Genomic DNA, 55563 nt, shown 5'->3' with positions numbered 1-55563 from the left:
ATGGTGATAGGTTCCCTCCTTATACTTACCGGCATCCTGATATCTTACACCCCCCTCGCCAACTACGAAGTCTATACCTATCTGGCACGCCTTATTCCGGAAAAAGCTGGTGAAGTGATGATGCGCCTTGAGACCCTTTACAGGCACAGGGGAACAGGTTCCTTTATCAGTGTCTTACTGGCCTATTACTTTGCGGCAGACCTTGCAGGTAGTATGCGCACAGCCTTCGGCTACGCCACAGGTATAAAACCTAAAGGTCGCTACATAAGTCTTTTCCTCATCACTCCCCTTTACCTGCTACTACTTTCTCTGTTTCTCTCTCTGCTGGCACTCTTTCCAGCTGTGATGAAACTGTTTTTACCTTGGGCGCCTCAGTTGGTTCTCTGGCCTGTTAAGTTTATGATCCTCACCGGAATGATATACGTTACTTATTACATCTTTCTACCTGTGTCCGTCAAACCACAACACCTTCTTAAAGCTTCTCTTTTCTCAGCGGTTCTCATAACGGTGCTCAACTACCTCTTTACGGTGGTCATCATCAAGCTGGTGCATGCCAATCCTCTGTATGCCGTCATGGGTTCTGTCTTGGTCTTTATGGTGTGGATGGAGAAGGTGTTCGTGATCCTTTTGACGGGTGCAAGGCTAGCGTTAGCCTACCAGAAGGTACAAAATTAAGCCGGTTATAACACCTGCCGTCACGTCATCCATAAGAACACCGTGGGCTTTCGGTAGCTTTTCCATCCATGGTATGGGAAAGGGTTTCACTATATCCAAAATACGGAACAGAACAAAGCCCACCAGTAGGTGGTAAAGGGTGGGTTTTACCAATACGAAAACAACCGTGTAACCAAGCACTTCGTCTATCACCACCTCTTCCGGGTCCTCCTCTCTCGTGAGATCCAACATGTAGTTAACAGACCAATATCCTACAGCGTACAGAAACAGGGAGAGTAGCAGCAAAAACCATGGGTCGAAGCCCAGAAGATAAACGAGGGGAACTCCTACAAGGGTGCCCACAGTCCCAGGTGCGTACCTGAATCTCCCTGTATAAAAACCCGTAGCTATGAGTTCTTGAAGCATTGAATAATTTTAAAGCATGTAGCATAGCAGGCCTCCCACAAGGGGGAGGGTGAAGTTATCGTCCGGTTTATCCAGAAGAAGCTCTGTAAGAGCGCCTACCACAGAAAAGATGAAGGCTTTTTCCCATCCCACGAAAGGTGTTAGCACCAAGAAGGAGGATAAGAAGAAAGCCACGGACCCTTCCCAACTTTTGTCTTTCCAGATAAGTTTACCGCGATACATACCCACCAAGGAGGAAAAGGCATCACCCACCGCCAACAGTGTTATACCTACAGCGCTGCACTTACCCCACATAACAAAGCTGACCAGTATACCTAGATGAGCCCAAAAAGCCTGCACTCCCGGCTTTTCTCTGTTTTTGTCCCTCTCCACGCTGTAGATAAGTTGGTAAAGGAACCTTAGTTTTTTCTCCTGCCACCTTAGCAGTATAAGTCCGTTGGCCAAAAGGACTGTAACCATCAGCAATAAGGTCACCTTTTCGTTGAAAAAGAGCACCGGAAGAAGCCATAAGGATAGTCCGAAGAGGTGTAAGATCTTTCTGTGGTACTCTCTACTGTCTAAGGGGGGTATTGTCTGTCTGATCCAGAAGAAAGAATAGTCTGCCCAAGAAGCCACCACCGCCAGAAAGGTGAGAGCCAACACGTATGGACCAGTACCTTTCAGGAAGGTTACAGAAGGTACCAAGAGAGAAAGAAAGAGAGTAGATACCTTTCCTAAGAGGCGCGCTTGAGGAACAGTTCCCTTCAAAAAGGTTATGTGAAGACCTCCCAGTAACACGCTTACATCCCTGAGGAAGAGTAGGTAGAAGAACCAATGAGGCAAAAGACCAAACTTAAAACTGCATGCACCGACACCCACCCATGTGAGGATTCTGTCCGCCAAAGGATCCAGTAATCTACCCAACTGGGTCTCTGCGTGATACTTTCTTGCCCAATACCCATCCAGAGCATCTGTAAGGGCCAGAAGTACAAAGAAAAAGCCAAAGAGGTTTTCATCTAAAAGCAAAAGTGTAGGAGAGAGTAAAAGTCTCGTGATGGACACAAGGTTGGGAATACTCATGGTGGCACGCATGGAAAATTATACAGTGGTGCTATAATGTGAAGATAATGAGGAAGAAGATAGGGTGAAAGTTTCATGCTGGAGTGGTTTAAGAACTACGGTAAAGATAAGTTTGTGAGGGATCTGGTGGCAGGTATCACTGTGGCCACCGTGCTGGTTCCCCAGTCCATGGCCTACGCCCTTCTGGCGGGTATGCCTCCCATATACGGTCTTTACGCCTCCTTCTTACCTACCATAGTGGCCGCTGTGTTCGGTAGTTCTCGCTTTTTGGGTACAGGCCCGGTGGCCATCACATCTATGGTATCTGCCTCTGTCCTCGCCGCTTACGCTCAACCCCAGTCCCAGGAATGGATACACCTGGCGGCCTACTTGGCCATCATGGCGGGTCTCATAAGGCTTCTGATAGGCGTGTTTAAGTTGGGAAGTGCTGTAGAACTCATATCTTCCAGTGTAATCTTGGGAGTAACGAGTGCTGCTGCTATCGTCATATCCCTGAGCCAGATAGGTAGTATACTGGGTTTCAGCGTAAAGACGAGTACCCTCATATACGAGGTTCTGGTGGACATTATCAGCAAGATTCACAATGTGAATCCTTACACCCTAATGGTAGGCACCTTATCCTTCCTTTCTATATGGGCTCTCGGTAAACTACATCCCCTCATACCAGCTGCCCTCATAACATCTGCTGTAAGTTCGCTGGTATCTTACTTTTTTAACCTCAAGGAGAAGGGTGTAGCTATAGTGGGAGACGTACCAGCAGGTCTTCCCACTCCCTACATACCACCTCCCAACCTGGACATCCTGGCGGATATGTGGGCAGGCGCGGTGGTGGTGGTAGCGGTGGGATCTGTGGAAGCTATAGCCACTGCCAAGACCTTTGCTCAAAGGGTAGGTGACAAATGGGACGCCAACAGAGAGTTCATAGGTCAAGGACTTGCTAACATAGTGGCAGGTATCTTTAGAGGTTTTCCGGTGAGCGGTTCTTTCTCCAGATCGGCCCTCAACTTTCGCTTAAATGCAGCATCACCTCTGGCGGGTGTAATAACAGGTAGCATCGTTGGATTGACTCTCCTATTCCTTGCTCCCCTCTTTTACTATCTTCCCAAAGCTACCCTCTCGGCGGTGGTTTTATCAGCGGTGGTGGGTCTCATAAAACCCCAGGAGATACTAAAGCTATACAAGATTAACAAGCCTGACGGTGTGGTGGCAGGATTAACCTTTGCCTCTGTTTTCTTTATGGAGTTGTGGCAGGCCGTACTGCTAGGTATTCTGGTGTCCCTTGGAACCTTCGTTTACAAGACCATGTACCCCCGTATCATAGTTATGACAAGAGATCCGAAGAGTAGGACCTTTGTCAACGCAGAACGCACCGGACTCCCTCAGTGTCCCCAGATCCTTTACATAAGACCAGGTACCAGTATATACTTCGGTAACGCAGGTTACATCCAGGAATTTATACTCCAGAAAGTGAAAGAGAGATTACAGGAAGGTGGATTGAAATTTGTACTCCTTGACATGGAGGATGTAGCTTACATAGATGCACCCGGTGCCCTTATGTTGGTAAAACTGGCAGGAGATATAAGAGGCATGGGTGTGGAACCTTCTTTGGCCAATATAAGATGTACCGTATACCCTGTTCTGGAAAGGATAAACATCACTGAGCACGTGGATACAGATCTCATTTTTGACTCCAAAGGACAGTCCATAGTGGAACTCTTTCGTAGGATAGACCATACATACTGTGCCAAAGTCTGTCCATACGTAGTCTTTGATGAGTGTACTTCCGTCAAGGAGAAACGAGTGGCCCTCTAACGGTATAGTCCTTTTCTGTATATATACTCCTCCACACCTTCGGGAACAAGCCAGCTTATGGGTTTTCCCTCCTTCACCCTCTTTCTTATCTCGGTGGAGGACACGTCTATTCTCCTTGTGTGGGCTATCACTGTAAAGTCTTCACCTTCCCTGAAGGAAGGATAATGGGTACGTAAGTAATCTCTCACCACATCTTTTTTACCTTCTCTATCCACTATGACGAAACGTGCCATCTTCAAAAGCCTGTTTGGCTCTTTCCAAAGATGCATGTGAAGGACACTGTCAGCACCTAAGAGAAAGTAAGGTCTTTCACCCATTTTCTTGAAAATCTCCTCTGCTGTGTCCACCGTATAAGACACACCTCCCCTCCTTATCTCTATATCGCTTACCGAAAAACCTCTTTTTCCTTCCAACGCTATCTCCAACATCCTTAATCGTTGGAAGGGAGAAGCTTCGTGAGGTGCTTTCAAAGGTGCTTGGAAGGCAGGTACAAAAACCACCTCATCAAAACCAAGAAGTTCCATCACATCCCTTGCCACCACCAGGTGTCCAACGTGAACAGGGTCAAAGCTTCCTCCGAAAAAGAGAACCTTCATGGAAAGATGACCAGTCCCACGTTTCCCATCTTCTTCCACAATGCGTTCAGTTTATCAGGACTCCAACACACCTTCTCTTCATAGCCTGTGTGTAGGTATACACACTTCTCATCGTAGCCTATCACCACCACGTAATGGGGCACGCTGACCCAAAGAAAACCCAAATCCACCAAAAGTATGACGGGAATCCCTCTACGTAAGTAACTTTTCACCTTTTGGATGTCTCCCCTAAAAAGTTCCGTTTTGAAACCTTGTCTCCTGGCATAGTTTTCCAGATCTGTTATGAGGGCACCTTTAAGCTCAGGCATATAGACCTCTCTTGCTATCTCTTCCTGTGGGATATTACGACCGTAGTAAGCAAAGACACTACTTAAAGCAGCGGGACCACAGAACTGATCCCGCTGTTGGTAAAAAGGTACCGGGAGGATTATCTGATGATTATCTCTTTGTTGAGGAGCTTCAGAAGGATCACCACCAGTATGGCTATCACCAGAACCGCTATCACCACTCCAAGACCATCGCCACCCGCCAGTACCTTTTGGGATGCCTGTGCCAGCATATGAATCTGCTGGTCGTCCATCTCCTTTAGTTTTTTTTCTACCTCTTCTTTGGTGAGGCCGTAGGCTTTAAGTTTCTCCTGCACTATCTTACTTTCCAAAGCCCTCTGAATGGTCCTTATGTTCTCCTCTCGGGAGCTCTCTAACTGTTGGTTGGCGGGCTTTGATTCCACAAGCCCTGCCAATGCGGGAGCTGTGTTAAAGGCAAGGAACCAGCCTGCCACACCTAAGATCAGCAGCCTGTTTCTGAAAAACTTCATCATCTTCTCACCCCCTCAAGTTGATAGTGTAATTATACTAAAATTTTTCTGCCATGATAGAGCGCTACACAAGGAAGGAGATGGGAGAGATATGGTCTGAACTCAATAAGTTCAGACTGTGGTTGAAGGTAGAGCTGGCTGTCTGTAGAGGTTGGCAGAAACTGGGAAAGATACCACCCGAAGTGGTACAGGAGATAGAAAGACGTACTTTCGTGGACGAAAAAGTTATAAGCAGAATAAAGGAGTACGAGAGGGTATACAAACACGATGTTCTTGCCTTCATATCCGCCATAGGAGAGCAGATTCCTGAGTATTCTCACTTCTTTCATATGGGTCTCACTTCATCAGACGTGGTGGATACAGCTCTTGCTCTGCAGTTAAGACAGGCTCTGGACCTTATCCTGAAGGGAGTGGAAGAACTTATGGAACTTCTTAAGAGCTTGGCCCTTCTTCACAAAAACACGGTTATGATGGGCAGAACACACGGTGTACATGCGGAACCTATAACCCTTGGTCTGAAGTTTCTAAGCTGGCATGAGGAGATGGCACGTAACAGAGAACGCCTCCAGAGAGCCAGAGAAAACATATCTTATGGAAAGCTGTCGGGTGCTGTAGGCACCTACTCCAATCTTGATCCACGTGTTGAGTACTATGCTCTGCAGGAGTTGGGTCTCCAGGTAGAACCTGTGGCCACCCAGGTGGTGCCCAGAGACAGACACGCTGAGGTTATGTACGCTGTTGCCAGTACAGCATCGGCCCTTGAGAGGTTTGCCACCGAGATAAGACATCTTCAGAGGACAGAGGTTCTGGAACTTATGGAGCCTTTTCAGGAAGGCCAGAGGGGATCTTCCGCCATGCCCCACAAGAAGAATCCTATTCACGCAGAGAGAATATGCGGTCTTGCGCGTGTGATAAGAGCCAACTTGCAGGTAGCCCTTGAGAACATAGTTCTCTGGCACGAGAGAGATATATCTCACTCTTCGGCAGAGAGGATAATACTACCCGACTCCACCATAGCCTTAGACTACATGATACACCTGTTTATAGATATTCTTAAAGGTATTAAAGTATTTCCTGACAGAATGAGGAAAAACATGGATATCTCCTATCATCTGTACGGATCTTCCAAACTGCTCGTTCTACTTATGGAGAAGGGTATTCCACGCGACACGGCATACAGTATAGTGCAGGAGTGTGCTATGAGAAGTTGGGAAGATGGTATTCCCTTTGAGGCCTCCCTTATGCAAGACGAAAGAGTCAACAAGATCCTCTCGGAAGAGGAGATAAAGGAAGCTCTGGATCCTTCCTCTTTCCTGAAAAACGTAGATGTCATATACCAGCGAGTTTTGAAAGATCTTGACGCTTAAAGATCAGTGCTTAGATTTTGTTGCATGCTACCGGAACTGAAGATAGGAAAGATAAGACTGGAGATACCCATAATACAGGGGGGAATGGGTGTAGGTATATCGTGGGAAAAGCTGGCCGGTGCTGTGGCCAGAGAGGGAGCAATGGGAGTAGTGTCGGCGGTGGGTACAGGTTACAGGTTTCCCGAGTTGGTAAAGAGGGACAAGTTTGGGCGACCTATAGGTTCCGTGTACACTCACAGCAAAGAAGCTCTCACCATACTGATAAAGGAGGCCAAAAGAATATCCCAGAACAGGGGTGCCATAGGGGTCAACATACTGTGTGCCATAACCGATTACGGTAGAGTTGTGCAGGACGCCATAGAAGCCGGTGCCGATGCCATCATATCGGGAGCCGGTCTTCCTCTCAGGTTACCTGAGTACGCAGAAGGTTCCGATGTGGCTCTCATACCTATAGTGTCCTCGGCAAGAGCTCTTAACCTCATATGCAGGACATGGGAGAAAAAGTACAAAAGGCTTCCCGACGCTGTAATACTGGAGGGACCAAAGTCAGGAGGACACCAAGGGTTTAAGTACGAGGAGTGTTTTATGCCTGAATACCAACTGGAGAACCTGTTTCCCTCCCTTTTGGAGGAGGCCAACAGGTGGGGTGGTATACCTGTCATAGTGGCCGGTGGAGTATGGAGTTACCAAGATATAAAGTGGTACATAGACAGGGGAGCTAAAGGGGTGCAGATAGCCACGCGTTTTATAGCCACCCACGAGTGCGACGCACCTCCCATATACAAGGAGATACTTCTCAAGGCAGAGGAGGAGGATATAATACTCCTCAAGTCTCCAGTAGGTTACCCCCTGAGGGTTGTAAAAACTCCCTTTGTAGAACGCCTGTTGGAAGGTTACAATGGTTGGCAGGGCTGTGTTTCCCACTGTGTGGTTCCCTGCAACAAAGGAGAAGAAGCCAAAAAGGTGGGTTTCTGTATAGCTGACCGACTGGGTGCTGCTTGGCTGGGTAACTACGAGGAGGGGCTGTTTATAAGCGGTGCCAACGGACACCTTCTGAAAAAGCAAGGTATCATAAGCGTGAAGGAACTGTTAGAGATCCTCACAGGAAAAAGACCTGACCCTACACTGGATCATTCCTTAGACGCGAGAGATAGCTTAGCAGTACCTGGTAGTGGTAATTGATGAGTACCATCCGCCTGTGAGCCTCCTCTCTGTTACCGTACCTGTCAGGATGATATTTGAGTACCATCTGTCTGTAGGCTTTTCTGAGTTTTGCCTCGTCTAAAGTATCGAGACCAAAGAACCGTAAGGATTCTGTCACTTTTGTAGGGAACCTATAGGGTCTCTTACAAAAGCTCCAGTAAGTAGCCACGTAGGATCTTATAAGCTGTCTCTTTCTTCTCATATAAGATGGGTAATGCTCCACTATATCGGAAAGGGGAAAGTGCTGGATGAGTCTCTTCAGTATGTAACCCTCAAACCATACCCTTATGAACCTATCCACGTTGTCACCGAAGTTCCTATTTAGTTGGAAGAAGTGGGCTTGAAAGGCTTCCAGTCTCTTTTCCAACAGGTAGTCCAGTACCTTTATGTAAAAGTTCCTCATAGAGAGTTTATTATCCTATCCATCTCCAGAAGACAGAGCAGACCCTCCTTCAGGTAAGCTACCTTCTCCACAAACTCACTGTACCTACCCACCATGGGGTTTGGTTCGAACCTCTGCTCCTCTACCCTCATAACGCCTACCACTTCGTCCACCAGGACACCCACTTTACCTCTTTCCGTTTCTAAAAGAACTATGCGGTTCTCCTCCCTTGTTCTCTTCATGCGAAGTGGACCTTTGAGATCCACGACGGGTAGTATCTCCCCTCTCACATTTATGACACCCTTTACGTAAGTGGGGGAGAAGGGCACGGGTACTATAGGTACCATCCTGGACACCTCCAGTACCTTCCTCAAAGGTACACCGAACAGCTCCCCCTCCAGATAAAAGGCAAGAAGTTCGTACATGTGGGTGACCTTCTCCAGCTGATTCTTGTCCTTATGGAGCACTATGTTCATAGTACTTACCTCAGAGCATACCTACCGTCCTCTTCACGATACCCACGGGATCTAGTATCAAGACAACACTACCATCTCCCGTAATGGTGGCTCCCGATATACCCTCTATCTCACCAAACAGCTTTCCCAGTGGTTTTATGACCACCTCCTCGTCTCCCAAAAGGTCATCCACCCCAAAGGCCACCCTCCTGTTTCCAGCTAAGGCCACCACTATAAACCCCACATGTCTCCTCTCCATGCCTAGAATCTCAGACAAATGTAACAACGGAATAGTGTTACCCCTAAGGATCAGTACCTCTTCACCGGAAACGTGAGATATCTCTGCAGAATCCGCGCTCACTATCTCCAACACTGAGTGTATGGGTATGGCAAAGAGGCGATCCCCTACCTTCACTATTAAGGATTTTATTATTCCCACCGTTAGGGGAAAGCTCATAACTACCTTTGTCCCTTTCCCCCTCTCACTGGCTATGTCCACTGTACCCCTGAAGCTGGTGACGGTACTGAGAACCACATCCATACCCACACCCCTCCCGGATACCTCTGACACATGATCAGCTGTGGAGAAACCGGGACTGAATATGAGGGAGAGTACCTCCTTGTCCGTCAGTTTTTCCAACCTCTCTCTGGAAACTATTCCCTTTTCCAGAGCTTTTTCCTTCACCCTGTCCACATCTATACCTCTACCATCGTCCTCCACCGATATGTAAACCCTGTCTCCCTGGTAGTAGGCCTTCAGAAGGACTCGTCCCTCCCTCGGCTTACCTAAGCGTTCCCTCTCCTCTGGGTACTCTATACCGTGATCTACCGCATTTCTTACCAGATGTATGAGAGGATCCTCTAGTCTCTCTATAAGGGATTTATCCATCTCGGTATCCTCTCCCTCTGTTATGAGGACGACCTCCTTGCCCAGTGCTCTTGACAGGTCTCTTACTACACGGGGAAATTTTTGGAAGAGCTTTCTGACAGGCTGCATACGTGTCTTCATAACCGCCAGCTGAAGATCCCCTACGATTCTGTCTATGGAAGATACTACCGACTCCAACTCTTCCACTCTTCTGGATAGACCCTCCTCCATCATGGCCTGCATTATACGCAGAAGTCTGTTCCTTTCCAGAACAAGCTCTCCTACGAGGTTCATAAGGGTCTCCACCTTCTGAACGTCTATCCTGAGAACTCTCTCCCCCTCCTCCTTACTCTGCGAGGGAGGAGGCACCTGCTCCCCTTTTTCCGGTACATCCTCCGACTCCCCATGTAGAGCTTCCTCTAGAGCGGCTATGAGCTCGGTTGGTCGTCTATCGGGAGGCATTAACACCACTTCTTCCAGAAGCTCCTCAACAGGTCTTCCCTTCAGGTGGGATAGTCCATACTTCTCCAGAAGTTTATCCAGTGATGGCCTTTCCTCTAGCTTTGTCTCTTCTTGATGACGTAGTGCTTTTAGTAACTCACCGTAATCACTGACAGGCTTACCCTCCACATACGCCTCTAGGGCCGATCTTATAAAATCTACGCTTTTCAAGAGGAGGTCCGTTGTGGTAGATGTGAGGTGCAGGCTCCCCTCTCTTGCCTTACTCAGCACATCTTCCGCCGCATGGGCTACTTCCACTATGGGAGTGAGCCCCAGGAAAGATGCACCTCCCTTTATGGTGTGCATACTCCTGAAGGCGGCGTTTATAGCGGATAGATCGTTGGGAACCTTCTCAAGATGCAACAGCGTTTTCTCAAGCTCCTCTAGATGCTCCTTCGCTTCCAACACGAACTCTTCAAAGACCTCTCTCATTTCCTCCGGTATCATGATCCTCTTCCTAGTTTCTCTACCAGTTGTATCATCTCTCTAGCATCAAACTTTACAAGGTAAGCATCGGCACCTACCAGGAAAGCCTTCTCACGATTAGCTTCATCGGAGAGAGTAGTGTTGACTATTACAGGTAGATGCATCAAACCTGGTGTTTCCTTTATCTTCTTGGTAAGGGTTAGACCGTCCATACGGGGCATCTCTATATCCGTGAAGATCACCTGGAGGTACTCCCTTATGTTCTTGCCCTCTCTCTGTGCCTTTTCCAGCAACTGCGTAAGCTTCTCCCATGCTTCCTCACCGTCCTCACAGGGTATGACCTTGTGTCCAGCTCCCTCCAGGATGTCCTTTATTATCTTCATGGCCACCGAAGAGTCCTCCACCACGAGAACGGTGTAGTGACCTTCCGATTTACTGCCTTCGGAGACCTCTTCCATGCCAAAGACCTTCAATATACCTATATCACTGACTATACCCTCAAGATCGAGAACCAGTATAGTACCGTCCTCTACGTCTACAATACCTGTAATACGCCCCCTCAGAAGCTGGTTTAAACCTTCAGGAGCTCTTCTCACCTCCTGCCATGACACTCTCACTATCTTCCTCGCATCGTGTACCACTATACCCACATGCTCTCTCAGGAACTCAAGATGTAGGAGGTACTTCTTTCTCTCCGGAGGTTCGTGCAGCCCCATCCAACGGGCAAGGCTTACCACCGGTATCATCTCCCCCCTTACCTCTGCCAGACCCTCCACCGCTGGAGGGACATTAGGTAACCTAGTTACAGGAGGCATACGTAAAACTTCCCGTACCTTAGCTACGTTTACCCCAAAGTTCCAGGCATAGAGACCTTCAGGCCTATCTTCAAATATCCGAAAGTTAACCAGTTCAAGTTCGTTGGACCCCGTTTTCAAAACTTCCGGCAGGCCGGAGTACTCCATATCATGTCTCTCCTAGATTCTTCAGGTACTCCTCTATCTTCCTCACAGCATCTCTCAGTTCCACGACAGTTCTGTTGTAGTTCTCAGCTAATTTTCTGAACTCTGCAGCTACCACCGAGAAGCCCTTCCCCGCCTCGCCCACCCTTGCCGCCTCAATCACCGCATTGAGAGCGAGTAGATTTGTCTGTTTTGAGGCTTTTACCAAGCTCTCCGTCAGCTCCTTTAGCCTCTCCAGCTGTTCCTCCACTTCCCTCAAGTTCATGTTAACACCTCACTTCATAAGATTTGCCACTTTCTGGTAGCTGTCAGCCAGCAGTCTCAGCCTGTCATATATGAGTTCTACAATGGTTCTCACATCGTCAGAAAGTTCACTGGTCTCTTTGACGTTCTCCATCACTCTGTCTATAGCCTGACTTAGCTCCCTTATCTGTTTACCTATCTCCTTGAGATTCTTACCTATCTCTCTGGCAGAGGCCATGGACTTCTGGGCAAGCTTACGCACCTCATCGGCTACAACCGCGAAACCTCTACCGTGCTCCCCAGCTCTGGCTGCCTCTATGGCAGCATTCAGAGCGAGGAGGTTTGTCTGCTCAGAAATACTCTCTATTATGTGTGTTATCTCCTCTATATCCTTCGATCTTTCACGCAGTAGGTCCGTCAACTTCTTGACGCTTTCCATGTACGATTCTTCTTCCTTTAACCTACTGTACATCTCTTCTATCATCTGCATACCGTTATTCAGGGTTCTGTAGATGTCCTCTATCTCTTTCAACGATGTATCCAAGCCTTCCTTTACAGCTTTCAGAAGCTCCAGCTCATCCATGCCAATACCTCACCTGTTTACAGAACTCCACACTTTCTCTAGCTTATCGCGAAGTGTCTCTAAAGTAAAAGGCTTGACTATGTAATTGTTGGCTCCCGCTTGTATGGCAGCTAAAACGTTCTCCTTTTTTGCCTCTGCCGTGATCATGATAACGGGAATATGTCTCAGACTATCATCTGCCCTTATGGCCTTCAACAGTTCCAGACCATCCATCTCCGGCATGTTCCAGTCCAGAAGGACGAGATCATAGGAAGAGCTGCGTAGCTTAGCTAAAGCGTCTCTTCCGTTCTCTGCCTCATCTACGTTGGTATAACCCAGCTGATTTAGCAGAGTTTTTACTATCTTTCTCATGGTACTCATATCATCCACCACGAGAAATTTGGCTTCCTTCGGTGGCATAAACCTTCCTCCTTACAAACCGAGTTCATTTAGAAGAGCGTCAACATCAGTCTGACTTATCCTGTCACCAGTCAACATCTCCGTAGCCTTACCCAGAATCCTCTCCTTCTGTTCTCTACTAACCTCCATCCTCTCCACGGAGCTTACAACGATCTTTATTATACCCCTTTTAAGTTCCTCAAGGGTACTTATAACCTTCTTAAGCTGTTGACTAGCCAGATCCTGAAAGGACAGCAGTGTCAGGATCTGAAGCAGTTTGTTGATGTTGTCCCTGTTCCTCTCACGTACGTTTATCAATCTACTCTCGATGGAGGGAATAGGGCTGAGCTTTAGCAAAAACTCCACCTCCTTCTCTATAACCTGTGAGTTCTCGTTTATGGCCTCCAAAAGCTCCACCACCTGATTTACCGCACGTTCGGTAAAGGTTATAACATCCTGTAAGCTCTCACTGGCCGCAGGTAGGGTGACGGAGGTTTCCTCCAGGGGTTTTATTACCTCATCCACCTTCGCCTCCAGAAAACTTATCTCTCTGAGAAGCTCCGCCAAAATTTTCTTGAGATCTTCCATCTACACAAACCCCTTTATTCTCTCCTCCCTTGCTATTATATCGGTGATCCTGACACCGAATTTATCTTCCACCACCACTATCTCTCCCTTAGCCACCAGCTTACCGTTAACAAGTATATCTACGGGAGACTCAACATGGTTGTCCAACTCCACAACAGAACCCGGGCCAAGATGCAGAAGTTCTCCCAACTTAAGAGTAGTACGTCCTATGACCACCTCAAGTTCCAAAGGAATCTCCAGGAAGCGCCTTACTTTCTCGGAAAGATCCTGACTATCCCCTTGCCCCTCTCCGTGTCTCCCTTCCGCTTCCTGTTGTTCCTTCAACGCTTGTTCCCACATGCTGGAAGTGTCTTCTTGAAAATTCTCCTTCTCCTCCATAGGGATAGCCTCATACCTTTATTTTACCCAAAAGATCCTTGAACTCAGACCACTTTATGGCGGGCCAAGTCTCGGTGGTGGCATGTCCGAAGGATCTTATGATCATAGCCACCTTGGCAGCCTCCTCGTCACTGGATGCCTCAAATATGTCCAGATAATCATAGGGACCAAATACCACCAAGTTCATTATCCATCTCACACCGGGACAGTTCTCCTCTATCAGTCTCTCAGCCTCCTGCTCTATCTCTTTGAGTTTCTCTAAATTCTTAACAGCGTAAGGTGATATCTTGGTAAGCATCACGTAAAGCCCCATGACACTCCCCTCTTACCCGAACTCTCCGTCCGGGGCTGGGGTATTTGTATCCCGCCCTTTTAAAGGTGCCCATCCCCAGCAGGCGGTATTTGGGCACCCACCATGTTTCACCTTCACCTTCTGTACTGTATCTGTGTCTGAATACCGATACCTTTCTCCATCACCACCGAGCAGGAGGATAAGCTAAAGGACAGACTTAAGAGCAGTAAAAGTCTTACTGGCAGGGAGACCCATAACTGTGTAAAAGTCACCCTTGATGGCTTGTATAAACCTTGCTCCCTTTCCCTGTACCGCATACGCACCAGCCTTGTCCATAGGCTCTCCGCTCTTAATATATTCCTCTATTTCCTCGTCGTCCAGTTTTCTGAACTTTACAAGAGCTACGTCGTGAAAGGTTCTTTTACCCCCCTGCCACAGAATGGAAACGCCTGTCACCACCTTGTGCCACCTTCCTGATAGGAGGCGCAACATACGTTTTGCCTCCTCCTCGTCCTTAGGTTTACCTAAGATGACGTTGTCCACCACCACCAGAGTGTCGGCACCCAACACAACGGCGTATTTGTAATCTTTCCAAACTTTCAGAGCCTTCCAATACGCAAGCCGGCGAGCGGTGGCTACTGGGTGACCTAAAGGTCTTTCTTCTATCCCCGCAGGGATAACGAAGAACTTAAAACCTAACATCTTCAGTATCTCAACCCTTCTCTTGGATTCAGAAGCCAACACAAGGAATCTCATTTTTTAATAAAATTATAGCGTACATGAAGGTGGCTGTCATAGATGTAGGTTCCTACTCATGTAGGTTAAGTGTGGCAGATCTTACAGACGGTATCAAGATCCTCTATGAGGAAGGTAACATAACCTCTCTTGCTCAGTCTCTCTCCAAAACAGGCCAGCTTTCCGAAGATAGAATGGAAGAAACTCTAAATGTTTTGGAACGCTATGTGCAGATAGCCCACAAGATGGGGGTGAAGAAGATAAAAGCTGTGGGAACAGAAGCCCTAAGGAGAGCCAGAAACACAGAAGAGTTCTTGCAAAAGGTGAAAGAGAGAACAGGTTTGGAGGTAAGGGTGATAAAACCGGAGGAGGAGGGAAAGTACGCCTTCTGGGCGGTAGCGTACTCCCTAAAGCCTGAAGGTAGGTTCTGTATAGTGGATCAAGGTGGTGCATCTACAGAGATAGTGTGTGGCAGAGGTTTTGAGATAGACTATCTTCACTCCCTACCCATAGGTATAGTGGGGCTAACGGAAGAGTTTCTGAATTCTGACCCTCCCACCATCTACGAGCTGGAATCTCTGAAAAACTTCCTGGATGAGCAGATAAGGCCTGTGGTACAACCGTGCCAGACCTTGGTGGGACTTGGAGGGACCATAACCACCCTCTGCGCTCTTCAGTACGGTGTTTATCCCTACGACCCTACTCTGGTACACGGTAAGAAGCTTACTATACAGCAGCTTATGTTTTGGATAGAACAGCTCTCATCTATGAGGGCAGAGGATAGAGTGAGGGCTTTCCCTCAGATAGAACCCAAAAGATCCAGGGTGATAGTAGCTGGTGCGGTTTTGTTCTACAGGATCATGCTACTTATGGGACACACGGAGATAGTGGTAAGTGACTGGGGCATAAAGGAAGGTCTTTTGGTAGAGGAGAAAAAGGAGGAGCTGGAAAAAGAAAGAGGGAGGTGAGCGGGGGCTGAGCCCTGGCTCAGAATATCCACTGAAACTGGAGGGTAAGCGCGTTGTTATCTATGCTGTTTCTCTGTTCACTAAATCTTGTGTACTCGAGAGTCCATCTAAAGTTCTCGTTTCTGTAATAGTAGTTTATTCCTATACCAAGCTGCTTTATCTTACCCAAACTGGATCTATCTGTGCCACCAGTCAGTTGGTTTGGACCTACGAAGTTGGTGGCGTCTCCATACAGTCTCGCGTTTGCGCCGTTACCTACCTGAACTATCTGAGGTTTGTACTCTGAGTAGCTGATGTAAGGTTCAAACTTATGCACCGCATTAGGGTTTATCATGTAGCCAGCTTTAACAAGCCAAAAGTCGTTCTTTATACTTCTTCCGGGATACAGGTTGTTGGCACCGTCCGTAAGGAGGAGTTTGCTGAACTTCACCTGTCCAACTTCTGCTACGAAGGATACAGGTCCATGGTGCCATGCTATGTCCGCACCGTAAAATTTCATATCCACTTTGTTGTTAAGGAGCGCGTTACTTACAGTAACACTGTTCGTTCCTATGGGGTTAGGTAGCAGAAGGTAGGGTATTCTCACGTTTACCGTTCCAGCACCGTTGTAAGGAGAACCGTTACCTAGAAAACCCGGTTGTATTCCTTGGGTATCTGTTAGAATATGCTGGCTTATCTTGTTTTGAAAGGCATAGGATACTCCGATGGTTATTCCCTTTCTCTTCCCAAGGTACGTGTCCCTGTAAAGCCAGTTGTATATGGCCGGCCTACCTTCTGGATCACCGAAGGCTAGGGTAGCCCTGAAGGTGTAAAGAAGGTTGTTGGAGCTGTTGCCTCTGACTCGGGAGAGACATGTCCCTATAGCGGGGTTAGGGACTGTAAACCCACACAGAGGTGTGTTTGCGGAAACACCTACCACTGTGTCATCCCATGGATTCTTTACGTTCTTATAGCCACCGAAGGCACCCACAAAACCGTCGAAGGTCACCTTCCGGTAACCTTTACCTTCGGTACCAGTTCTCACGTGTAAGTATCCTCCGAAGGCTCTGCCCGTTACGTCACCTGTAGCCAGATGAGTCCACCTTAAGGTGGCGTTGGTTCTATCGAGATCGATGTTGTCATAAGCCCTTTGGAACTGTTCTCTTCCTAAGGGAACTCTGGGATAGCCTAAGTGAAGGTCTACTGTGAAACCGCGTGTGTCCGTCATCTTATCAAGAGCGAGGATAGCGTCAAGTTCGTGAATATAGCCGGTGTTACGGTTGCTTTGGCGTTTTGAATGAGTTGGTTGTCCTCCAAAGGGGGCATCGTAAGGATCTCTTCCAAAGTCGTTGTCCCTTAGGACGAAGTTGAACTTGAACCACGGATTGACACTTCCGAAGAATCTAAGTCTAACCCTTCTGAAGAAGACATCGTCCCTGTCGCTGGCGTTAACGAAGTTAGGTCTGTTAGAATCGCTTATGTCCTGATGACGGAACCATAACTGCATAAGTACGTTCACATCCATATACTGCTCCTCCGCTGGACCAGAGATCCTTATGGCGAAGGCCATGGGCGATGAGAAGAGGGCTGTAGCCAGAAAACAGCTCCAGGCTATCTTCTTCATGCTATGACCTCCTACTGAACTTTTATGTAAGCGTAGCCTTTAGCTTGCAGATCTCCTATGGCACCAACTCCTGAGGGTACTATCTTGCAGAACTCGTGTAGCTTGTTAGCATCTAGTCTAAGGCGGGTGAGAGTTATGTTGCATATATAGTACTCTACTCCATAAGCGGTCAGATCCTTCTCTTGTTGGTATATGCCCTTCACATCTATAGGCTCGCTCTCCCAAGGACTACCGGTCAGATCCTTCATGAAGAACTTTACACCTGGCCCGTGAGCCACCACCACGATCTTTATGCGCAGCGGATCGTTGTCGTACACGGATAGGTGGTTCCTTATGTTACCCAGCATAGCCTTAAAACGTGCCTCCTGTGGAAAGTCACAGTGATACACCACTGCTATGGGTGTTTCTTTCTTGATATCCTCCATCTTTACTCTTGGAGGTGCGGCACCAGCCATCCGTCCCACCAAAGGTAGAGAACCTATAAGACCAGCCCACTTGAAGAAGCTTCTCCGGTCCATGATTTACCTCCTCCACCCCATCTTTTGCAAACAAGATGCCTACCTAAAAAGGTGGTAAGTCCTAAATTTCCTCGTGGAGTATGTGTGTCACTATGGCAAGGTGTTGTCAGTTTGGCAATTAGATAAGACCGTACCTCTCCAGCTTTCTGTAGAAGGTGCGTAAAGGAATTCCCAGAAGTTCGGCAGCCTTCTTTTTGTTATAGCCGCAGGCTATTAATGCTTCTTCTATTTTCTTCTTCTCCAGTTCCCTTAAGGATTTCCACTCTTCTTCGGTGGTTATATAAATATCATCTTCCTCTATTATGTTGCTCTCTGCGAAGAGGACGGCCCTCTCCACTATGTTTCTCAGTTCCCTTACATTTCCGGGGTAATGGTAGGAGAGAAGTTTTCTCTTGGCTTCCTCCGTGAATCCTTCCACATGCTTAGAATACTTGACGGAGAACTCTTTCAGAAAGAGATGGGCCAGTGGCAGGATATCTTCCCTTCTCTCCCGTAAGGGAGGTATACGAATCTCTACAGTGTTCAGGCGATAGTACAGATCCTCTCTGAAGAGACCCTTCTTCACCATATCCCTAAGGTCCCTGTTGGTGGCTGCTATGACCCTGACATCGCTGTGTATCTCCCTCCTACCACCTACCCGGTAGAACCTCTTTGTCTCTATAACTCTCAACAGCTTAGCCTGTAGTGGGATATCTATCTCCGATATTTCATCAAGAAATATCACACCACCCTTGGCCAGTTCCCAGAAACCTTCTCTGGACTGGTTGGCCCCAGTAAAAGCTCCCTTCTCGTAACCGAAGATCTCTGCCTCCAGAAGATCTTTTGGGATGGATGGCACGTTAACCACCACGAAGGGTTTGTCTCTTCTGTCACTCATGTGATGTATAAGTCTGGCCACTACCTCCTTACCCGTTCCTGTTTCTCCAGTTATGAGAACATTACAGTCGCTGCAAGTTATCTTCTTCACCATATCAAGTACTTTCTTCATGGCTTCACTCTCAAAGACAAGACCTCTGAGAGAATCCTCCCTCTCTCTCCTCATAAGTAGACTCTCTCGTTTTAGAGAGGCATACTCCTCAGCTCTCTTCAGGGCCAAAAACACCTCTTCCAGACTGCAAGGTTTTGTGAGAAAATCAAAAGCACCCATCTTAACGGCACTCACAGCGGTCCTAACCGTTCCATGACCAGTCAGTATGACTACTTCCGTGAGAGGTGCGCTCTCCCTCAACTCTTTGAGAAGTTCCATACCATCCATATCTGGAAGGAACAGGTCCAAAAGCACCACATCAAAACTCTCTGTCTGCACAGTCTTCAAAGCTTCACCACCCCTCTGCACCCACACTACACTGGCACCTCTTTCCGTCAGGTACTCCACCAGAACACTACCGAGATCTACCTCATCTTCCACCAACAGAACTCTCATGGCTATATCCTTCCCCCAATCTCAGAATAACTCTAAACTCAGCACCATCGGGGTGGTTGATGACCTCCACTCTCCCGCCCATATCTTCCACAAACCTCTTGACGATGGAAAGACCTAGCCCATAGCCCTCTACCTTTGTGGTAAAGAAGGGTTCGAAGATCCTATCCAGGATATCTTCCCTCACACCCTTTCCTGAATCCTTCACACTCCACACAAGACCTCCTCTCACCTCTTCTAAGGTTACCCGCACATACCCACCCTGAGGTGTTTCATCTATGGCGTTATCCACCAAGTTCATAAGTATCTGTTCTAGCTTCCACGGATAGCAGAACAGGGTGATGTTTTCCTTAAGGAAGTTCACGTACTCTAGTTTTACACCTTTCTTCCTGGCTTTGTACAGCATCATGTCCACTACACCTTCCGTGAGGGTTGCTGGATTTACCTTACTGGGAGAACCGTCTTTACTTCCAGAGATATCCAGAAGCTTCCTCACTGTCTGGGATGCTCTCGCCGTGTTGTCCACTATCCTCTGGACTAAGGGCTTTAGGGTGTCGTCCTGCAAACGGCTCATGAGTACCTCCGCGGAAGCTAGTATTGAGGCAAGAGGGTTGTTGAGTTGATGAGCTATAGAAACAGCTATCTCACCAGCTATGTTTAGGCGTACATGTCTGGAGAGTACGTACTCCATTTCCTTTTGGAGGGTGAGGTCCTTTATGTGTATAAGGTGATAGACGCCGTCCTCTAGAGAAACAGGGAATATCCTGAGACTCACCGTGTACCTTTTACCCTTAACCAGCATATCCGTTTCAGAAATAAAGGTGTTAACCTTGGGGTTCAGTCCTGGAAATATCCGAGAGACTTCCATCCCCACCATCTCTTCGCCTTTTACACCAAACCTCATCTCCAGCTGAGCGTTCACCATAGCCACCGTACCATCGTCCCTTACCAGAAGCATCCCATCACCTATCTCCTGCCACAACTTCCTGTAAGTTTCTTTCTCACGTTCCACACCCTTCAGGAGATTTTCGAAAGCACGGGAAAGGATATCTAGCTCATCGACACCCTTACGGGTGAAACTACCACTGTAGTTGATCACCTCCTGTGTAAGAACTTCAAGAGGTCTAAAGGTCCTGTACACTACAAGGAATAAGATGAACAGTAAAAAAGCCGTAGTGGTCACGCCAAATATACCAGCACTTTGCAGAAACTTATCCGCTGGAGCAAGGACATCCTCTCTTTTCCAGAAAAGTTCCAGATGGTACGGATATCCTCTCACCGGGTAAGATACTGTAAAAGGACTGGGAACATGAGACCCACTTAGTTCCACTGTAGGCGATCCCCTACTGTCCTTCAACACTATCCCTATCTTTCCCGGATAGCCTGTGGAAAGGACATCCCACAGAAGATCCTTCAGACTCAGGTAAAGAAGAAAGAAACCTCTGTGCACATTTTCCCTCATATCGGGGAGCTTGTATACAAGATAGGTCTCCCCGTACTCGTCCCTAACTTCACCCACCTGTTCTTCCCTTAAGGCTACACCGATGCTTCCCACGTAACGTGGCACATTGTGGAACCTGCTAACACTCTTTAAGTACCTACCACCACTGTCCATATAATCCACCCTCTTAACGTGAACCACTTCCGAGGTTATCTTCCACATGAGAGCTTCCAAGGGTAGACTACTGTATAACTCTACCGTTCTCCTAGCCTTGTCGATGTCATCTTTTATCCTAACAGCCACGTGACTGGCCAGACTGCCTGCCACCGCACTGGCCTCTTCCCTCCACCTGTCTATTAGGTAAGAGCGTAGCATAAAGTAGTGCAGAAAAAGAGATAAAAGCTGTAGTAGGAGTAGAACCACTACCGTAAAGAGAACTTTCTTCCTTACACTCATCACCGGTAAACTATGTCGGCAAAATCAAGAGCTTTCCTGTCGTAGGTGTAGCCTAGTTCCCTAAGAGCTCGCATGTTGACAGCGAGATGGACTGTCCTTACCTTCTCGAAGGGAACGGATTCCACAGGATCGCCCCTCAGAAGGCGCAACGCTATATGGGCGGCCTGATAACCTTGCTCAAATCCTGAACTGCCGTAGGCTACAGGACAGCCTCTGGCAGCTTGATCCGGAGAGAGACACATAACAGGTATCTGGTAGAAGTTGGCTAACTGAAGAATATACGTGGTAAGAAAGTTCTCGGTGTAAAAGCAAGGCGTTATTATGACGGCCGAAAACCCATCCTTCTTCATGTTGGCCATAACGTATTCCAGATCTCTCAGATCTCTCACACTCACCGGAACTACCTTTATTCCTATCTTCTCACCAGCTTTTACCGTCAGGCGTGTGGCGTAACGAGAGGCTTCAAACTTTGGCGTACAGAAAACAACAGCTTTCTTCACGTGAGGAAAGAACTTTTTGAATATCTCAAGTCTTTTCTCCATAAGCTCCGCATTCTGGTTATCAACACCTGTCACACCGTTGGTGGGTTTACCGAAGTCCTGTGTCAGTCCCCAAACCTTCACGGCTGTACCTCCCATGATAACGATGGGTTTTGAAAAGTTGGGCTTTGCCTTCTTAAGGTAGTAAGCCTCGAGACTACCACCTACAGCCACCAGACGGTATCTGTTTTCCTGCAGAGCTATCTGCTGGGCAATTTCCTCTATCTTTCTCAGGTTGTTTTGACCATCGTATAGGTCATACTTTATACTCACGCCCATATCCTTCATAGCCTGTTTAAATCCCTCCACCTTACTCTGTCTTCCTTCACCCGATATAAAGAAAGCTATGTAAGGTGTATCATCTCCTGTACATGAGAAGATCCAAGGTATCAGTGTCAAGAGAAGAAATACAACACCTTTCACTGAATTAAATTTAACATCTGTGATGAAAGAAAAATGGCGAGTGGTGTCTCACCTATTGGAGCAAGAGTACGGTATGAAGTTCGTTCCCAGCTACGAGGGCTGGGGCTGTGGATACGATCCTATGCATCTGCCTTTGTTGGAAATGTGGGCACGGGCTGAGGTAGAGGAGGTTCCACCCGCTGTAAGAAAACCCGAAGGTATCGTCTTTGACATAAACCAGCTCTCCAGAAAAAGTGAAGAGGAAATACTGACCGAGATAAGACACGAGGTGAGCCTCTTAGAAACCAACTTCTACCTGTGGAGATTGGGTCAGAGGGAGTTCTTCCGTTTCGGGTACCCTCCCACATCCTTCCTAGTCCTTTACGCCCCCTTAGAATCCCTCAAGGCTGACAAAAGAATTACCGAAAGACACCCCCACTCCTCTTCCTATCTCCAGCAGAGGTACCTACACATCCTCTCTCAGCTGGAGGATCTTTATCCCCATCATCTTATGGCACTGGGTTTTATAGCCTTGTGGACAGGTAGAGAAGACCTTTTGTCTCCCCTTGTGTCACGACAGGTGAGAAGTCTTGCTAGAGCAATGCAGGAGTACCTCTCCCTACCGGATGGACAGGCTTACGACGTTCTCATGGAGGAGTTCTTTGGTAAGTACAGGGTGTTGCTGGAGGAGGCGCAGGAACTTAACTTTGTAGATCTCCTTTTGGAAGAGGCAAGAGGCAGAAACCGACAGGATGGTCACAGAGGCCGTATAATGACAGATGTCCTCAAGAAACTCCCTCCACACCTTCAGGACTTCATACTGAAGAACAGAGATCTAAAAGCCGTCCAAATACCTTCGGATGTGGTGAAGGATCTTGTAAAACACATAAGGAACTTACCAGACTGGATGAAGGACTACATGAAACAGATGTCTTATCTCAACATGCTGGAGAGGGACGTAAGCTTCTTAAGACTCTTCCTTCCCAAAACCCTGGAGGTAGAGCTGGAGCACAGAGGTTTTCTCACCTTCCTTTTCAAACCTTGGCAGGAAGAAAGGTCCGGTAGAAGTCTCTCCTCCTCCTCTCATTCTCGTAAAGATCTCTCTGACAAAGACAAACAGTTTTTGCGTGAAACAGGCCTCACAGAGGAAGAGTACAGAAGCTACAGACTCATGCTGAAGGATGTTCTTCCGCACGTGGAGGCCCTCCGAAGGAAGTTTGAAAAGCTTTTACCCAAGGAGGAAGAGTACTGGTGGGGTAGATACCATACGGGAAGGAGGTTAAATCTGAAAAAACTATCGGTGGAAGTTCCCACAGGTAGAGGTAGGATTTACCAGAGGCGCGTTGTACCGGAGAGGAAAGAGTTGGCCTTCAAGCTGGTCATAGATGTCTCCTCTTCCATGAGGAAGGAGGAAAAACTGGTAAGCGCCATGAAAGCCCTCCTTTTGGTGGCAGAGACCCTCAGCAGTATGGGGATGCCCCTCTCTGTAGACCTCTTCAGCGAGAGGGTTATGACCCTCAAGGACTTTGACGAAGACTACAGAAACTTTAGAAGTAAGTTCATGCAGATACCCTCCATGGTGGGAGGTGCCACCAACATAGAGCTGGCACTTCTTAAAGCCTTTGATCACCTTAGTAGTTACTGTAAAACCACCCACCGTCGGGGTGTTCTCATCCTCTTTTCAGACGGAGAACCTACGAGAGGTTTGAAAGGAACAGAACTGAAAAAAATCATAGACACCATGAAAAAGGAGTATCCCCTTGTGGGTGTGGGAGTGGGACAAAGCAGAAACTACATAGAGGAGTACTTTGACAGAACAGCTATAAAGGTCAGCGATATATCACGTTTACCTTCTGCCTTCTCCTTTGTTTTAGAAAACTACTTCAGGCGCTTAACCTCTGTAGATTAAGAACGTCCCGCAGACCCTTTATCTCTGCACGAAGGCCCTTTTCGGGAACCTCTACAAAAAACTGGACGTTTTCCGCAGGTTCGTACAGGGAAGCATTTTCTAGAAACTCCCTTCCCAGCCAGTCCTGAGCAAGAGCAAAGTTAATAAGACCCAACAACAGGTACTTCTCATAGGAGTCTTTCGCCACCATAAGCCACTTGGTAGCCTCCAAGTACTTAAACTCCGTCACGTAGCGCATACCTATTCCCAAAGGATCCTTACGATCCTTAAGCTGTTCTTTGGTAAGCCTTACACCATCCCTGTACAGAGCTATTCTGAACCTCACCCGCATTTCTTAATAAATATTATTCACTTACTCCCTTGCTGGCAATATAATAAAATACATGTCCCCCAACAACCAGAAAAGTGTAAGCGCGCTAAGAGAGATCGGAGCAAGTTATACCCATTATGGGGATAGAGAATGTTTATAACCAATGACAAAGAAAAAAATTTAAAGCAAAGGCTAAAGACCCTTATTGAAAGAAGCGAAGAATTGAAATTCCTCGTTGGCTTCTTCTATTTCTCCGGACTCAAAGAACTTTATGAAACTCTAAAATCAATGGATGAAAAGGGACTACTCAAAAATCAACATATTAAAATTCTTGTGGGGTTAAATGTTGATAAAGGAAATTTTGGAATTTATGAATATGCTAAAATTAATAAGTTCATTAACTCAGATCTTATAAAGAAGGAATTTTTTGAATCGCTAAAAAAGGCTCTCTCATCACAGGAACTTGACCGAGAGGAAGTATACGAGCAGGCTAAGTTCTTCGTAAAACTCATTGAAGAGGGAAAACTTGTTATAAGAAAAACAAGAGAACCAAATCATGCAAAATTATATTTATTCAAAATGAATGAATCTGTAAATCAGATCATTCCAAACCTCTTTATAACTGGAAGTAGTAATCTTACAAAAGCTGGACTTGAATCCCAAAATGAATTCAATGTGGAAATTAAAGATTATGGATTTGAAGAGGCAGAAAAATATTTTGATAGTTTGTGGAAGAGGGCTATTGAAATAGATAAAAATAATGTGGTGAATGTAATCAAAAATGAAACTTTCCTCAAAGAAATAAGACCGTTTGAAGCGTATTACTATCTTCTAAAAGTTTACCTTGAGACCTTAAAAGGGGAGGAGCTAACGGTAAATCTTCTCAGTGAATTTATGAGGAGTAAAGGATATAAACCATACCTTTACCAGATAGAGGCTGTAGCTCAGGCAGTTAAAAACTGTAAAGAACACAATGGAACAATTCTTGCTGATGTTGTAGGTCTCGGGAAAACAGTTACAGCATGTCTTGTTGCAAAAATACTTGGAAAAAGAGGATTAGTAATATGCCCTCCTCACCTTGTTGGGGACGAAAATAAAAGATTTGGATGGAAAAAATATCTTGAGGACTTTGAACTGTGGGGGTGGGAAGTTCGTTCTCTTGGAAAACTTGAAGAAGCTCTGAAGTTTGTTAAAGAGCATAAAGATATTGAAGTGATAATAGTTGATGAAGCGCACAGATTCAGAAATGAAAAAACTCAGAGCTATCATTATCTGCATGAGATATGCAGAGGGAAAACAGTTATTCTCCTCACCGCAACGCCTTTTAACAACCGTCCAAGCGATATATTTGCGATGTTAAAACTTTTTACCATACCTAAAAAATCATCCATTATTTTTGATGAAAATCTTGAATATAGATTTTGGGAATATGAAAATACTTTTAAAAAGCTTGCTTATATAAGAAGTTATCATAACTCAAGTGATAAAAAGAGAAGGGACAGAGCACGAAAATACTTTTATGAAGTATTTCAAAGTAAAGATATTGATATTTCTCGTGTGGAAGAACTTGCACGAAAGATTGCTAAAGAGATAAGAGCTATTCTTGAACCCATAGTTATACGTAGGAATAGACTAGATTTAAAATATTATGGAGAAAAAATAGATATGCCAGAGGTAAAAGACCCTCAGGAATGGTTCTTTGAGCTTACTCCAGAACAACTAAAATTTTACGATAAAGTTATAGAAAGTTTTAAGCCCATTGATGAAGGGGGGGTATTCACCGGTGCAATATACTTTCCTATAAGATATGAAAAGGGATTAAAAGGGGACGAATTTTCGGAAGAACTAAAACTTACGGAAGAAGAAAGCTTTCTTTATACATCTCAGAGAAACCTCTATGATTTTATGAGAAGACTTCTTGTTAAAAGGTTTGAAAGTAGTTTTGGAGCTTTCAGAGAAAGTGTAGAGCGATTTAAAAGAGTTCATGAGACAGCGCTTGACTTTGTAAAGAAAACAGGAAAGTTCATACTTGATAGAAAACTCATGGAGGAGGTTGTTACCGCAGACTCTGAAGAGATAGATAAAAAACTTGCCGAATATGAAGAAAAACTTAAGGAAGGAGAGATTGATAGGAAGTATCACAAAGTCTATGAGATAGAAAAATTCAAGGATGGTAAAAAATTTATTAAAGATATAGAAAATGATTTGAAACTTTTTGAGGACCTTTTGAAAGAGATGGATAAAGTTGGTTTAAATGAATACGACCCAAAGGCTGAACGTCTTATAGAAGGAATTGAGAATTTTTTGAACGAAAGAAGAAAAGTGGTTATTTTTACAGAATACCTTGATACAGCACGATATTTAAAAGAGAAACTTGAAAAGAAGTTTGGGGACAAGCTTCTTCTTGCAGTTGGAAATTTAAGTAAAAGCACAGTGGACGCTTTATACAAAAACTTTGACGCTCAGTATAAAGAACAAGAAGATAAATATTATATACTTCTTACAACAGATAAACTTTCGGAAGGATTCAATCTGAACAGGGCAGGAGTTGTTATAAACTATGATATTCCGTGGAATCCTGTAAGGGTAATTCAAAGGGTTGGAAGGATTAATAGAATTGGTAAAAAAGTTTATGATGAAATCTACATCGTTAACTTTTTCCCGACCGAAAAGGGAGCGGACATAGTAAAATCAAGAGAAATTGCCCAAACCAAAATGTTTATGATTCACAATGTCCTCGGTGAAGATGCAAAAATATTTGCCCCAGATGAAGAACCAACACCTTCAAAACTTTATCAGAGATTGACGACCTATAAAGAAGATGAGGAAGAGGAAAGCTTCTTTACAAAGTTAAGGCGTGAGTTTGAAGAAATAAAAGAGAAATATCCGGACATTGAAGATAGAGTAAGGGACTTACCTAACAGAATAAAAGTTGCGAAAAGAGGAGAGGAGAACGAACTGATGGTATTTATCAAAAGAGGTAAAGACATCTTTGTTGGATACAAAAACTATAATGAAAAGAATCCATCAGTAAAAACATTTGAAGAAGTTTATGAAAAAGTAAAGGCAACTCCAGAAGATAAATCGCTTAATTTAAGTGATAGTTTCTGGAAAAACTACCATCAAGTTCTTGATAAAGGAAGATATCAAAGAACTTCTCCAAAAAGATCAAATGAAACATCTGTAAAAGCAGCTAATCTCCTAAGCACCCTAATTGGTATGGATAATGTTGAAAAGCTCAAGCCATATAAAAAATTCATATCTGACTTACTTGAAGATATAAGAAGTTTTGGGACGCTTTCTGAATATGCTCTATCTGAAATCGTTGACTGGGAAGAGTATTTGAAGAATCAGAGAATAGATGAGTTAGTTAAAGAAATTGAAAAATTAAGAGAACAAATTGGAGATGACTTTATTGAGAGAATCGGAAAACATATTAAGGAAGAAGATGGAGAGATAATAATAGCAATTGAAAACCAGAAGGAGGGAAATCATGCAGGAGCTAGTTAAAAGCCTTGCAGAGGATTTCTCAATAGAAAAACTTAGCGAGCTTTTACTTAGTAAAAACCCTAATTTTACAATTTACCAACCTCCTGAAAGGAAATATGACTATGAAGATGACTATTTCTCAGAAGTATATAAAGTAGCGGAAGGAAAACTTAACGATGGGAAGGCCTTTCATGTATTTGCTATAAAAACCTCAGGAGAGCTTAAAGAGAGAACCAGCAAAAAGAAACAGTATGAATTCGGGAGAAGAATTCTGAAAGATAATTATATTCAATCTGGATTTTTTGTTTTTTACGATGATAATAAAAATTTTAGATTTTCTCTTATCTATACCATACCCAAAGGGACAAAGGCAGAATACAGCTACTACAAAAGATATACCTACTACGTTGAAAGGGGTAAACCATATCGCACCTTTGTCAAGGCTCTAACGGAGGCAAAATTTGATACTCTTGAAAACATAATCTCAGCCTTTTCAACCTTGCCACTTACCAGAGAGTTTTACACAGAGATTCAGAACTGGTTTGCGTGGGCACTAAAAGAAGAATCAAAATGCTTTTTCCCTGGAGGAAAACTTGAAGAAAATCTTATAAGACTTCTTACACGACTCATATTTGTATGGTTTCTTAAAGAAAGAGGACTTATTCCAGAGGAAATTTTTGATGAGAGATGGCTCAAAGATGTTGTTAAGGACTTTGGAAATGGAGATAAATATTACAATGTTGTTTTACAAAATCTATTCTTTGCCACCATGAATACCTATCCTAGGGAAAGGAGTTGGACTTATTTCAGATATAAGCAATTTATTAACTTAGATCCGCAAGAGTATATCAAGATCTTTGAAAAGGTTCCCTTTATAAACGGCGGACTTTTTGAATGTCTTGACGATGAGGATAATAAAAAGTTCATTGATGGATTTAGCGAAAATGAAGAATGGAGAGCAAAAATTCCTGATGAACTCTTTTTTGGAGAAGAAAGGAAAGTTGACCTTACGGATTTTTATGGGGAGAGAAAGAGAGTAAAAGTTAGAGGACTTATAAACATTCTCAAAGATTACAACTTTACTGCTGATGAGAACAGTCCTATTGATGTGGAAGTTTCTCTTGACCCGAAATTATTGGGAATCATCTTTGAAAACCTTCTTGCAGCATATAATCAGGAAACACAGACTTCAGAAAGAAAAGCAACAGGGTCTTATTACACACCTCCAGAGATAGTAGATTTCATGGTGGAAGAATCTCTTGTAGAGTACTTCAAAAACAAAACATCAATACCGGAGGAGAAAATAAGAGAGCTTCTCTCTTATTCTGATGAAAAACCAGAAATAAGTGACAAAGAGAAAGAGGAGATCATAAAAGCTATAGATGAGTTAAAAATCCTTGACCCAGCGGTTGGTTCCGGTGCTTTTCCAATGGGAATTCTGCATAAACTTGTTCATATACTTGAGAAAATAGATGAGAATAATGAACTATTGAAAAAGAAGCAACGTGAAAAAGCACAGCATGAAGTTGAAGATGAAAGCTTTGACGAAAGCATAAACAATCCCGATTATGCAAGAAAGCTCTATCTCATACGGAACTCCATCTATGGAGTAGATATTCAGCGAATAGCCACACAGATATGCAAGCTCAGATTTTTCCTTTCTCTCATAATTTACCAGAAGATTGACCCGAATAAGGAAAACTACGGAATAAGACCACTTCCCCACCTTGAGACAAAGTTTGTTGCAGCCAATATACTGATAGGACTTGAGGAAAAGAGACAGTTAAGTTTCGGAGATGAAAAGATTAAAGGGTATATAGCTAAACTCAAAGAGGTTTACGAAGAGTACTTTAGCCCAGGAAAGAGAGAAGAAAAGGGGGAAATTCAGAAAGAAGCACGAGAAATAATATTAAAGATAGAAGAAGAACTAAAAAGAAGTGGATGGAAGAGTGAAGAAGCAGAAAAAATAGCCAACCTTAACATCTTTGACCAGACTGCAAAAGCTGACTGGTTTGATCCTGAGTTGATGTTTGGAGTAGAAGATGGTTTTGATATTGTGATAGGAAATCCACCGTATGTGAGACAAGAGAGGATAAAAGACCTGAAACCATTACTGCAAAGACAAGGGTACCAAACATTTACAAGTACTGCAGACCTGTATGTTTATTTTTATGAGAAGGGATATAACTTACTCAAAGACAATGGAATTTTAACTTTCATAAGCTCCAACAAATGGATGAGGGCAAAGTATGGAGAAAAATTGAGGAAATTCTTAAAAGAAAATACAGAGATAGAGCATTTAATCGACTTCGGAGGTTATCGAGTGTTTGAACAAACAGTTGATACTAATATAATTTTGTTTAAAAAGAAAAAACCCAAAAAAGGACATATTGTAAAATATTTGGTGGTTAAACAGGATGAAGTAGAAGACAATTTAATTGATTACATCCGTGCAAACCTTAAAACCATTCCACAAGAAAAGCTCTCAGAAAAAGCTTTCATATTGGCGGATGATGAGGTTTTAGCTCTGAAAGAAAAGATAGAGAAAGTAGGAAAGCCTCTGAAGGAATGGGATGTGAAAATTTACCGTGGAGTTCTAACAGGCTACAACGAGGCTTTTATCATAGACACTGAGACGAGGAACAGAATACTGGCTAACTGCAAAACAGAAGAGGAAAGGAAAAGAACTGAAGAACTGATAAAACCTGTTTTGAGAGGAAGGGACATTTTTAAGTGGGGTTATAAGTGGGCGGGGTTGTGGGTGATACTGACTACGAAGGAGGTTAATATATCGGGCTTACCTGCTCTAGAGGAATACTTAAAACAATACAAATTTGCTCTGGAAAAGCGAGCAGGAAATCAAAAGTGGTTTCAATTACAAGCTGCACCGAGTAAGGAAAAGTTAAATTGTTTGCTAAAAGATAAAATAGGATATTCTGATATTTCATTAAAATTTGCATTGGTCCCAGATACAACAGTTGGTCTTAATACTACATACTTTATTATTCCAGTCAGACATGTTCTACTTAAATATTTGTTAGGTGTCCTGAACTCTAAACTAGTAGCTTTTTATTACAACCAAGTGGCTGCCAGTCTTTCAGGGAAAACTACAAGGAGCTTCAACATATATGTCGAACAACTCCCCATCCCCCCCATCACTCCCCAAAACCAGCACATAGCCCGGCAGATAGAAGAGCTTGTAGATCAAATCCTTGCCATAACTAAGAGTGAAGATTACCCCCAGAACACCCAAAAACAAGAACAAGTAAAAGCTTTAGAACAACAAATTAACAAATTAGTATATGAACTATACCAACTCACAGAAGATGAAATAAATATAATAGAAGGAGGGAATATCTCGTGAAAACAAAAAAATTTTCCTTTAACCGCATAATGCCCGGCAGAAGAGAACTTGACAAAATCGTCTTTGAAACCCTTGGCTTAACCGAAGAAGAACAACTTGAAGTTTATCGTGCAGTGCTGGAACTTGTAAAGAATAGGTTGTTGAAGGCAAAGAGCAGATGAAGTATAATGAAATATAGGGAGGTTATTTAGCATGAAGATCGAGAGGGTCAAATGCAGTAACTTTAGAAACTTAGATGGGGTAGAGATTCGTTTACACGAAGATATTACGTTTATTGTAGGGGAGAACAATATAGGAAAATCTAACTTTCTGGATTTACTTGATATTATTTTTAATAAAAGAAGATTTGAAGAAGGAGATTTTAAAGATCCGAAGAATCCTACACCTATAGAGATTGAGATCTCCTTATTATTGGATGAAAAGGAAATTGGTATCTTTGAAGATTATTTTGATCCTAACAATAGCAACCGTATTAATGTTATAGTGAAGCAGGAAGATCCAGACGAAGGAATCAAATATTTTCATAAAGAAAGTAGTAAACCCATAGATTATAAATACTTTAGGTGTGCTAACTTCATAAGATACGATCCATTAAGAAAACCAGATGAGGAGCTAACTTTCCATAAAAGAAGAGGCGTGGGTAAGTTTTTACACTACCTAATAGAAAAATCTTTTGAGGAAGGCAAAACATCAAATATTGAGATAAAGATAGAACAATTAGATAATATTTTAGAAGAAATAAACTCATTTTTTGAAAAGTTAAAACCTTTTGAAAAATTCGGTATAAGAGCGGAAAAGGAAAAGGACATAAAGGATCTTATCCAGAGGTTAATAAATTTAAAAGATAGAGATGGAATTGAAATAATGAAACTTGGATATGGTGTCCAGTTTCAGCTGATCGTTATTCTATCAGTTTTGGAAAGGATAATGTACTTACTGGAAAGAAAACAGTATACTAATGAATGTATATATACAGATACTGATACTCATAAGGATAATCGTTATATTTCATTAATCCTTGGATTAGATGAACCAGAGATACATCTTCATCCATATATGCAGAGAAGTTTGATAAAGTATATCAAGCGAATCCTTTCAAATGAAGATAAAGAATTTTTAGATCTACTTAAAAATGCTTTTAATATTTCAGGATTGTTAGGACAGGCAATAGTTGTTACCCATTCACCAAATATTTTACTGAACGACTATAAGCAAATAGTAAGGTTTTATGTATCTTCTGGTGACAAAATTGAAGCAAAGAGTGGTATATCCATACAACTAGGAGAGAAAGAAGAAAAACAACTTTTAAAGAATATTCCACATATAAAAGAGGCATTTTTCTCAAATTGTGTAATTGTTGTTGAAGGAGATACAGAAGCTGGGGCAATACCTGTATGGGTGAACAAACTTTTAGGAGACATGGACGAGTATGGAATAAGTGTGCTAAAGGCTGACGGTAAAGGTAGCATAGAGCCGTTATGCAAGCTTTTGAATCATTTTGGAATCAAAACAATTTCTATAGCAGATAAGGATGATGGGAAAGATTTGGAAGGATATGACTTTATAACTAAAGGTAAGGATTTTGAAGAAGATTTAGTAAATTTATTGTTTGAAAAGGGGAAGCAGGAGATTTTGTATGACATACTTGTGGAATTAGGAGCATATCAGAGAAGTGAACAAGGGAGAAAAGCTTTCTTGGAAAGAATTAATAAAGAAGATAGCATCAAAAAACTGAGAGGTAATAAATCAATTATACTTGGCAGAATTATTGGGGAATTGACAGCAAAGGAAGATCTCATTCCTGAGGTGTATAGGAAGGCAATACTAAAGGTGAAAGAGTATGTAGAATCACAGACCGGAGGAAGTGCTGGTGAATAAACCGACTTGAGGTTGTCACGGTAGAAGTAACCTAGTTTAAACCCTCCTGAAGGCAAAACCTAAGAAGCTAACTGCTGGTGAAACCTGACCTGAAGGGTTCTATAATTTTAGCATGGAGGAGTTTAGGACAGTAAGGGGTTTCCATGACATATTGGGTGAAGATCTTAGAAAGTTCAGGCGTGTGACACAGACGGTTAGAGAAGTTCTGAGACGGTTTAACTTTGAAGAGGTCATACTACCGGTGGTGGAGTACGCAGAGCTTTTTCAGAGGAGTATAGGAGACTTTACAGACATAGTTCAAAAGGAGATGTTCGTATTTCCCGATAGGAAGGGTAGGTTGTTGGCTTTAAGGCCTGAAGGCACAGCTTCCGCTGTGAGGGCTTACCTTCAGAACCGTCTTTACACCCTTAGGCCTTACGTGAAGCTTTTCTATGAGGGTCCTATGTTCAGGTACGAGAGGCCTCAGGCGGGTAGATACAGACAGTTCCACCAGATAGGGGCGGAGGTCTTTGGTAGTGAAGATCCTCTGGTGGATGCCGAGGTGATAAAGATAGTTCATCTCATACTTAAGGAACTGGGAATACCTGCGGTGGTGGAGATAAACTCTTTGGGGTGTAAGGTGTGCAGACCTGTTTACAGAGAAGCTCTCAGTAAGTTTCTGGAAAGTGTGGCAGGACATCTTTGTGACGTTTGTATGGAGAGAAAGGATAAAAATCCCCTTAGGGTGCTGGACTGTAAGGTAACCACGTGTCAGGAAGCGGTGAAGGAAGCACCCCGTATGCTGGATTATCTGTGTGAGGACTGTAAAAAACATCACCACTCGGTAAAAAGGTATCTAGAAGTTATGGAAGTTCCTTACAGAGAAAACCCACATCTGGTGAGGGGCCTTGATTACTACACACGTACTGTCTTTGAAGCTGTCTCAGAAACTTTAAACATCACCATCATAGCAGGTGGAAGGTACGACTACCTGGTGGAGGAACTGGGTGGACCACCCACGCCTGCGGTAGGTTTTGCGGTGGGAGTAGAGAGACTTTCTATGCTGGTTTCTGTCCAAGAAGAGGAGGAGCCTCTTTACTTTGTTATACCTTTTGGCCAAGTAGAGGAGTACGCTCTTATGGTAGCTGACTTTCTCAGATCTCAGGGTAAGAGGGTGGAGATCTCTTACAAGAAGGGTTCTCTAAAGAAACAGTTGGAGCTGGCCAACAAGTTTAAAGCCAGGTACGCTGTTATAGTGGGGGAAGATGAGAAAAATTCTTCGGAGGTTAGCATCAAAGATCTGGCCACTGGTGAACAGAGGAGGGTTAAACTTGAGGCTCTCAAAGACTACCATAGATGATCTGAGGTCCAGGTTGAGAGAAGGTACAGAGTGGGGAGAAGGTAGGTTTTATGCCGTCAAAGTAAAGGTTGGTAGGTTTGCGGAAGAAGAAGACTTTGTGATGGTGCTGGAAGACAAGCACATTTTAACAGTGAAGCTTTTTTATGGCAGAGAGCCTTACTGGAAGCCTTGGGCAGAGCTCTTTGACATAGACACCTCCTTCTTTGAGAGTCCCGCAGAAGACTGGCTTTACCGCCTTCTGTCGGACAGATTTGATCGCCTCTTTGTAGAGTATTACACAGATCCTAAGACCATGTGGGAGCTTAAAAAGGGTGTTCCTGTGGAGGAAACCAGGTTAGGTAAGAAGCTCAGGGATCTGGGATACGTACGTTTCAGGGACTGGTACATACCCGAAGGAGGAAGAGAGGGAGGGTACAAGATACAGGCAGAAAGATGATGTGTTATAATTTCTGTTTATTAAATATCAGGAGAGGTAGCTATGAAGACTTACAGGGTAAGACCGGAGGATGTGCAGAGAAACTGGTGGCTCATAGATGCAGAAGGTAAGACTCTGGGAAGGCTTGCCAGTCAGATAGCTCGCCTTCTGAGAGGAAAGCACAAACCTTATTACCAACCTGATGTGGACTGTGGTGATTTTGTGGTGGTGGTGAACGCCGATAAGATAAGGGTCACAGGCAAGAAGCTGGAGCAAAAGATCTACTACCGGCACAGTAACTATCCGGGTGGCCTTAAGGCATACACCCTAAGGTGGATGCTGGAGAATAAGCCAGAAGAGGTTATAAGACTGGCTGTGAAGAGGATGCTCCCTAAAAACAGACTGGGGCACAGGATGATGAAGAGACTAAAGGTCCTCAGGGGTCCCGAACATCCTTACGTAGCTCAAAAACCTCAGAAGTTGGAGGTTGAAGCATGATCACTATTTTGAGGGACTTTAAGATAGGAGTGGACAATGCCTACTACGGAACAGGTAGAAGGAAAGAGAGTATAGCCCGTGTGTGGCTTGTCAAGGGTTCCGACAAGTACATAGTAAAATCCAAAGACAGTGGTAAAGAGTTTGATATGCGCCAGTACCTTCAGAGGGAAACCTTGTTCCAGAAAGTCCTTTATCCCCTCAAACTTACGGGAACGGAGGGTAAGTTTGGTATCTATGCTACGGTAGAAGGAGGTGGCATATCCGGTCAAGCAGATGCCATCATGTACGGTGTTGCTAAAGCTCTCCTCAAGTACAATCCTGAACTTAGACCCACCCTTAAGAAGGCAGGGTTGTTGACGAGGGACGCAAGAGAGAAAGAGCGCAAGAAGTACGGCCTCATGAAAGCAAGAAAAGGCTACAGATGGAGCAAACGTTAAGGGTATGTGTGTTCGGTGTCACAGGATACACGGGCACCGAACTTCTCAGGCTTCTTTCCCTTCATCCGGGGGTTAGGATCTCCTCTTTGGTATCTTCTTCCCACGCCGGTAAGAAGTTGGGTGACCTTCTCCCTTCTTTACCGGACTCTCTGAGAGATAAGAGGCTGGAGGATAGTCCTTCGGAGGACTTTGATCTTGCCTTTCTGTGTTTACCTCACGAGGTTTCAAGGGACCTTGTTCCAAAGTTGTTGGAGATGGGAAAGAAGGTGATAGATCTTTCGGGTGCTTACAGGATATCCTCGTCAGAGGCTTACATCCAGTACTACGGCTGGGAACATCCTTACCCTCATCTCCTTAAGGAAGCTGTATATGGTCTTCCCGAGATCTTTCGGGAGAGTATACGGAACGCTCGTTTGGTGGCCAATCCTGGCTGTTATCCTACCGCAGCTCTTCTTGCCATATATCCCCTTATGAAGGAGGGCTTTTTTCCTGAGTGGGTGGTGGTGGATGCCATATCGGGTGTGTCAGGGGCCGGTAGGAAGACTTCTCAGCAGTTTCACTTTCCCGAAATGACGGAGAACGCTTTTCCTTACTCAGTTCTCAAGCACCGTCACACACCGGAGATGGAGGATGTTATCTTTCGACTGACAGGTAAGAGAGTTTCTCTTAGGTTCACTCCGCGCGTGGTTCCCATGTCGAGGGGTATGATGGTGACCGTCTACATGGGTGGTGCTGATGCCAGCTGGATAGAGGTTTTTAGGGACACTTACTCCTCTGAGCCTTTTGTGAAAGTGGTGGATGAGCCTCCCATGACTAAGCATGTGATGGGCACCAACATGTGTTTGGCGTATCCCGTGTACGATGCGAGAACAGGGATACTGCAGGTGATAACTGTTATTGACAATCTGGGAAAAGGTGCTTCTTCTCAAGCTGTTCAAAACATGAACTGTATGATGGGATGGAACGAAAAACTTGGGCTGGATCTACTTCCCCTCTTTCCTTAAAACTCGGTCAAACTTCCATCTGTTTCTTTATGAGATAGAGAAGTGTCAGCAGAACGTTCTTCACACTTTCCTTATCTTTGGCAGATAACGGAATCACTGGAATGTTCTCGCTCTCATCTATATCAAGGGCTATCCTTATATCCTCAGGTGGCCACGCGTTGGGTAGATCTTGTTTGTTGGCTCCCACCACCATGGGAACTGGGAAACGGGATTGGAAGAAGTTTATTATCCTGCGTGCCTCATGAAAGGTGGAAGGATCTGTACTGTCTACCAGTATTATGATGCCTAGGGCCCCCTCCGCCAGTATCTCCCACATAAAATCAAAGCGTGACTGTCCGGGAGTGCCGAAAAGATAGAGTTCGTGCTCGTCATCTATTCTTATCTTTCCGAAATCCATAGCCACTGTGGTGTACTCCTTGACGGATCTTTCGGAAGAGGCCCTCGTTCTCCTCTCCGTCTGTACTGTCTTTATCTCACTGACGGTGTTGATGAACTGGGTCTTACCGGCTGCAAAGGGTCCAGCTACCACCACCTTTATCTTCTTTATCAACCTCATCACAGTCCCCTTATCCTCTCTATTATCTTGGCCAGCAGTTCCAGGGTTATGGAGGGTTTGTACTGCTGTGTCTCCTTCTTCTTCCTTTTGACAACACCCAAGGCCATGAAGGCATACAAGGCTCTGTCCACCGTAAGGTTAGGAAGGCCTGACTCGGCCCTTATTTGGGCCACTGTTTTAACGCCATCTATGAGATTCCACACTTTCTTCTCCTCAGGCGTGAGGGGAAGCTGGCCAACGGTTTCTTCCGCCGAAGGCAGTTTTTCCAAAAGCATCAGCTCGTCCGATATCTTTCTCTCCACCTCTTCTGGTGAGAGTTCTCTCGAAGCCATCAGGAGGAGCTGAGGAGTTCTGTACTCGACGGGGTAAGAAGATCCGTACTTTATAAAGCCCGGTGTGAAAGAAAAGATCCCCTCTTTGAGGTGGAACCTACCTACCAGAAACCTCTCTACCGTCCTCGGCATACTTTTGGGGTCTATCCTCAACTTGACCAGAAGTTGGTCAAAATCCCTATCGGTGTAAACCCTGAAAACCTTGTCCACAGGTCTGGCAAAGATGACGTCACCGTCCTTCACGTAATAGGCACAGGTAAGGTCCTTCCACTCCACCAGCAGTATGCCGCTCTTTTTACCCTGTAAGAGTACCTGGAATATATCCACAAAGCTGAAGTTACTGAGGTCTCCTGTGAGAGCCATCCTTTACAGAAGTCCCTTCACCTTTTCCTGTGCCTTCTTTATCTCCATAAGGAGAAGACCCAGCTTGGCGTTGTTGTCTGCCAGTACCACCATGACGGCGTCGGTCCCCACCCCCGTTAGGATGACGTATCCGTCGTGACCTTTGATGGTTATCTGTTCCAGAGAACCCTTGGCCAGTTCGTCGGCGACTCTTTCCCCTAAGGATAAAATAGCTGCACTCATAGCTGCTATTCTGTCCTCCTCCATGCCCGGCTTAAGGACGGAGGCTATGGGGAGACCGTCGGCCGATACTAAGGAAGCACCTTCTATCCCCGTGTTCTTTATGAGCTCCTGAAGGACCTGAGTGTATCTGTCCATCTTTCCCTCCTCTCTTTCAAGATTATACTATAACTCATATGGTGAAAAACTGGAAGAATGCCGTTGTGGATCTTCCCCTGACGCTGAGTGTGATCCTCATAATGTCAATAGGTCTCCTAGGGGTTTACAGCGCCACTTACGGTGGAACCACCAGCCCTATGTTTGTAAAACAGGTCCTGTATCAGCTGATGGGTATCTTCTTGATACTACTCCTCGCAAGAGTACCTTTCCACGTGATGGTGGAGTACGCTCCCGTAGTTTATGCCTTCAACCTCCTCCTTCTGGTGATGGTTCCTCTGGTGGGTAAGACGGTTTATGGTGCCAAGAGATGGATAGATATAGGGCCTGTACACATACAACCTTCGGAGTTTATGAAGTTCTCCCTTGTCTTACTTAGTGCCTATGCCTTGGGTAAGATGGACAAGCTCTTTCAAAAAGATCTTTTACTGTTGGTGGTTCTCTTCACCATACCCTTCGTGCTGGTGTTTCATCAACCGGACCTTGGAACATCCATGGTATACTGGGCCATCTTTGCCTTTGCTCTTTTTTTCAGGGGCCTACCGGTACGTTACTTTGCACTGGCCGGTCTTCTGCTCATCCTGTTTCTTCCCTTTGGGTGGCACCTTCTTAAAGACTATCAGAAAGAGCGAATACTGGCCGTGTTGGATCCTCACGCCGACTATTCGGGTAGCGGTTATCAGTTGATACAGTCCATCATCGCCATAGGCTCCGGTGAGTTTCTGGGTAAAGGTTTTCTAAAAGGCACACAGTCGCACCTTCTCTTCCTCCCTGAAAAACACACGGACTTTATATTTTCCGTAATAGCGGAGGAATGGGGTTTTTGGATGAGTGCTCTTCTCGTTTCCCTCTTCTTCCTGATAATACTTAGGTTAATCACCTACGTGCCTCTCACTTTGGATATGACGGAGAGGGTTTTTCTGGGTACGGCATCGGGCCTGCTCCTCTTTCAGGTATCGATAAATCTACTTATGACTATGGGCATGTTTCCCGTAGTAGGTATGCCTCTTCCCTTTGTGAGTTACGGAGGAAGCAGTATCATCACCTTTGGTCTTCTGTTGGGTGTGTGTCTCTCTCTTATAAAAGAACTCAAGACGAGACAGATAATTTTTGAGAGAGGATGATAGAGGGCCTTTATATCCACATACCTTTCTGTAGGCAGAAGTGCCCCTACTGTGATTTTGTTTCTCTCACCCGATGGAACATAACCTTCCACCAGTATCTGGACCTCCTTCTGAGGGAGCTGGAGCTTAGGTTTACGGAAAACTGGCGTGTGAAAACCATATACTTTGGTGGAGGTACACCTTCCCTTTTGGATTCAAAGACTCTGGCGTCCTTTGTGAGTAAGCTGGTCCAGAGGGTGGGTGATGTCCGGGAGATTACAGTGGAGTGTAATCCAGAGGATTACACAGAGAGAGACTGGGGGCTTCTTCTTTCTGCAGGAGTGAACCGTATCAGTATCGGGGCTCAGAGTTTCCTTCCTAAGGGGCTGAAGATACTGGGGAGGGATCACAGTGTTTATCATAGTATCAGAAGTGTCCTCACCGCTTACAAAGCTGGATTCAGAAACATAAATGTGGATATCATATACGCTTACCCCGGGCAGACCTTGGAGGATTTGGAAGAAGAGCTGAAGGTGGTGAGGGATCTACCCATAGCTCACCTCTCCGCCTACATGCTGACACCTTACGAGGATACCCTCTTTGGCATTATGGTGAAGAAGGGACAACTGGAGATGCCCTCCGACGAAAGGGTGGCAGATATGTTCCTCTTGCTTTCGGAGGCTTTGGAGGAGCTAGGCTTTGTACACTACGAAGTGAGTAACTTTGCCAAGAAAGGTTACCAATGCATGCATAACCTCCTCTACTGGACACACGGGGAATTCGTGGGTCTTGGTGTTTCCGCTTGGAGCTTTGTGGAAAACAAAAGGATGGGAAACACGAGAAATCTGGAACTTTACCGGGATGCTCTGATGGAGAAAAAACTGCCTGTGGAGACGGTAGAGGAGCTCAAAGGTAAAGAGCTCCTCTTTGACAGGCTCTTCGTAGGTCTTAGGACCGCATACGGCGTGGAGGAGGAGTTACTACCTCTCATTCCTTCTCACATTAGAGAGTTCTTTGTGGTGGAAGAGGGCAGGCTCAGGCTCACAAAAAAAGGCTGGCTTCTCATGAACTCTATCCTGTTAGAATTATATGATGCAGTTTTTAACGGGCCTGTTGGTGGGGGTACTTTACGTGGAGCTCCTCTACAGAATAGGTAAGAGAAGCAGGAAACTTCTCCTCCTGTCCTCTCCAATAAGGATAGTTTTCTTTGGAGGTATTTTATTTTTGCTACCTTCCAAAGATGTTTTAGATACCCTAACGGTGGTTCTAGGCTTTGCTTTGGGACATGGTCTCTGGGTCTTTCACAGAGGTGCGAGGGATGGAAACTCTGTGGAAACTCCTTGAACCTCTAATGACGGAGCCCCTCTTTCAGTTCTTCCTTTATATGGCCCTGTTGCAAATACTGGTTCAGGTGTTTCTAGAAAGGCGATACGCCTTTTGGGTGTCTTCTGTCATCACCACCTATTTCTGGACACAGCACAGAGATCTTATTACTGCGGTAAAAGGTTGGGGTGTAATTCTTGCCATTGTCGCTGTGTACCTTCTTATGAGACGCTACGTAGAGAGTGAGCCTTTTCTGTATCTGAGGGGGGTAAAAAGATGTCCTGTCTGTTGTTCGGTGGTCAGCAAAAGGGCACGGGTCTGTCCCTTCTGCAGAACGCAGCTTTTTCAAGAGGAGAAAGATGGAACGGAAGGTTAAGGTGAAGTTCTGCGGTCTTACAAGGGAAGAGGATGTGGTCAAAGCAAGGGAGTTGTGTGTGTCTTACGTGGGTTTTGTGATGTACCCTAAGAGTCCACGTTATGTAAGCAAAGAGAGACTAAAGGAGCTTATTACCATCGCTGGAGATGTGCTAAAGGTGGCGGTGGTGGTGAACCTTCCTTACGAGGATCTTAGGGAGCTTCTGGACATGGGAGTTGATCTCTTACAGTTACATGGAGACGAGGATCCTTCCATTGCTTTCAGAGTAGGTATGGATAGGGTTATAAAGGCTTTTAGGGTCAAGGACGGCCTAAGGGTTGATCCTGTTTGGAGGGAGGCTCATGCGGTTCTCTTAGACACCCACAAGGAGGGTACCTACGGAGGAACCGGAGAAACCTTCAACTGGGATGTGGCGGTAAGTTTAGTGCGCCAAGGGTATAGGATCATCCTTTCTGGGGGGCTTACACCTCAAAACGTGGGTGAGGCTATAAAGAAGGTGAAGCCCTACGGTGTGGATGTGTCCTCGGGTATAGAGCTATCTCCTGGTGTAAAGGACCACAAAAAGATGGAGGAGTTCTGTCATGCTGTTGAGAACCCATAAAGAGATAGACAGGAGTCTCAGCGGAGAGCCTCTCATCGTAGAGGAAGGCAGGGCTGTGGTGACGCTCCTTACTCACGATAGGATGCGTGCCGATGAAAGAGGGCTCCTACACGGAGGTTTTATCTTCAGTCTTGCCGACTACTGTGCCATGTTGACGGTCAACGAGCCTACTGTAGTACTGGCTCATGCCAGTGTACAGTTCAAAAAGCCCGTGGTGGTGGGAGACTTCCTGAGAGCGGAGGGAGAACTTACCAGAGTGGAGGGAAAAAAGCGCTGGGTAAAAGTGAGAGTCTTCAGAGGGGATGAGGAGGTTTTTGAGGGAGATTTCCTGTGTGTGGTACCAGAGAAGCACGTACTGGACAGATAGGTTACAATACATGGAGGGGGAACGTCATGGTAAGAAAGGCGGTGTTACCGGTGGCTGGATGGGGGACAAGGTTTTTACCGGCCACCAAAGCTATGCCCAAGGAGATGTTTCCCATAATAGACAAACCTGTCATTCAGTTCATAGTGGAAGAGTGTTTGGAGGCAGGTATAGAGAACATCATATTTGTAACAGGAAGACACAAGAGACCTATAGAGCACCACTTTGACATCAACACCGATTTAGAAAAACACCTGGAGCATGCCGGTAAGACGGAGATTCTCAGAAACATATTTCACATAAGCAGGATCATAAACCCCATATACATAAGACAAAAGGAGCAGCTGGGATTGGGCCATGCGGTTTTAGTGGCAGAGCCTGTGGTGGGTAACGAGCCCTTTGTGGTAGCCTTAGGCGATGTGATAGTGAAGGATGAGAAGAACGTGGTGGAGAGGATGATAGAGGTGTATCAGCGTTTCGGTAAAAGTGTTATAGCTGTCTTTGAAGTGAGTCCTAAGGAGGTTTCCCAGTACGGGATAGTTTCGTGCAGACACATAGAGAGAGACATATACATACTGGATGATCTGGTGGAGAAGCCTCATCCCGACGAGGCACCATCTAACTTGGCCATAGTAGGGAGATACCTCTTTACACCCACCATATTTGAGAAGTTAAAGGTGACGCCTCCGGGGAAAGGAGGTGAGCTGCAGCTAACAGATGCCATGAGACTTGTGTTGGAAGAAGAAGCCATATACGCTATAAAGATAAAGGCAAAGGTGTACGACACAGGCACACCCTTAGGGTACATACGGACCCTTGTGGAGTTCGCCCTTCAGAGAGAGGATCTAAAGGAACCATTACTAGACTTTCTGAAAGACCTGCTCAGTAGAGATATCCCACAGATACATAGAACTTAACCCTTCTGAGAAAGTTTTTCTCACCCGGGAAGGCTATATCAAAACGGACAGGTCCCACAGGTGTCTGGAATCCGGCACTCACACCGAAACTGTGTTTTATGTCTATTCGGCTTATCCTATCGGAAACCCCACCCATTTCGTAGAAAGGAATCACCACAAAAGGTCCTCTCACCGAGATCTCCAGCTCCGTTCTACCAAAAAGGTAGTATCTTCCTCCCGAAGGCTGTCCTATCTCCTCGTAACTGTATCCCCTCATATCCTTGAGACCACCGAGAAAGAACCTGTCAAAGATGGGTGCCCCTTTGCTTACGCTGCCGCCTGCCACCTTTAGCACCAATGTGCTTCTACGTGGCAAGGGTATTAAGTAGTAGGTGTTTAACTCCAACTTGGTGTAACGTCTTTCTCCCTCCGCTACGGTGAAGGTAAGGCTATCGTAGTGGAGCCTCTGGGGACTGAATATATCGTCTCTGTACTCTCTCAGGAGGAAGAAGCTGTATTTCCTCAGACTTATGATACTTCCCAAAACACTGTTGTCGGTAACAGAGAAGGCCGGACCTATTGATGTGTAAGGTGTTATTCTGTAACCGAAGGCGACAGCCACACCCTTTGAGGTGAGACTGTAAGACCTGTGTTGGGACCACTCTTTAAAGATATCACCGTTAATCCATAGGTTCCTGGTGAAGAAAAACTTATCCCCAACACTCAGCCTGTAGGCCTCACGCTTTGAGCTCCTGGCATACATTCCCTTTAGCTCCACACCTAACCCCATAAGGTCCTTCAGACCCAACTGAAATCCCAGAGTGATACGGTCCTGTGTGTTGTAACCTACGGCAAGGTCGTAGTATCCTCTCTTATCTTCTTGGAGCTGTATGAGTCGGTGCACCTTCTTGTTCTTACGGTCCACAAAAGTCTGTATACGTACACCGCTGAAAATATCGCTAGTGTAAAAGTTGTAAAGGGTCATATCGTCCAGCTTACGGTAATAGTATTCATCTCTCACTGTCATATAACTCAACTCTCTCTGACTTATCTTTTTGTAGCCGTAGTACACATCTTCCCCTAACCTATAACGCTCTCCTTTAGTCACCTTGTAAAGGTATGTGTAAAAAACTGCGTCCTTATCCTCCTCAAGTCTTACTTCTGCAGAAAAGTCCCCCTCCATGTACCCCTTTTCTTTAAAATACTTATCCAGTTGTAAGTTGAGGTTTTCGATAATTTTCGTATCGTAAAAGGTAGGTAGCTTTTCTTGAACAGCACGAAAGATCTCCCTTATGTCTTTGTCTTCTCCCTCACAAACAATATCCTTAAGTATCTGTTTTTTACCTTTGTTTACCTTAAACTCTACGTAAACCTTCTTAGCGGTAGTATCTACCCTTTTATGAACATCTACCTCCGCCAGGAGATATCCATCCTTTTTGAGATCCTCCAAAATTTCTTCCTTAATTTCTTCCAGCTTTTCCTCATCGTAAGGTTCTTCCTTATTCCCTATCACCATAAAGTACCTCTGGCCCTCATGGATTCTGAAGATAATGTTCCCGTCCTTGACTTGGTAAGAGACACTGGCATCGAGAAACCCTTTGGTTTTATAAAGTTCCCCAATACCCTCTACAGCCTCTTCCAAAGAAAAGGGGTCCACACCCTTCTGGGGTAACTGGGTAGCCTTCAGGAGAAGGCTCCCATCAAAAAAACTATTTCCTTCGAAAGTTACATGATAGCGTCTTCCTTCCACAACTCTGAAGATAGGGTATGCTACGTGACCTTTACCGGTGAGGGCTTTGAAGGTAGCTATAGGGTGTGTAAAGAGAGTGCTCAAACCTTCCACAAGAGCGCCCGCCAAGTGTAACGGGTTTTTGCTGCTACCGGGTTCCAAGGGCATGAGAACACGCCAGAAAGGACGAGGATACACCTCACCTTTTACGCCTTCGTAGTAAACAAAACTCTCCCAAAAGCCTAAAGACAGGTAAGTGTCCTGTAACAGCGGCAGCTTTTCCTCTATTTGACTTTTGGAGAAGACTCTTCCCTCCACTATACCCAGTTTTCTGTCTAAAAACTTACTATCCAAACGGGAGCCTTCGTACACGCCCCCTTTCAGAAAGAAAAGATCACCTTCGTCTATGCCTACGTAAAGTTCTGCATAACCTCTTTGATCCACACTTAGAGTTACAGCCACCTTTGCTTCCAGAAAACCCTTATCTGCGTAAAGTTCCTTAACCCTTTCTTCTATCTCCTTCAGAGGGAAATCTTCGGTAATGGGTGCTCCCTCCGCCAGTCCCAGAACGCCCAGTATCTCCTGTCTACTCACACCCCTGTTTCCCGATATGATTATCTTTTTTATGACAGGATACCTCTCCACGTAGATGATTACATCCTCCCCCTTCTTCTCTGTCCTCACGTTTTTAACCACCTCCATGCTACTTATGATCTGCACTATCTCTTCGTAGTTTCTCTCCGTTAGAACCTTCTGCAGATTGTTACCCTCAAGGGGGTAGTTGGATTCTAGAATCACCTTTCCCCAAGAACCGAGGCAGAAAAGGAAAAGAAACAAGACCAGCATGTTTCTGTTATATCATACTTTGTTATGAAGATATACAGCGTTCCTCCTTACACCTATGTGGAGACCACGGGCAGAGATATCAAAACTCTGGCAAAGGATCTGGAATCCCTACTCCTCAAGGAAGTACTGAAGTTAGGTTTCAGGCCTGTTCTTGAAGGAAAAAGCTTCACCACACAACTCTATTACGACACCCTCATGGAGGCCCTCAGCAAAAAACTGGTGGAGGCGGGAGGTGTAGGTGTAGCAGACTACCTAGTGAAGGTGGTTGAGAAATGGGAAGGCTTGACAAGGTGACACCTTTTCTGGTTATGGAGGTTCTGGAGAAGGCTCAGAGGATGGAGGACGTGGTGCATATGGAGATAGGGGAACCTGACCTGGATCCACCTCCCGGTGTGTGGGAGCATCTGGAAAGGGCTATAAAGGAGAGAAAGTACTTTTACACGGCCAGTGTGGGTATAGAAGAACTTCGCCAAAAGATAGCGGAACATTACTGGACTTACTACGGTGTTGATATATCCCCGGAGAGGGTGGTGATAACCACAGGTAGTTCTGGTGCCTTCTTAGTGGTTTACTCCATTATCCTGAGTGCCGGAGACAGTATAGCCATAGCGGATCCATCCTATCCGTGTTACAAGAACTTCGCCCACCTTTTAGACATAAACCCCATACTGATACCTGTAGGACCCGAGACCCACTATCAGATAACACCTCCCATGCTGGAGGGATTGAACATAAAGGCGGTTCACATCTCTTCGCCCTCTAACCCTACGGGAACCTTCTATAGAGAGGACACTCTGAGATCTCTCTGCTCCTACTGTGACGAAAAGGGGATATACCTCATCTCCGATGAAATATACCATGGACTGGTGTACGAAGGTAGAGAGCACACGGTCCTGGAGTTTTCTGAGAGGGCTATAGTGGTGAACGGCTTTTCCAAATTTTTCTGTATGCCGGGTTTCAGACTAGGATGGATCATCCTTCCTCCTGATTTGGTAAGAAAGGCTCAGATAGTTCTTCAAAATGTTTTCATATCGGCTCCCAGCCTCAGTCAGTACGCTGCACTAGGTGCCTTTGACTACAAATATCTTCAGAAGGTGAGAGAAATCTACAGGGAGAGAAGAGATGTACTTTACAGAGAACTGAAGGATGTTTTTAACATTCCCTGCCCACCGGAAGGAGGATTTTACATATGGGCTGACGTCAGTAGATACACTGAGAACTCCTACCAATTCTGTATGGATCTCTTAGAGAAGGCTAAGGTGGCTGTAACACCCGGTATAGACTTTGGCTACAACAGAACCAACACTTACATAAGGTTAGCTTACACTAAGGATAAGGGCACCCTCTTGGAGGGTGCCCGCCGCATTAAATCTTACTTGATGATGTAAACCTTGACGGCTCTTTGCTCCCTGTGTTTAATTCCCAAAAGATCAGCCACCTCTTTTCCGTAGGCAGCCATCCTGATCTTGCCTATATCCACGCCCTTCTTGGCAAGGTAGCTGGCTACCATCTGTGCTCTCCACATAGACAGGTTGAAGTTGTATTTGCTGGTACCCACCTTGTCAGCAAAACCCACCACCAGAACTTCTCTGCCGGAGGACTTTATTTTGTCAACGGCTTCGTCCAGTTTCTTGGCTTCCTTCTTCTTTATATTAAACTTGTCAAAGTCAAAATGAACGGTTGTCACTTCTTCCAGCTGCCAGTGATAAGGTCCAACACCCTCCTCCTTCTTAGGTGTTTCGGCAGGTGTCGTTGGTCTCGCTTCTAAGGCACGGATCCTGTTTTCGTGATCTTGCACTGTCCTTTCCAAAGCATTGACTTTGTTGAGGGCCTCATCTGCCTTCTTTTTGGCATCCACTATAGAGTCGAAGTAACCCTTGTAACACTTATCCAGCAGGTACTTGCTGAACACTTCCTTAGGGCTTCCGCACGGGTCTAAGGGCTTCTCCTGGGCCAGAGCCATCCCACCCACCAGAACGAGACCCAAAGCTACTTTTTTCATAGCACCACCTCCTTTTTTTTCAGTACATAAATATATGTCAAACTATCTTTCCTTGTCAAGAAGATGGAGAGTAGATGTTTTGGTTATAATACTGGACTATGATGGAGTATGCTTTTTTTGAAGGACGAATTGTCCCCATAGAGGAAGCTAAGATCAGCATCAAAACCAACTCCTTCCATTACGGTACCGCCGTTTTTGAGGGCATAAGGGCTTACTGGAACGAAGAACATCACCAGCTTTACATCCTATTTGCGAGGGAACACTATCAGAGACTTCTAGCTAATTGTAGAGCCATGTTTATGGAGCTTCCTTACTCGGTGGACGATCTTGTTAACATAACTGTGGAGCTCCTGAGAAAGAACAACATAAAGCACGACGTTTATATAAGGCCTATAGCTTACTTTAAGGATCTTGCACTTACCCCCAAGTTGATAGGTTTTACTCCCGAGATAGCTATATACACTTACAGCTTTGGTAGGTACTTAGACACATCGAAGGGGATAAGGGTAAAAACTTCCTCTTGGATAAGAAACGACGATAACTCCATACCTTCCCGGTGGAAAGTGGCTGGTGCTTACGTCAACAGTGCTTTGGCTAAAACGGAGGCCATACTGGCAGGGTACGACGAGGCGATAATGTTGAACCAAAACGGCTTTGTGGCAGAAGGCTCGGGTGAAAACATCTTTCTGGTGAGGGGAAGAAAGGTGGTAACACCACCCTGCTGGGATCATATACTGGAGGGTATAACGCGATCTGCTGTAATAAAACTCATCAAAAATGAGCTTGTCCTGGAAGTGGAGGAAAGATCCATATCCCGAAGCGAACTTTACAGTGCGGATGAGGTCTTTCTAACAGGCACAGCTGCCGAAATAACCCCCGTGGTGGAGATAGATAACAGGAAGATAGGGAGCGGTGATATCGGGCCCATTACACGGGAGCTTCAGAAGATTTACTTTGATGCGGTAAGAGGTAACATAGAAAGGTACAAGGGATGGTTAACTCCCGTTTATGAGAGTTAGCAGTTTTGAGAGGCTGAGGAATATAGCGGAGGTTTTCCTAAAGGAGGACAGATTTCCCACTTCTTCTGGTGCCAAAAGGATAAAAAATGTGGTGAAAGGTTTCTTGAGGGAGAAGGGTGTACCCTTCAGGGAGGAGATTTTCCAAACGGAGGTGAACGTTCCCAAAAAGGTGGAGGTAAGGGGTAGTTTCGGCACTATAACGGCTGACGCTTTCTTAGGAAGTTCTCCCTGTAAACACGCAGGGTACGTTAAGGAAGAACCGGTGAAGGGAGACATAGCCTTGGTGTCTTGGGAAAATCTCCATAGGCTGGAAAATCTGACAGAAAAGGGTGTGAGAACCTTTTTTGTCACCTCTCCTTTCCCCCTTAAAGGGTATGTGGAAGAGGACCTTTCGGTGTTCTCCTTAGGAGAGGAGTATGTAGCCCTCCTAAAAGACTCTTACGTAGAGGTGAGACTGGAGGTAAAGAGAGAAAAGCTCCTGTGCAGTAACTTGGTGTGGGAGATAGGAAGGGGGCCTATAGTGTATGTGGTGGCCCATATGGATACTTTCCCAGGCGTCCACGGTGCTGTAGATAACGGCAGTAGTGTTTTATTGCTGTTTCTTCTCACAGAAGAGCTACTGGAGAACTACAACATACCCTTCAAAGTGAGGTTTTTGCTGACCGACGCTCACGAAATAGGTCTCAAAGGGGCTCTCTTTCACACCTCCCAGGGACTCAAGAACGCTTTTTACTGTATTAATCTGGACTGTGTGGGATGGAAAGATCCCGCCATCCTTTACAAAGACCCCGCCGGTTACAACTCGGAGGAGCTTACGGAACTTTTCTTCCTCTGCGCCAGAGATGTAGGCTTAGAAGCTCGTCTCAGTTCCAGCCACGTGATGGGAGATCATGTCCCCTTCAAAGAGATGGGCGTAAAGACCCTCTTCCTCGGTGCAGGTTCTTTCCCTCTGCGCCACACTCCCTTTGATATTTACGATATAGTGGACTGGCATCTTGTGAGACTATGGTACGATGCCCTACTGCTTTTTTTAAAGAGGTTGGGAAGGTGGTAAAATTTTTGTGGTATGTTTTTGCTTAGGAAGAGGGAAACTCCCTCAGTACTGGTACATCTACACGGTTTTGCTTCTGACATAACCAGTAGAAAGGTAAAGCTGCTCTATCAACTATCAGAAGAGAGGAGTTTTTCCTTCTTGGCTATGGATATGGAGTACCATAAGACCACCACTACACAAGTTCTGCAGTTTCTTCACACTGTACTGTTGGGACTTTCTGTAGAGTTTGGTGAAATTATTCTTAGCGGGAGTTCTCACGGTGCCTACGTAGTGCTCAACTACCTGAGGTTTTACCCTCTGCCAAAAGTCAAGAAAGCTTTTCTCTTTGCACCTTCTTACTCAACACTGGCTCTGATACTGAGAGATGCAGGCTATCAAAAGAGTGAGAGGTGGCTCAGAGGCGAAGAGGATCTAACACTGGAAGACTGTCACGAAGGGCAATCCATCACCATAAACAGGAACTTTGCCGTGGACATAATGGAGAGGGGTTACGAGATATTGGTGGAGGATACCGTTAACTTCCCGCAGGATCCACCTGCGCAGCTTTACATCACCCACGGTGTGTACGATGATGTGGTTCCCGTGGATCACTCTCGCATCTTCGTAAAGAAGGTGCGTGTGACCCAATACAAAGAAGTGGAAGATGACCATTCTCTTACCAAGACTTTTAGAGAAACTGTGGAGGAGTGGTTACCATGACCAACAGGGAGCTTATGGAGCGTGCCAAAAAACTCATGCCGGGTGGTGTAAGTTCTCCCGTGAGAGCCTTCAAAGCGGTAGGTGGCGAGCCTATAGTGGTGAGAGAAGCCAAGGGTTGTAGATTATGGGACGTGGAGGGAAAAGAGTACATAGACTTTCTCATGTCCTGGGGACCTCTCATCCTCGGTCATGCTCATCCTTATGTGGTGTCGGAAGTTGAACGTCAACTTAGCAGGGGCATGTCTTATGGCCTCACCTGTTACGAGGAGATACGTTTGGCAGAGCTGGTGGTTTCTTCGGTACCTTCTGTGGAGATGGTGAGGTTCGTCTCCTCGGGGACAGAGGCCACCATGTCTGCCATAAGATTGGCAAGAGGTTACACAGGTAGAAAGTTTGTGGTAAAGTTTGAGGGCTGTTATCATGGACACTACGACGGTCTTTTGGTGAGCGCAGGCTCGGGTGTGGCTACGCTGGGAATTCCCGGCACACCGGGGGTACCTGAGGAGATAGCCGGTCTTACCTTGGTGTTACCTTACAACGACACAGATGCTGTTCTAAGTACCTTTGAAAGGTACGGTGAGGATATAGCCTGTGTCATAGTGGAGCCTGTGGCAGGCAACATGGGTGTGGTCCTACCATCCGAAGGATTCTTAGAAGTTCTACGGGAAGTTACCAGAAAGTACGGTGCTGTTCTCATCTTTGACGAGGTCATAACCAACTTCAGGTTATCGGTGGGTGGTGCTCAAGAGTACTACGCCATAGATCCTGATATCACCTGTATGGGCAAAATACTGGGTGGAGGAATGCCTCTCGGAGCTTACGGAGGTAAGAAAGAGATAATGAGTCATGTAGCACCTGAAGGTAAGGTGTATCAAGCGGGTACTTTGTCTGGTAATCCTGTCTCGGTTGTGTGTGGCAGAGCTACCTTAGAGGAACTTTTACGCCTCAAGCCTTACCAGTTGCTGGAAGAAAGGACACGTAGATTAGCGGAAGGTATTTCTACCGTGCTGAAGGAGAAAGGTATTCCTCACACCATAAACAGAATAGGTTCCATGTTCACCGTGTTCTTCACAGAGGTGCCTGTGACAGACTACGCTTCCTCTCGCAGATCTAACACAGAGCTGTTTGGGAGATTCTTCCGGAACCTTCTCCATCACGGTGTCCTCATACCACCCTCTCAGTTTGAAGCCTGGTTCTTAAGCACAGCTCACAGGGATGAGGACATAGAGGAGGCTCTTGAGAGGATACAGACAGCGGTGAGATCACTGTAAAAGGCTGGAGTACACGTAGTAATTCTGCAAAACCTGCTTGACGTAGTCTCTCGTTTCTGGGAAAGGTATGGTTTCTATAAACACGTAGACATCTCTGTGTTGGGGCCATGAACTAACCTTTCGGGGACCAGCGTTGTAGCTGGCCAAAGCCCTCACCAGATCACCGTTCCACAGCTGTAGCATCTCTCGCAGATAAGCTACACCCATCCGTAAGTTGATCTCTACATCAAAGGGTCTCAGAGGAAGGCCCTCCTTACTGGCTACGTAACGTGCCGTTTGTGGCATCACCTGCATGAGTCCTTGAGCTCCCGATCTGGAAACGGCGAAAGGATCAAACATGCTCTCCTGTCTCATAACGGCGTACACAAGAGCAGGATCTACTCCATACTCCTTGGCTATCTGCAGTACTTTCTCCCTAAAAGGTGTAGGATAGGCCACCGCCCTATATATTTCCGACCTTTCGCCGTACTTTCTAACCGCCAACCTTATAGCTAAGTAGGGGTCAAACCTGGAGATAAGAATTATGTCGGAGGGGGAGATACTATTTAACCTCTCGAAGGCTTCAAGACGGGCGTAGTAAGGAAAACCCGCATCCCATATGCTTCTCACAAGAAAAGCCGTGCTGGGCGGTTGTGTATCTTCCAAGATAACTTGCATAAACTTATCCACAACGGGTTCTCCCAAACTAGCTCTTGCCACCACGCTGTAGAAACCACCACCGTCGGATGCATTCCTAAGGTGCCGGTGAGCAGAGTAGGAGTCTCCTTGTTTCTGTAAGGTCTTATAAAGCCAGAAGTGAGCCTGGGAGATCTCCACAGAGCTTTTGGCCAATTTTAACGCTTTGGAAAAATAGAGATGAGCATCTTGGTATCTTTCCAATATGAAACTAACAAGCCCCATCTGGAAATACTTGTTGTAACTCTCTTGCATGGCCGAAAACCAACGGAGAGCGTCCTCGTACCTTCCATCGTACAGTGACATGCGACCAGCGTAAAAGAGGATTCTATTTAGCACGTCTTTATCTTCAACGGTGGACAGTGCCTGTAGGAACTCCTCCCTTGACTTCTCAAAAAGCATTTTAGCCAAAAACTCCTTCGCTCTGGGATCGGGACAACTTCTGAGAACCTGGTAAGCGTCCTCCTGTTGTCCCTTTCTATAATAAGCTCTTCCCAAGAGAAAACACACCTTTTGAAGGTCTCTCCCCTTTAGAAGCTTTATAACCGCCTCCGTGTGTCCTGCATCCAGAAGTCTTTGGGCTACACGAACTGCCTCTTCATCCGTCAGCGGGACGTAAGGTATGTACTCCACAAAGAAGGTGGGTAACTTCAGTAGAGCCTCTTTGGGATCCAGCTGCAACTCTTTCCAAAGGCGGGCGTAGATCTCTCTGTAGTCGGGTTTAAGTTTCCCCGGTTCCACATGGCGAAGGAGCTTGGAGGCTGTTTCAGTATCCCCCTTTTCGTAAAACCTCTGAGCCAGCATGACCTTTAGATCTTCGGCAAAAACAGCATGAGGATAAAGTTCCAAGATCTTCAGCCCTAAGTTGGTGTCTCCCGTCTTTCTAAACTCCAAGAGCATAACGTAAGGCTCAGGTAGTTGGGCGTAGGAAAAAACTACCAGAAGTAAGAGAAGGAGGATCATCTTATGTAGACAATTATGAGAAGTATCAGGACAGCCAAAAAGAGATTCACTCCCACCAAAGGTGGTATCGCGTTAAATCTACCTTTTCTGTATAAAAAGAAGTATATATAGCTGAAGATGATGACCATTATTCCGAAGAGGAACAACTTAACGTGAAAGAGAGTGTTGGAGAAAAAGTCTCTTCTGTAGCCATGCCACATAGCCATACCTGTCAGAAAAAGTAGGAGAATAGCCAGCCACACACCTGCAAAAAACTTACCGTATAAGGACGTGAGAAGTCCTCTTTTAGCTGTATCGGTGAGTTCCCTCAAAGATGGTCTCAGAAAGAAGATGGTGAAGATCATACCACCCACCCAAAGGCAGGTGAAGAGTATGTGAAGAAAAAGGAGAGACCTTATCAAACCTCTTCCTCCCTAAGCTTTACTACCTTCACTTTTCCAAGTGCTATGTCTTCTATAGCTTGAAAGGTTTTCTTTACCATCTCTTTTTTCACTTTGTCCCTCACGAAGAAATCTTCACCTTCTGCCATCAACTGTTCTACCCTTTTGGCCGCTGCGTGTACCAGTTCGTAACGGGAAGATACGTGTTTCAAAGCCTCCTCTATGTTGGGACGCCTACTCATGGTTTCACCCCCACTGACATATTCCTTTTAAAAGTATATCTACCAGTCTTTGATCCTGCAAGAGGAAGACATGCCTCTGGAGAAACTTATCCCTTCTGTAACGGGTGGACAGTATTATGTTCTTCACCGCCTGTACAGTATCATCCAGAAACTCGTTCACCACTAGGTAGTCAAAGTAGCGCGCACAGGCAAGTTCTTCCTCCGCTTTCCTTATTCTTTCCTCCAGGTTGGATTCTCTGTAACCCCTCGCAAAGAGCCTCCTTCTTAACTCCTCCAAGGAAGGAGGAAGTAAGAAGATGAGAATAGCCTCCGGGTATGTTTGACGTACCTGCTTGGCCCCTTGTACGTCTATCACCAAGAGGCTGTCGTAACCTTCCTCCATGTTCCTTATAACCTGATCCTTGGGAGTGCCGTAGTAGTTGCCGTAAACCAGAGCGTGCTCCAGGAACCTTCCTTCTTCCAACCCTCTCATAAATTCCTCTTGAGTAAGAAATATGTAGTCCTCACCTTCCACCTCATCCTCTCTTTTCTGGCGCGTGGTGGCGGTTACCACACGCCTGATCATAGGCACTTCTTTCAGCAACTTTTTGGCCACCGTGGTCTTACCGGCACCCGATGGTGCGGACAGAACAAACAGGTTAGGCATGATTTATAGTATAATTCAGAGTGGAGGTTAGCTATGGCAAAGGTAAAGATGAAAACCAACAGATCTGCCAAGAAGAGGTTTAAGGTGACCGCTACCGGCAAGATAAAGAGGTGGAAGGCGGGTGGATCTCACTACAACACCAAGAAGTCGAAAGATAGAAAACGCAGACTGAGGAAAGCCACTTTGGTGAATCCAAGTTGGGAAGATAAGGTGAGGGGCCTCCTGAAGGAGTTCTGACCCCTCGGGGCCCCATTTCAGCAGTGGATAACTTCCTTGGTGTATCTCTTTATCTCCACAACGGTGCAACTTTCTACCATTTTCTTTGCGTTTGCCAGAGATCCGTACTGTTGTATAAGATCCTGTTTGAAGTTTTCGAAGAACTGGGTAAACTGGTCCACGCCTACTGTACCCACCGCGTATATCTTGTCTCCCTCTGTCTCCAACAGTATGGCTGCTAAAGGAAACTCCGCTGGGCCGTCCAGGACTTTGCCACCCTCTGCGGGATCAAAGAGGGAAACGTGAGCACAGCACTGTATTATTCCACCCTTTTTGGTGGTTTCGGAGGGTTTATCGGGTGGATAGTAGTTTATGAAAGAGTAATCTTTGGTGGGATGACTTAATTGATGAGGACAGATGGCGCTGTACGCCACGAGACTTCTCTTTTTACCCGCTCCACCCTGCCATGTATAACTGCCGCCGTCCTTCAGCTTCAACTCAACAGGTTTTATCTCCCTGTCTAAGTTGATGAGATAGCAGGGGGTGGATGCGTACGGGTAGAAGAAGATGTACTGGGTGTGTGGCTTTATATCCTCTTCCCTCAAGGGGGAGCCATCTTCCTTCACCAACAGGGCCTTTGTGTACCTCTTGAGGGTACCCTTTGTATTGGCAAGAGTTTGGGAGAAGATGCTGGCGTCCACAAGGGACGCCACCGCTAAGGTAGAACATGCCTTTATAAAAACTCTCCTATCCATGGCTTTCCTCACGCAAAGAGATCTCTGTACATGCCTTTGGCCCACTCGTAGGTGGCCTTTGCGAG

The 55563-nt window shown here is 45.5% G+C and carries 62 protein-coding genes (2 of these 62 only partly in view); 29 read left to right on the top strand and 33 right to left on the bottom strand.

What is annotated here, in order from left to right; genetic code table 11:
• Positions 1–675, top strand: partial view of a YihY/virulence factor BrkB family protein gene (locus tag THAL_RS02605; RefSeq protein WP_012991564.1) — the 3' portion only. It extends 96 nt beyond the left edge of the window; only the last 675 of its 771 coding nucleotides appear in the window; its start codon lies beyond the left edge, outside the window; it ends in the stop codon at positions 673–675.
• On the opposite strand, the gene THAL_RS02600 is transcribed toward THAL_RS02605, so the two are convergent.
• Together THAL_RS02600 and THAL_RS08280 are read right to left on the bottom strand one after the other, a co-directional pair.
• Positions 649–1080: a phosphatidylglycerophosphatase A family protein gene (locus tag THAL_RS02600; RefSeq protein ID WP_012991563.1), complete on the bottom strand. Its 432-nt coding sequence runs from the start codon at positions 1078–1080 to the stop codon at positions 649–651. The genes THAL_RS02605 and THAL_RS02600 overlap by 27 nt on opposite strands.
• 9 nt (positions 1081–1089) lie before the next feature.
• Positions 1090–2151 (bottom strand): CDP-alcohol phosphatidyltransferase family protein, encoded by a 1062-nt coding sequence (locus THAL_RS08280; RefSeq protein WP_012991562.1) that lies wholly within the window; start codon positions 2149–2151, stop codon positions 1090–1092.
• 63 nt (positions 2152–2214) lie between these two features.
• Here THAL_RS08280 and THAL_RS02585 point away from each other — a divergent pair, with 63 nt between their 5' ends.
• Positions 2215–3951 carry a SulP family inorganic anion transporter gene (locus tag THAL_RS02585; protein WP_012991561.1) on the top strand — a complete coding sequence of 579 codons (1737 nt, stop codon included), beginning with the start codon at positions 2215–2217 and terminating at the stop codon, positions 3949–3951.
• Here THAL_RS02585 and nadD read toward each other — a convergent pair.
• The 3 genes from nadD to THAL_RS02570 are packed head-to-tail and all read right to left on the bottom strand — an operon-like array spanning position 3948 to position 5367.
• Positions 3948–4547: a nicotinate-nucleotide adenylyltransferase gene (nadD, locus tag THAL_RS02580; RefSeq protein WP_012991560.1), complete on the bottom strand. Its 600-nt coding sequence runs from the start codon at positions 4545–4547 to the stop codon at positions 3948–3950. The genes THAL_RS02585 and nadD overlap by 4 nt on opposite strands.
• Positions 4544–4975 (bottom strand): peptidase C39 family protein, encoded by a 432-nt coding sequence (locus THAL_RS02575; RefSeq protein WP_245522252.1) that lies wholly within the window; start codon positions 4973–4975, stop codon positions 4544–4546. The genes nadD and THAL_RS02575 overlap by 4 nt, the downstream gene beginning before the upstream one ends.
• Positions 4975–5367 (bottom strand): PA2779 family protein, encoded by a 393-nt coding sequence (locus THAL_RS02570; protein WP_012991558.1) that lies wholly within the window; start codon positions 5365–5367, stop codon positions 4975–4977. The genes THAL_RS02575 and THAL_RS02570 overlap by 1 nt, the downstream gene beginning before the upstream one ends.
• 50 nt (positions 5368–5417) lie before the next feature.
• Here THAL_RS02570 and purB point away from each other — a divergent pair, with 50 nt between their 5' ends.
• Entirely contained in the window at positions 5418–6731 is a 1314-nt protein-coding gene (purB, locus tag THAL_RS02565) for an adenylosuccinate lyase (protein ID WP_012991557.1), read from the top strand.
• Between the two features lie 24 nt (positions 6732–6755).
• Positions 6756–7913 (top strand): NAD(P)H-dependent flavin oxidoreductase, encoded by a 1158-nt coding sequence (locus THAL_RS02560; RefSeq protein ID WP_012991556.1) that lies wholly within the window; start codon positions 6756–6758, stop codon positions 7911–7913.
• On the opposite strand, the gene THAL_RS08460 is transcribed toward THAL_RS02560, so the two are convergent.
• From THAL_RS08460 to THAL_RS02505, 11 genes are all read right to left on the bottom strand, one after another.
• Positions 7852–8337, bottom strand: a complete 486-nt coding sequence (locus tag THAL_RS08460) for a J domain-containing protein (protein ID WP_012991555.1) — start codon at positions 8335–8337, stop codon at positions 7852–7854. The genes THAL_RS02560 and THAL_RS08460 overlap by 62 nt on opposite strands.
• On the bottom strand, positions 8334–8792 hold the full coding sequence (locus THAL_RS02550) for a chemotaxis protein CheW (RefSeq protein ID WP_012991554.1): 459 nt from the start codon (positions 8790–8792) through the stop codon (positions 8334–8336). The genes THAL_RS08460 and THAL_RS02550 overlap by 4 nt, the downstream gene beginning before the upstream one ends.
• Before the next feature lie 10 nt (positions 8793–8802).
• The gene (locus THAL_RS02545) at positions 8803–10587 is read right to left on the bottom strand and encodes a chemotaxis protein CheA (RefSeq protein ID WP_012991553.1); all 1785 of its coding nucleotides are present in this window, start codon (positions 10585–10587) and stop codon (positions 8803–8805) included.
• Positions 10584–11528 carry a chemotaxis protein gene (locus THAL_RS02540; protein ID WP_012991552.1) on the bottom strand — a complete coding sequence of 315 codons (945 nt, stop codon included), beginning with the start codon at positions 11526–11528 and terminating at the stop codon, positions 10584–10586. Before THAL_RS02540 ends, THAL_RS02545 begins: the two co-directional genes overlap by 4 nt.
• Before the next feature lies 1 nt (position 11529).
• Positions 11530–11790 carry a methyl-accepting chemotaxis protein gene (locus THAL_RS08510; protein ID WP_012991551.1) on the bottom strand — a complete coding sequence of 87 codons (261 nt, stop codon included), beginning with the start codon at positions 11788–11790 and terminating at the stop codon, positions 11530–11532.
• Positions 11791–11799: 9 nt separating this feature from the next.
• Positions 11800–12207: a methyl-accepting chemotaxis protein gene (locus tag THAL_RS02530; RefSeq protein ID WP_425598186.1), complete on the bottom strand. Its 408-nt coding sequence runs from the start codon at positions 12205–12207 to the stop codon at positions 11800–11802.
• A gap of 153 nt (positions 12208–12360) precedes the next feature.
• Positions 12361–12750 (bottom strand): chemotaxis response regulator CheY, encoded by a 390-nt coding sequence (locus THAL_RS02525; protein ID WP_012991549.1) that lies wholly within the window; start codon positions 12748–12750, stop codon positions 12361–12363.
• A 12-nt stretch (positions 12751–12762) separates the two neighbouring features.
• A complete protein-coding gene (locus tag THAL_RS02520) occupies positions 12763–13317 on the bottom strand; it encodes a protein phosphatase CheZ (RefSeq protein WP_012991548.1) in 555 nt (184 codons plus the stop codon).
• On the bottom strand, positions 13318–13695 hold the full coding sequence (gene fliN / locus THAL_RS02515; protein ID WP_012991547.1) for a flagellar motor switch protein FliN: 378 nt from the start codon (positions 13693–13695) through the stop codon (positions 13318–13320).
• Between the two features lie 10 nt (positions 13696–13705).
• Positions 13706–14008, bottom strand: coding sequence for a GYD domain-containing protein (locus tag THAL_RS02510; protein WP_012991546.1), 303 nt, complete (start codon positions 14006–14008; stop codon positions 13706–13708).
• Between the two features lie 183 nt (positions 14009–14191).
• Positions 14192–14743: a Maf family protein gene (locus tag THAL_RS02505; protein WP_012991545.1), complete on the bottom strand. Its 552-nt coding sequence runs from the start codon at positions 14741–14743 to the stop codon at positions 14192–14194.
• Between the two features lie 23 nt (positions 14744–14766).
• Between THAL_RS02505 and THAL_RS02500 the strand changes: the two genes are divergently transcribed.
• Positions 14767–15690, top strand: a complete 924-nt coding sequence (locus THAL_RS02500) for a Ppx/GppA phosphatase family protein (RefSeq protein WP_012991544.1) — start codon at positions 14767–14769, stop codon at positions 15688–15690.
• Between the two features lie 19 nt (positions 15691–15709).
• Here THAL_RS02500 and THAL_RS02495 read toward each other — a convergent pair whose 3' ends face one another.
• The 5 genes from THAL_RS02495 to THAL_RS02475 form a co-directional block, all read right to left on the bottom strand.
• Entirely contained in the window at positions 15710–17293 is a 1584-nt protein-coding gene (locus THAL_RS02495; RefSeq protein ID WP_012991543.1) for a hypothetical protein, read from the bottom strand.
• An 11-nt stretch (positions 17294–17304) separates the two neighbouring features.
• Entirely contained in the window at positions 17305–17811 is a 507-nt protein-coding gene (locus THAL_RS02490) for a DsrE family protein (RefSeq protein ID WP_012991542.1), read from the bottom strand.
• 118 nt (positions 17812–17929) lie between these two features.
• Positions 17930–19234 carry a sigma-54-dependent transcriptional regulator gene (locus tag THAL_RS02485; protein WP_012991541.1) on the bottom strand — a complete coding sequence of 435 codons (1305 nt, stop codon included), beginning with the start codon at positions 19232–19234 and terminating at the stop codon, positions 17930–17932.
• The gene (locus THAL_RS02480) at positions 19209–21128 is read right to left on the bottom strand and encodes a two-component system sensor histidine kinase NtrB (protein ID WP_012991540.1); all 1920 of its coding nucleotides are present in this window, start codon (positions 21126–21128) and stop codon (positions 19209–19211) included. Before THAL_RS02480 ends, THAL_RS02485 begins: the two co-directional genes overlap by 26 nt.
• Complete coding sequence (locus tag THAL_RS02475) at positions 21128–22090, bottom strand: ABC transporter substrate binding protein (RefSeq protein ID WP_012991539.1); 963 nt, start codon at positions 22088–22090, stop codon at positions 21128–21130. The genes THAL_RS02480 and THAL_RS02475 overlap by 1 nt, the downstream gene beginning before the upstream one ends.
• Positions 22091–22112: 22 nt before the next feature.
• Between THAL_RS02475 and THAL_RS02470 the strand changes: the two genes are divergently transcribed.
• Positions 22113–23978 (top strand): vWA domain-containing protein, encoded by a 1866-nt coding sequence (locus THAL_RS02470; RefSeq protein WP_012991538.1) that lies wholly within the window; start codon positions 22113–22115, stop codon positions 23976–23978.
• Here THAL_RS02470 and THAL_RS02465 read toward each other — a convergent pair.
• A complete protein-coding gene (locus THAL_RS02465) occupies positions 23953–24309 on the bottom strand; it encodes a hypothetical protein (RefSeq protein WP_012991537.1) in 357 nt (118 codons plus the stop codon). The two genes, THAL_RS02470 and THAL_RS02465, sit on opposite strands and share 26 nt — an antisense overlap.
• Positions 24310–24438: 129 nt before the next feature.
• Here THAL_RS02465 and THAL_RS02460 point away from each other — a divergent pair, with 129 nt between their 5' ends.
• The 9 genes from THAL_RS02460 (at position 24439) to argC (ending at position 36712) form a co-directional block, all read left to right on the top strand.
• The gene (locus THAL_RS02460) at positions 24439–27798 is read left to right on the top strand and encodes an SNF2-related protein (protein ID WP_012991536.1); all 3360 of its coding nucleotides are present in this window, start codon (positions 24439–24441) and stop codon (positions 27796–27798) included.
• Positions 27782–31141 (top strand): Eco57I restriction-modification methylase domain-containing protein, encoded by a 3360-nt coding sequence (locus THAL_RS02455; protein WP_012991535.1) that lies wholly within the window; start codon positions 27782–27784, stop codon positions 31139–31141. Before THAL_RS02460 ends, THAL_RS02455 begins: the two co-directional genes overlap by 17 nt.
• Positions 31138–31302, top strand: coding sequence for a hypothetical protein (locus tag THAL_RS08405; RefSeq protein ID WP_012991534.1), 165 nt, complete (start codon positions 31138–31140; stop codon positions 31300–31302). The genes THAL_RS02455 and THAL_RS08405 overlap by 4 nt, the downstream gene beginning before the upstream one ends.
• Before the next feature lie 31 nt (positions 31303–31333).
• Entirely contained in the window at positions 31334–33019 is a 1686-nt protein-coding gene (locus tag THAL_RS02450) for an ATP-dependent nuclease (RefSeq protein WP_012991533.1), read from the top strand.
• 112 nt (positions 33020–33131) lie between these two features.
• A complete protein-coding gene (hisS, locus tag THAL_RS02445; protein WP_012991532.1) occupies positions 33132–34358 on the top strand; it encodes a histidine--tRNA ligase in 1227 nt (408 codons plus the stop codon).
• Positions 34330–34794 (top strand): DUF1122 family protein, encoded by a 465-nt coding sequence (locus tag THAL_RS02440; protein WP_012991531.1) that lies wholly within the window; start codon positions 34330–34332, stop codon positions 34792–34794. Before hisS ends, THAL_RS02440 begins: the two co-directional genes overlap by 29 nt.
• 42 nt (positions 34795–34836) lie before the next feature.
• Complete coding sequence (gene rplM / locus THAL_RS02435) at positions 34837–35271, top strand: 50S ribosomal protein L13 (protein WP_012991530.1); 435 nt, start codon at positions 34837–34839, stop codon at positions 35269–35271.
• On the top strand, positions 35268–35708 hold the full coding sequence (gene rpsI / locus THAL_RS02430; protein WP_012991529.1) for a 30S ribosomal protein S9: 441 nt from the start codon (positions 35268–35270) through the stop codon (positions 35706–35708). Before rplM ends, rpsI begins: the two co-directional genes overlap by 4 nt.
• A complete protein-coding gene (gene argC / locus THAL_RS02425) occupies positions 35693–36712 on the top strand; it encodes an N-acetyl-gamma-glutamyl-phosphate reductase (RefSeq protein ID WP_012991528.1) in 1020 nt (339 codons plus the stop codon). Before rpsI ends, argC begins: the two co-directional genes overlap by 16 nt.
• A gap of 7 nt (positions 36713–36719) precedes the next feature.
• Here the strand turns inward: argC and THAL_RS02420 are convergent, their stop codons facing one another.
• Genes THAL_RS02420 through THAL_RS02410 form a run of 3 tightly spaced genes read right to left on the bottom strand, consistent with a single transcriptional unit; the run spans position 36720 to position 38320 of the window.
• Positions 36720–37268, bottom strand: coding sequence for a GTP-binding protein (locus tag THAL_RS02420; protein WP_012991527.1), 549 nt, complete (start codon positions 37266–37268; stop codon positions 36720–36722).
• Positions 37268–37963, bottom strand: coding sequence for a DUF4388 domain-containing protein (locus THAL_RS02415; protein WP_012991526.1), 696 nt, complete (start codon positions 37961–37963; stop codon positions 37268–37270). The genes THAL_RS02420 and THAL_RS02415 overlap by 1 nt, the downstream gene beginning before the upstream one ends.
• A 3-nt stretch (positions 37964–37966) precedes the next feature.
• Positions 37967–38320 carry a roadblock/LC7 domain-containing protein gene (locus THAL_RS02410; protein ID WP_012991525.1) on the bottom strand — a complete coding sequence of 118 codons (354 nt, stop codon included), beginning with the start codon at positions 38318–38320 and terminating at the stop codon, positions 37967–37969.
• Positions 38321–38358: 38 nt separating this feature from the next.
• Here THAL_RS02410 and rodA point away from each other — a divergent pair, with 38 nt between their 5' ends.
• From rodA to galU, 7 genes are read left to right on the top strand one after another with little or no spacing between them, the layout of a single operon-like run.
• Positions 38359–39462, top strand: a complete 1104-nt coding sequence (gene rodA / locus THAL_RS02405; RefSeq protein ID WP_012991524.1) for a rod shape-determining protein RodA — start codon at positions 38359–38361, stop codon at positions 39460–39462.
• Entirely contained in the window at positions 39459–40598 is a 1140-nt protein-coding gene (hemW, locus tag THAL_RS02400) for a radical SAM family heme chaperone HemW (protein WP_012991523.1), read from the top strand. Before rodA ends, hemW begins: the two co-directional genes overlap by 4 nt.
• A complete protein-coding gene (locus THAL_RS02395; protein WP_012991522.1) occupies positions 40573–40785 on the top strand; it encodes a hypothetical protein in 213 nt (70 codons plus the stop codon). Before hemW ends, THAL_RS02395 begins: the two co-directional genes overlap by 26 nt.
• Positions 40760–41140, top strand: coding sequence for a zinc ribbon domain-containing protein (locus tag THAL_RS02390; RefSeq protein WP_012991521.1), 381 nt, complete (start codon positions 40760–40762; stop codon positions 41138–41140). Before THAL_RS02395 ends, THAL_RS02390 begins: the two co-directional genes overlap by 26 nt.
• On the top strand, positions 41124–41741 hold the full coding sequence (locus THAL_RS02385; protein WP_012991520.1) for a phosphoribosylanthranilate isomerase: 618 nt from the start codon (positions 41124–41126) through the stop codon (positions 41739–41741). Before THAL_RS02390 ends, THAL_RS02385 begins: the two co-directional genes overlap by 17 nt.
• Entirely contained in the window at positions 41722–42108 is a 387-nt protein-coding gene (locus tag THAL_RS02380) for a PaaI family thioesterase (RefSeq protein ID WP_012991519.1), read from the top strand. Before THAL_RS02385 ends, THAL_RS02380 begins: the two co-directional genes overlap by 20 nt.
• Positions 42109–42134: 26 nt before the next feature.
• Positions 42135–43022, top strand: coding sequence for a UTP--glucose-1-phosphate uridylyltransferase GalU (galU, locus tag THAL_RS02375; protein ID WP_012991518.1), 888 nt, complete (start codon positions 42135–42137; stop codon positions 43020–43022).
• Here the strand turns inward: galU and THAL_RS02370 are convergent.
• Complete coding sequence (locus THAL_RS02370; protein WP_012991517.1) at positions 42988–45576, bottom strand: POTRA domain-containing protein; 2589 nt, start codon at positions 45574–45576, stop codon at positions 42988–42990. The genes galU and THAL_RS02370 overlap by 35 nt on opposite strands.
• A gap of 24 nt (positions 45577–45600) precedes the next feature.
• On the opposite strand from THAL_RS02370, the gene THAL_RS02365 reads away from it, so the two are divergent.
• Entirely contained in the window at positions 45601–45870 is a 270-nt protein-coding gene (locus tag THAL_RS02365) for a hypothetical protein (RefSeq protein ID WP_012991516.1), read from the top strand.
• Positions 45849–46964 (top strand): pyridoxal phosphate-dependent aminotransferase, encoded by a 1116-nt coding sequence (locus THAL_RS02360; protein WP_012991515.1) that lies wholly within the window; start codon positions 45849–45851, stop codon positions 46962–46964. Before THAL_RS02365 ends, THAL_RS02360 begins: the two co-directional genes overlap by 22 nt.
• On the opposite strand, the gene THAL_RS02355 is transcribed toward THAL_RS02360, so the two are convergent.
• Positions 46949–47578 (bottom strand): OmpA family protein, encoded by a 630-nt coding sequence (locus THAL_RS02355; RefSeq protein ID WP_012991514.1) that lies wholly within the window; start codon positions 47576–47578, stop codon positions 46949–46951. The two genes, THAL_RS02360 and THAL_RS02355, sit on opposite strands and share 16 nt — an antisense overlap.
• Before the next feature lie 101 nt (positions 47579–47679).
• Here THAL_RS02355 and ilvE point away from each other — a divergent pair, with 101 nt between their 5' ends.
• Genes ilvE through hemL form a run of 4 tightly spaced genes read left to right on the top strand, consistent with a single transcriptional unit; the run spans position 47680 to position 51621 of the window.
• Complete coding sequence (ilvE, locus tag THAL_RS02350; RefSeq protein WP_041434172.1) at positions 47680–48597, top strand: branched-chain-amino-acid transaminase; 918 nt, start codon at positions 47680–47682, stop codon at positions 48595–48597.
• A complete protein-coding gene (locus THAL_RS02345; protein WP_012991512.1) occupies positions 48587–49651 on the top strand; it encodes a M28 family peptidase in 1065 nt (354 codons plus the stop codon). The genes ilvE and THAL_RS02345 overlap by 11 nt, the downstream gene beginning before the upstream one ends.
• A gap of 12 nt (positions 49652–49663) precedes the next feature.
• Positions 49664–50350: an alpha/beta hydrolase gene (locus tag THAL_RS02340; RefSeq protein ID WP_012991511.1), complete on the top strand. Its 687-nt coding sequence runs from the start codon at positions 49664–49666 to the stop codon at positions 50348–50350.
• Complete coding sequence (hemL, locus tag THAL_RS02335) at positions 50347–51621, top strand: glutamate-1-semialdehyde 2,1-aminomutase (protein WP_012991510.1); 1275 nt, start codon at positions 50347–50349, stop codon at positions 51619–51621. Before THAL_RS02340 ends, hemL begins: the two co-directional genes overlap by 4 nt.
• Here the strand turns inward: hemL and THAL_RS02330 are convergent.
• The 4 genes from THAL_RS02330 to gmk are packed head-to-tail and all read right to left on the bottom strand — an operon-like array spanning position 51613 to position 54527.
• A complete protein-coding gene (locus THAL_RS02330; protein WP_012991509.1) occupies positions 51613–53259 on the bottom strand; it encodes a lytic transglycosylase domain-containing protein in 1647 nt (548 codons plus the stop codon). The two genes, hemL and THAL_RS02330, sit on opposite strands and share 9 nt — an antisense overlap.
• Positions 53256–53660, bottom strand: coding sequence for a hypothetical protein (locus tag THAL_RS02325; protein ID WP_012991508.1), 405 nt, complete (start codon positions 53658–53660; stop codon positions 53256–53258). The genes THAL_RS02330 and THAL_RS02325 overlap by 4 nt, the downstream gene beginning before the upstream one ends.
• The gene (rpoZ, locus tag THAL_RS02320; RefSeq protein ID WP_012991507.1) at positions 53657–53881 is read right to left on the bottom strand and encodes a DNA-directed RNA polymerase subunit omega; all 225 of its coding nucleotides are present in this window, start codon (positions 53879–53881) and stop codon (positions 53657–53659) included. Before rpoZ ends, THAL_RS02325 begins: the two co-directional genes overlap by 4 nt.
• 4 nt (positions 53882–53885) lie before the next feature.
• A complete protein-coding gene (gene gmk, locus THAL_RS02315; RefSeq protein ID WP_012991506.1) occupies positions 53886–54527 on the bottom strand; it encodes a guanylate kinase in 642 nt (213 codons plus the stop codon).
• A 33-nt stretch (positions 54528–54560) separates the two neighbouring features.
• Between gmk and rpmI the strand changes: the two genes are divergently transcribed.
• Positions 54561–54764: a 50S ribosomal protein L35 gene (rpmI, locus tag THAL_RS02310; RefSeq protein ID WP_012991505.1), complete on the top strand. Its 204-nt coding sequence runs from the start codon at positions 54561–54563 to the stop codon at positions 54762–54764.
• Positions 54765–54781: 17 nt separating this feature from the next.
• Here the strand turns inward: rpmI and THAL_RS02305 are convergent, their stop codons facing one another.
• Both THAL_RS02305 and THAL_RS02300 read right to left on the bottom strand, forming a co-directional pair.
• On the bottom strand, positions 54782–55498 hold the full coding sequence (locus THAL_RS02305) for a Rieske 2Fe-2S domain-containing protein (protein WP_012991504.1): 717 nt from the start codon (positions 55496–55498) through the stop codon (positions 54782–54784).
• An 8-nt stretch (positions 55499–55506) separates the two neighbouring features.
• Positions 55507–55563, bottom strand: the end of a protein-coding gene (locus THAL_RS02300) for an FAD-dependent oxidoreductase (protein WP_012991503.1). It continues 1266 nt past the right edge of the window; 57 of the gene's 1323 nt are visible here — the last part of the coding sequence; the start codon falls outside the window, past its right edge; it ends in the stop codon at positions 55507–55509.

Origin of the sequence: Thermocrinis albus DSM 14484 (assembly GCF_000025605.1) — a bacterium.
Lineage (GTDB): Bacteria > Aquificota > Aquificia > Aquificales > Aquificaceae > Thermocrinis > Thermocrinis albus.
The sequence above is the reverse complement of the archived record's forward strand: the minus strand, read 5'-3'. Positions and strand labels throughout refer to the sequence as shown.

What these genes read in the sequence shown, in the direction of transcription:
- THAL_RS02600 (WP_012991563.1), bottom strand. Translation starts at nt 1,080, where the DNA reads ATGCTTCAAGAACTCATAGCTACGGGTTTTTATACAGGGAGATTCAGG.
- THAL_RS08280 (WP_012991562.1), bottom strand. Translation starts at nt 2,151, where the DNA reads ATGCGTGCCACCATGAGTATTCCCAACCTTGTGTCCATCACGAGACTT.
- THAL_RS02585 (WP_012991561.1), top strand. Translation starts at nt 2,215, where the DNA reads ATGCTGGAGTGGTTTAAGAACTACGGTAAAGATAAGTTTGTGAGGGAT.
- nadD (WP_012991560.1), bottom strand. Translation starts at nt 4,547, where the DNA reads ATGAAGGTTCTCTTTTTCGGAGGAAGCTTTGACCCTGTTCACGTTGGA.
- THAL_RS02570 (WP_012991558.1), bottom strand. Translation starts at nt 5,367, where the DNA reads ATGATGAAGTTTTTCAGAAACAGGCTGCTGATCTTAGGTGTGGCAGGC.
- purB (WP_012991557.1), top strand. Translation starts at nt 5,418, where the DNA reads ATGATAGAGCGCTACACAAGGAAGGAGATGGGAGAGATATGGTCTGAA.
- THAL_RS02560 (WP_012991556.1), top strand. Translation starts at nt 6,756, where the DNA reads ATGCTACCGGAACTGAAGATAGGAAAGATAAGACTGGAGATACCCATA.
- THAL_RS08460 (WP_012991555.1), bottom strand. Translation starts at nt 8,337, where the DNA reads ATGAGGAACTTTTACATAAAGGTACTGGACTACCTGTTGGAAAAGAGA.
- THAL_RS02550 (WP_012991554.1), bottom strand. Translation starts at nt 8,792, where the DNA reads ATGAACATAGTGCTCCATAAGGACAAGAATCAGCTGGAGAAGGTCACC.
- THAL_RS02545 (WP_012991553.1), bottom strand. Translation starts at nt 10,587, where the DNA reads ATGATACCGGAGGAAATGAGAGAGGTCTTTGAAGAGTTCGTGTTGGAA.
- THAL_RS02540 (WP_012991552.1), bottom strand. Translation starts at nt 11,528, where the DNA reads ATGGAGTACTCCGGCCTGCCGGAAGTTTTGAAAACGGGGTCCAACGAA.
- THAL_RS08510 (WP_012991551.1), bottom strand. Translation starts at nt 11,790, where the DNA reads ATGAACTTGAGGGAAGTGGAGGAACAGCTGGAGAGGCTAAAGGAGCTG.
- THAL_RS02530 (WP_425598186.1), bottom strand. Translation starts at nt 12,207, where the DNA reads ATGGAAAGCGTCAAGAAGTTGACGGACCTACTGCGTGAAAGATCGAAG.
- THAL_RS02525 (WP_012991549.1), bottom strand. Translation starts at nt 12,750, where the DNA reads ATGCCACCGAAGGAAGCCAAATTTCTCGTGGTGGATGATATGAGTACC.
- THAL_RS02520 (WP_012991548.1), bottom strand. Translation starts at nt 13,317, where the DNA reads ATGGAAGATCTCAAGAAAATTTTGGCGGAGCTTCTCAGAGAGATAAGT.
- fliN (WP_012991547.1), bottom strand. Translation starts at nt 13,695, where the DNA reads ATGGAGGAGAAGGAGAATTTTCAAGAAGACACTTCCAGCATGTGGGAA.
- THAL_RS02510 (WP_012991546.1), bottom strand. Translation starts at nt 14,008, where the DNA reads ATGGGGCTTTACGTGATGCTTACCAAGATATCACCTTACGCTGTTAAG.
- THAL_RS02505 (WP_012991545.1), bottom strand. Translation starts at nt 14,743, where the DNA reads ATGAGATTCCTTGTGTTGGCTTCTGAATCCAAGAGAAGGGTTGAGATA.
- THAL_RS02500 (WP_012991544.1), top strand. Translation starts at nt 14,767, where the DNA reads ATGAAGGTGGCTGTCATAGATGTAGGTTCCTACTCATGTAGGTTAAGT.
- THAL_RS02495 (WP_012991543.1), bottom strand. Translation starts at nt 17,293, where the DNA reads ATGAAGAAGATAGCCTGGAGCTGTTTTCTGGCTACAGCCCTCTTCTCA.
- THAL_RS02490 (WP_012991542.1), bottom strand. Translation starts at nt 17,811, where the DNA reads ATGGACCGGAGAAGCTTCTTCAAGTGGGCTGGTCTTATAGGTTCTCTA.
- THAL_RS02485 (WP_012991541.1), bottom strand. Translation starts at nt 19,234, where the DNA reads ATGAGAGTTCTGTTGGTGGAAGATGAGGTAGATCTCGGTAGTGTTCTG.
- THAL_RS02480 (WP_012991540.1), bottom strand. Translation starts at nt 21,128, where the DNA reads ATGAGTGTAAGGAAGAAAGTTCTCTTTACGGTAGTGGTTCTACTCCTA.
- THAL_RS02470 (WP_012991538.1), top strand. Translation starts at nt 22,113, where the DNA reads ATGAAAGAAAAATGGCGAGTGGTGTCTCACCTATTGGAGCAAGAGTAC.
- THAL_RS02465 (WP_012991537.1), bottom strand. Translation starts at nt 24,309, where the DNA reads ATGCGGGTGAGGTTCAGAATAGCTCTGTACAGGGATGGTGTAAGGCTT.
- THAL_RS02460 (WP_012991536.1), top strand. Translation starts at nt 24,439, where the DNA reads ATGTTTATAACCAATGACAAAGAAAAAAATTTAAAGCAAAGGCTAAAG.
- THAL_RS02455 (WP_012991535.1), top strand. Translation starts at nt 27,782, where the DNA reads ATGCAGGAGCTAGTTAAAAGCCTTGCAGAGGATTTCTCAATAGAAAAA.
- THAL_RS02450 (WP_012991533.1), top strand. Translation starts at nt 31,334, where the DNA reads ATGAAGATCGAGAGGGTCAAATGCAGTAACTTTAGAAACTTAGATGGG.
- hisS (WP_012991532.1), top strand. Translation starts at nt 33,132, where the DNA reads ATGGAGGAGTTTAGGACAGTAAGGGGTTTCCATGACATATTGGGTGAA.
- rplM (WP_012991530.1), top strand. Translation starts at nt 34,837, where the DNA reads ATGAAGACTTACAGGGTAAGACCGGAGGATGTGCAGAGAAACTGGTGG.
- rpsI (WP_012991529.1), top strand. Translation starts at nt 35,268, where the DNA reads ATGATCACTATTTTGAGGGACTTTAAGATAGGAGTGGACAATGCCTAC.
- argC (WP_012991528.1), top strand. Translation starts at nt 35,693, where the DNA reads ATGGAGCAAACGTTAAGGGTATGTGTGTTCGGTGTCACAGGATACACG.
- THAL_RS02420 (WP_012991527.1), bottom strand. Translation starts at nt 37,268, where the DNA reads ATGAGGTTGATAAAGAAGATAAAGGTGGTGGTAGCTGGACCCTTTGCA.
- THAL_RS02415 (WP_012991526.1), bottom strand. Translation starts at nt 37,963, where the DNA reads ATGGCTCTCACAGGAGACCTCAGTAACTTCAGCTTTGTGGATATATTC.
- THAL_RS02410 (WP_012991525.1), bottom strand. Translation starts at nt 38,320, where the DNA reads ATGGACAGATACACTCAGGTCCTTCAGGAGCTCATAAAGAACACGGGG.
- rodA (WP_012991524.1), top strand. Translation starts at nt 38,359, where the DNA reads ATGGTGAAAAACTGGAAGAATGCCGTTGTGGATCTTCCCCTGACGCTG.
- hemW (WP_012991523.1), top strand. Translation starts at nt 39,459, where the DNA reads ATGATAGAGGGCCTTTATATCCACATACCTTTCTGTAGGCAGAAGTGC.
- THAL_RS02390 (WP_012991521.1), top strand. Translation starts at nt 40,760, where the DNA reads ATGGAAACTCTGTGGAAACTCCTTGAACCTCTAATGACGGAGCCCCTC.
- THAL_RS02385 (WP_012991520.1), top strand. Translation starts at nt 41,124, where the DNA reads ATGGAACGGAAGGTTAAGGTGAAGTTCTGCGGTCTTACAAGGGAAGAG.
- THAL_RS02380 (WP_012991519.1), top strand. Translation starts at nt 41,722, where the DNA reads ATGCTGTTGAGAACCCATAAAGAGATAGACAGGAGTCTCAGCGGAGAG.
- galU (WP_012991518.1), top strand. Translation starts at nt 42,135, where the DNA reads ATGGTAAGAAAGGCGGTGTTACCGGTGGCTGGATGGGGGACAAGGTTT.
- THAL_RS02370 (WP_012991517.1), bottom strand. Translation starts at nt 45,576, where the DNA reads ATGCTGGTCTTGTTTCTTTTCCTTTTCTGCCTCGGTTCTTGGGGAAAG.
- THAL_RS02365 (WP_012991516.1), top strand. Translation starts at nt 45,601, where the DNA reads ATGAAGATATACAGCGTTCCTCCTTACACCTATGTGGAGACCACGGGC.
- THAL_RS02360 (WP_012991515.1), top strand. Translation starts at nt 45,849, where the DNA reads ATGGGAAGGCTTGACAAGGTGACACCTTTTCTGGTTATGGAGGTTCTG.
- THAL_RS02355 (WP_012991514.1), bottom strand. Translation starts at nt 47,578, where the DNA reads ATGAAAAAAGTAGCTTTGGGTCTCGTTCTGGTGGGTGGGATGGCTCTG.
- ilvE (WP_041434172.1), top strand. Translation starts at nt 47,680, where the DNA reads ATGGAGTATGCTTTTTTTGAAGGACGAATTGTCCCCATAGAGGAAGCT.
- THAL_RS02345 (WP_012991512.1), top strand. Translation starts at nt 48,587, where the DNA reads ATGAGAGTTAGCAGTTTTGAGAGGCTGAGGAATATAGCGGAGGTTTTC.
- THAL_RS02340 (WP_012991511.1), top strand. Translation starts at nt 49,664, where the DNA reads ATGTTTTTGCTTAGGAAGAGGGAAACTCCCTCAGTACTGGTACATCTA.
- hemL (WP_012991510.1), top strand. Translation starts at nt 50,347, where the DNA reads ATGACCAACAGGGAGCTTATGGAGCGTGCCAAAAAACTCATGCCGGGT.
- THAL_RS02330 (WP_012991509.1), bottom strand. Translation starts at nt 53,259, where the DNA reads ATGATCCTCCTTCTCTTACTTCTGGTAGTTTTTTCCTACGCCCAACTA.
- rpoZ (WP_012991507.1), bottom strand. Translation starts at nt 53,881, where the DNA reads ATGAGTAGGCGTCCCAACATAGAGGAGGCTTTGAAACACGTATCTTCC.
- gmk (WP_012991506.1), bottom strand. Translation starts at nt 54,527, where the DNA reads ATGCCTAACCTGTTTGTTCTGTCCGCACCATCGGGTGCCGGTAAGACC.
- rpmI (WP_012991505.1), top strand. Translation starts at nt 54,561, where the DNA reads ATGGCAAAGGTAAAGATGAAAACCAACAGATCTGCCAAGAAGAGGTTT.
- THAL_RS02305 (WP_012991504.1), bottom strand. Translation starts at nt 55,498, where the DNA reads ATGGATAGGAGAGTTTTTATAAAGGCATGTTCTACCTTAGCGGTGGCG.